We start from the raw sequence: 57,671 nt of genomic DNA on the forward strand, positions 1-57,671 counted from the left end.
AATTACCTTTTTTACAAAAGTATGGGAAAGAAAAAACAATTGAAATCTTAGAAGAAGCCATTATGGATCCCGATTATCGTTACAGTTATACAAGAGGAATTGTTGAAGAAATTGATGGCAAGATAGCTGGTGTAGCATTTGGCTACACAGATGAAGAAGAGCCATTTATCGATAAACCCTTAGAAGTAATTTTAGAAAAACATGGAATTACAGATAAGGAACAATTATTTGTAGATCAAGAAACATTTCCTAAAGAATGGTATTTGGATTCCATTTCCGTTTCGGAAGCTTTTAGAGGACAAGGAATAGGTTCACACTTACTTGAAGCTTTACCTAAATTAGCTAAAAAAACTGGGCGAAATGTTATTGGTTTAAGTGTAGATGAACAGAATCCTAACGCCAAAAGATTGTATGAACGTCACGGATTTAAAGTAGTAGGTAAAAGGAAAATCAGTGATCATCTTTATGATCACATGCAAAAGGAAATTTAATGGTTTCTTAATTAAATCAAACTTATTATTTTTTAATAAAGACATTTAAATTGTTGTAACTATTATTTGATAAAATGTTGAGTGAAAACAAGGTTTTTCACTCTTTTTTTTGTTTTGTTTTCATAAATGTCAGTTGTATATATTAAATGATAGTTGTTATAATCTCTTTTTTATGAAAATATTTTTCATTTATTTTCAATTATTCTGTAATGACGGGTCTTTTTTTAAGTATTAAAATATGCTCTATCGCTCGTCACTGGGCTTGGAGACAGGAAAGGACCGTTGAAATGTTAAGAAGTAAAATTGGGAATATATTTGGTGTTATGCTATTATTTTTAAATCTCTTTGTTGCTCTACCTGCAATAGCGGAAACTTATACGCCTCAAGATTCTGGTAGCATCTATGATGATTTAACTGGTGATTATGGAATATTAGGGATTGCTTCTCAATTCCATATATTCGCAAAAGAAAAAACGACGATAAACGCGCATACAAATGGTAATGTTGCAACAAAAGAGCTAGATGCAAACAATAATTTTGGGACAGATATCATCACAGGTGATCTCCAACTAGAAATTAACTATGTTCAAGCAACTGATTCTTTGATTGGCTCATCCTTTACTTCGGGAGATAGTAACCGAGTAAATAAATTTGTTGTAGGTTCTTCAATTAGTACAGGGATCGAAAATGATCGGGCAGTGGTGAATGGCTCAAGGATCGACCATTTATCTGCTTCAGAACTTTATCAAGATCGCCCTGGGAATACTTATATTGATTTTGACACGGAATTTGCAAAATTAGAAGGAGCTTCGGAAAGTTTGATGTCGATTACTCCTGCTAAAACCTATCTTTCAAGTGATTTTCCTGATATGAATAATCGAACGATTGATGTAACAGGAATGGGAAGTTCAGATGTTGTAATCATCAATGTGGATGCTTCAGTGTTATCAATGAATACACCACTGAATATTGTAAATTCTGAAAATAAAATTTTGGTTATGAATGTCATCAATGCACCAACTGATTTCACGATCCAGTCACAAATTCATTACAATAATCGAGCAAATCATGAAACGGAAGATTTTTCTGACGCAAATATTTCATGGAATTTCCCAAGTAATGTAACGAACTTGGCGATAAATGCACCTTTTCAAGGTACCATTATTGCGCCACGAGCAGATGTCACAGCCAATCAAAATATGGATGGAACAATCATCGGAAAAAATGTTACGCTAAATGCAGCAACCAATCGTTGGGACCCTAACGAAATTTTCCTTGCTGATAATCCAGATAATTCTGGATCAAGCGATAGCAGTACGGACACGACAAGCAGTGACAGCAGTACCGACACAACAAGCAGTGATAGCAGTACAGATACCACAAGCAGTGATAGCAGTACAGATACCACAAGCAGTGATAGCAGTACAGATACCACAAGCAGTGATAGCAGTACGGATACGACAAGTAGTGATAGCAGTACCGACACAACAAGCAGTGATAGCAGTACAGATACCACAAGCAGTGATAGCAGTACAGATACCACAAGCAGTGATAGCAGTACCGACACAACAAGCAGTGATAGCAGTACAGATACCACAAGCAGTGATAGCAGTACGGACACGACAAGCAGTGATAGTAGTACGGATACGACAAGCAGTGACAGGAGTACGGACACGACAAGCAGTGACAGCAGTACAGATACCACAAGCAGTGACAGTAGTACTAACCCAACAAGTGGTGACAGTGATACCGATACGACAAGCAGTGATAGCAGTACGGATACGACAAGCAGTGACAGTAGCACTAACCCAACAAGTGGTGACAGTGATACCGATACGACAAGCAGTGACAGCAGTACGGACACAACAAGCAGTGATAGTAGTACGGATACGACAAGCAGTGACAGTAGCACTAACCCAACAAGTGGTGACAGTGATACCGATACGACAAGCAGTGACAGCAGTACGGACACAACAAGCAGTGATAGTAGTACGGATACGACAAGTGGTGACAGCAGTAGCAACCCAACAAATGGTAATAGTGATACTGACACGCCAACTCCATTTCATATTGATCCAAGTATGAGCGGAGAGGATACCAATCAGGTGTATCCTAATAATAATGATAAAACTAATCAATCAAATGGAATGAATAGCACCATCCCACAACAAGGGAAGGGTACTGATTTAGATAGAAATGAGTTTAACAGTTCTACAAATGAAACAACTAACGTAACCGATGAATCTCGGTCAATGGATTTTCAAGATCAAGATTCACAAGTTTTGCCAAAAACAAATAGTGCTTCCAATAAATGGTTAGCAATTGTTGGTGGAATGATTATTGTGTTAGTTGTTATTGTGGGATTTATGAGAAGAAAGAAGCATAAATAAGAAGAATAAATAAAGGCTCATCAAGTGCTTGACTGAGCCAACTAAAAATAAGCCTTCCTACATGAAGCGTATCTGCTAAGTTCGTTTGCTCTGACTAGCGGGTCTTGTTTCCTAGAGGATGGCTTATTTTTTCTTGAAGTTATTCTGATTATAAGAAGGAGCAAGTTAATTTGTGTCTAATCGGTAAGAAAGAGGTGTATCTTTGTCATGGTTTTTACGGTATAACCAGTAGTCTAATACAGCTGCGATACAGATACAGATAGGCGCATTTTCTTCCATTGGAATATCAAGTACATAATAATCTCCAGAAAAAAGCGTTGCTTTATCCATTTTCATGATTCGTTGATTAAAATGATGGATTTGATATTGATGGTTATAGATATCTCCTTGAACTGTCCAATGAAGACGACGTACATAGTAAAAATCCCCGGGCCAGTTAAAGATTTTTTGCATCGTTCCCACTTTTTTAAAATCCTTATAAAGTTCAAAACGGGTTCCGAAAGTTAGACTCGTTTGTTTAATATGTGCCACAAGATTTCCGTTCATTGCATAAAGAGACAAAGCATCTCCTTTTGTTCCCCAACGACCAACCATTAAGAAGATGGATTTACCAGATTCATTTTTAACAACAGTCCTCGTGACACGACTGAGATGCTTTTCTTGAATGAAAAATTCTGACATCTTTCTCCCTCTTTTCTCGAAAATTATAGATTTTCGGAAATTGCCCGTAAGATTGCCTTGCCGACCCCAGACTCCAGGTTAGTATCAGTGACAAATTTTGCGTAATCTTTGACTTCGATTTCAGCATTTCCCATCGCAAAACTAACACCAGCCACTTGTAACATACTAACGTCATTAAAATTATCCCCAATCGCCATGACATCGTCTAATTCGATTCCTCGGTCATGTGCGACATGAGCCACAGCAATTCCTTTTTGGGCATTTTTGTGATTGACCTCGATATTGTTTTGACCAGACGAAGTAACAGCTAAGTCACCCAGTTCACTGATTTCTTTTCCAACTGGACCCAATACTCGCGGACCTTCCGTATGGAAACAAATCACTTTTAATACCTCTAATGTTTCGTCTTGGAGCAAGTCCCGAATACTATCAACATAATTGATATGCAAAAGTTCAAGGTTGGCTGAAGCCATCGCAATCGTCATTTTATATGTTAAATGGGGGAGATGACTACCAATCATTGAGGCAAAGCTTTCAATTCTTTTGGCTTGGCTTTCAGAATAAAGCCCTTGATTGGTCGATACTTCATAATAAATCTCATTTTGATCAAGGATATCTAAGACAGTTGCAGTTTTTAGAGTCGGTATTGGAACAGTGAACAAGGAGTTTCCTGTTTTGTCGAAAACTTGCGCACCATTTAGCGTAATCATGGCACAATCAATGCCAACTTCATCTAAAGCCGCACGTGCTTCTTGATAATTGCGACCAGTCGCAACCATAAATTCAATCCCTGCATCATTGGCAAAGCGGATCGCTTCGGCATTTTCGGGTGATATACTCATATGGGCATCTAATAAAGTACCGTCCATATCTGATGCGATTAATTTGATCATAACTCTCATCGTTCCTTTCTTTCTCTTCTTCTTAGTTTACCATATCCAGATGACACTGCGTGCGAAGATTGCCCCTTGTTAAGAAAGAATTTGTGAGTTATCCTGATTGTTGGAGGTGGAACGATTGAAAGAAATCATTCATAACAGTTGGCAAACGATTTTAACAGATGAGTTTGAAAAAGAATACTACCAAAAGTTAAGAAACTTTTTAAAAAAAGAATATACGACTCAGAAAATTCATCCAGATATGTATCATATTTATGAAGCGTTGGAATTGACTCCTTACGAAAAAGTAAAGGTTGTGATTTTAGGTCAAGACCCTTATCATGGTGTCAATCAAGCACATGGCTTATCTTTTTCTGTGCAACAAGGGGTTAAAATTCCACCATCATTAAACAATATCTATAAAGAATTGCAAAGTGATTTAGGTATTTCGCCGGTCAAACATGGCAATTTAGTTTCTTGGGCTAAGCAAGGCGTTTTACTATTAAATACGGTACTAACGGTCCGAGAAGGTCAAGCTTACTCACATCGTGGCAAAGGTTGGGAAATATTGACGGATAAAATCATTGAAAAATTAAACGAACGAGAAAAACCAATCGTTTTTATTTTATGGGGAAAACCGGCTCAAGAAAAAATGAAAATGATTGATAAAAGTCGGCATATCATTTTAACATCTGCTCATCCTAGTCCATTATCAGCTCATCGAGGATTCCTAGGCTCTAAACCTTTTTCTAAGACCAATGATGCACTGATGGCATTAGGGGAAACACCGATCGATTGGCAATTACCTGAAACAGTGTAATAAGACAGCGTTTTCCTGTTATATGTCAGGTTGTATGTTATGTGAAAGACTTCATTACTAATGGTTTTTTGACTGATACAGATAAAATAAACTGTTCTTTTTTTTAGGAATAGTGTATGATGGATACATAGAAAATATCTGGAGGTCATCTTGTGGAATTGTTTGATAGTTTGAGATTCAAAATTGTACGTCGCAGCATTAAAATCGTTTTTCCTGAAGCAACTGATGCAAGAATTTTAGGTGCAGCAGCTCGTTTGAAAGCGGAAGAATTAGTGGAACCTATTTTGATTGGTAGCGAAGAAGAAATCACAGCTGCTGCTCATGCTCGTGGAATTAAAACTTCAAGTTTTACGATCATTGATCCAAATCGTTATGATAAATGGGATGAAATGGTTGAAGCTTTTGTGGAACGTCGTAATGGAAAGGCATCCAAGGAACAAGCAGAAAGCATCTTAAAAGATGTCAATTACTTTGGTACGATGTTGACATATATGGGAATTGCTGACGGGATGGTTTCTGGTGCGATTCACTCAACTGGAGATACTGTTCGTCCAGCGTTACAAATCATCAAAACAAAACCAGGCGTCAGCCGAACAAGTGGTGCGATGATCATGGTACGTGGACGTGACCAAGAAAAATATGTCTTTTCAGATTGTGCTATCAATGTCAATCCCAATGCCCAAGAATTAGCAGAAATCGCTGTAGAATCAGCAAAGACTGCTGAATTATTCGATATTGATCCTAAAGTAGCATTAATGAGTTTTTCAACTAAAGGATCTGCGAAAGCACCAGAAGTGGATAAAGTGGTCGAAGCCACTAAAATTGCTAAAAAATTAGCGCCTCAATATGTAATTGATGGCGAATTACAATTTGATGCTTCTTATGTTCCTTCAGTGGCTCAACTAAAAGCACCTGATTCTGATGTAGCTGGCCAAGCAACTGTCTTTGTTTTCCCAGAATTGCAATCTGGAAACATTGGTTACAAAATTGCTCAACGTTTTGGTAACTTTGAAGCGATCGGACCAATCTTACAAGGATTGAATAAACCAGTTTCTGATTTATCTCGTGGAGCAAACGAAGAAGATGTGTATAAATTAGCGATCATTACTGCAGCCCAAACATTATTAGACTAAGATCTAAGACTAAATGAATAAGAGTTCATGAAAGAAGCGATCAGCTCCGAGCGTATAAGCGCTGATTTTTTTGAAACAGTTCTCATGTTTTGAAAAATTTAGACTTATTGCAAGGAGCTGATGATTGAAAAACATTTATTCATTTTGACACATATGAAAAAGCTCGGGACGACCTTTGTCCCAAGCTTTTTTTTGCTTTAAAAAATTTTCCATCCACGATATACTGTCACAAAAGGCTAGATGAAGGAGTAAGTTAGAATGATTGAATTAAGTGGTTTAGATAAGACAGAAGAATTGGCAAAAGTCATCGGTGAAGTGGCACTGCCTGGGGATAATTTAGTATTAACTGGTGACTTAGGAGCCGGAAAAACAACGCTGACCAAAGGGATTGCTCGCGGATTAGGAATCGAACAAATGATCAAGAGCCCCACTTATACAATTATTCGGGAATATGATCAAGGTAGATTGCCACTTTATCATATGGATATTTATCGTGTAGCAGCTAGCGGCGCGGATCTTGGTTTAGATGAGTATTTTGAAGGAGAGGGTTTATCTGTCATTGAATGGGGGAATCTTTTAGAAGAGGCATTACCAGAAGACTATTTGGAACTGATTTTAGAAAAAAGTGATACAGATTTAGAATATAGATATGTGAAAATGCAAGCATATGGGGAGCAAAGTGAAGCTTTCAAACAGCGGATCGTGGAACAATGGAGACAAAACAATGAGTGAAGAGATCTCATTGACCATTCGAGAAGCTCAGCCAAAGGATGCCAGTGAATTATTAGCAATGATGCAACAAGTAGAGGAAGAGACTGACTTTTTGGTTATGGATGAACAAGGAATGGAGCTAACACCTGAAGCCTTAGCTTTATCTATCGAATATCTACAAGACAGCAACAATAATCTTTTACTCTTAGCTTGTATGGGTCAAAAAATCATCGGGGTTGTTTCTGTTAAAGCAAGCGAACAATACCGCATCTCTCATGTGGGAGAAGTTGGGATCAGCATCTTAAAGGACTATTGGGGTTTGGGATTAGGAACGATGTTGCTTGAAGAAGTATTGATTTGGGTGAAAGAAAATGGTGTACTTTTTAGACTAGAACTAGATGTGCAAACTCGAAATGAACGAGCGGTTCACTTGTATCAAAAAATGGGTTTTGAAATCGAAGCGCTTATGAAAAGAGGGGCCCGAACAGATGATGGGGACTTTTTGGATGTCTATAGGATGTCTTTATTGATTGACTGATCTTAGATTTAGGAGGAACGGTCAGTCCATTCCTCCTAAATCTAAAGAGTGCAACATAGATTTTCTGAATCATTTGTTTATTTGACCCGTTAGTACTTTATCGGACAGGGTTAGCATTTTTTATTTCTATTTTTCGAAAAACAGTAGATTTTTGGATGTGCTTTGAAGCTGTAATGCACTGTTGCTTTTTTTGATAGAAATATGATTGATCATTGATTTCTCCCGTAAAAATTTGGTTGATAAAGGGATCTTTGTTAAAGCCAACGGTATAGTCATAGTTGACTTTTCTTTGCTTTTTTGTTAAATACCATGAAAATAAATGATCAAAACAATTTGAGACGCCACTGAATTTTTTTATAGTAGCTAACAAAGATTTACGAGCGGTTATAGTGGGATTGGAATTAGAATTAGAACTAACATTTTTCCAAGTGATTTTTTCATAGTATGGACCCCTCAATTTAAATATATCGTATTGACAGTGAAATAATGCTGTTTTGATAGGTGCTTTTATTGCAAGGGTAGTATCATTAGCTACTTTTTGATAGCCAGTATATACATTAAGAGGAAGTAGTTTTTTAGATATAGAGTGATCAATGATTGTCTCTAATATTTCTCTTTTTTTTATAGTTGGTAATTCTGCTTTTGTGTACTTTTTAACTTGATTGTTTAGAAGTAGTTTTTCGCAAAGAGAGGATAAATTTTCTGGCGGAATCAAGACGTAGGAGACAGGAAGTCCATCAATAGGTCTCATTTTATCAACTATTACTGCTTTATAACCAGTAGGGGCTTTATAAATCAATAATCCAGAAACGCGAAATCCATCTATTACTCCCATGTTGAGATCGATCTTCGGTTTTTTTAAAAGATAGTGAATTGGGAGAAGCATGAAATCTGTAGGGTCATCATCCCTCATAGTTTGAAGGACATTTGATAGTTCTTCACCATGTTCAAATGTGTAAAATTGCTTACTTCGTTCAAGGGACTGGATGAACTTCTCTTTTTTTGTTGTTTCAATAAAAAAATTATCGTGATCTTGTTTCAATGTTTCAATATAAATCGAAAGTAATAAAGGATAATTGGTTTTATCATCACTTGATATCCAATTAACATTATCTTTCAAGCCTAAGGTAAGTGCCCAGATGTCACAGAGACGGTGTAACTCATTAACGTATGGCATATGATACTCCTTTCACTTTTATTGAGTATAGTGTCTCATATCTTACCGTTGTATCGAGGACATCTTTTCAAATAATCAGAAAAAATTGGTGAATGGTTGGAATGAAGGGGATAAAGGTTAGAAAAGGCGATCAAAAAATCCATGGTTACCTGTAAAAAGCAACCATGGATTTTTTGTCTACCTGTTTTTTAGTAGCTCATTTTAGGGTAACTAATTTTTTCAAAGGATCTGTTCCAAAGTGTTTTTCTTGATAAAGTAAAATCTCTGCACAGGCACGACTGTCTTCTAATGCATCATGGTGATTCGCTAAAGTGATATTTAAATTTTCACAGACAGTATTCAATCGATGATTTGGCATCTCTGGAAATAAACGACGACTGGTTTTTACCGTACATAAAGATAAATAATGAGGTTGGAGCAAATTGTAATAATCTAAACAACCAGCTAGAACTTTCGTATCAAAAGCTGCGTTGTGAGCGACGACTAAGCGGTTTTTTTGGAAATAATGTTGAATCGTTTGCCAAACTTCAGGAAATTTGGGTGCGGTACGAACATCTTCTTGATGAATACCGTGAATTTGAACATTTCTCCAGAAAAAAGGTGTTTCTGGCTGGATGAGTGTGTAATATTCATCAACAATTTGGCTATTTTGGACCATAACCAATGCTAATGAACAAGCACTGTGGGATTGATGGTTGGCTGTTTCAAAGTCCATTGCAACAAAATTCATGTGCATAAAACCTCCTTAAAAAATAAACACTAACATAAAAAGTGAAGAAAAGAAAGTGATGGATATGTAAAAAAAATCAATCAAATGAAGAAAGACCACGCTCAAAAAAGAAGCATCTTTGCTGATCTTTCTTCATTCTCTTTAATAAAAATATTCAGTCCTGCCTAGGATGACGATGGCTAACAATGAGATTATTTCAAGTCTAGTTCTACGGGACAATGATCGCTTCCCATAATCGAGGTATGGATTTTTGCATCTATCAAGCGTGGCTTCAACTCGTCACTAGTTAAGAAATAGTCGATACGCCAACCTGCGTTGTTTTTTCTAGCATTGAAACGATAACTCCACCAAGAATAAATACCAGTTTGTTCAGGATAGAAATAGCGGAAGGTATCAATAAAGCCATTTGCTAACAAGTGTGAGAAGGCAGTTCGTTCTTCCATCGTAAAGCCAGCATTTTTTTGATTGGTTTTCCAATTTTTCAAATCAATTTCCTGGTGGGCAACGTTTAAGTCGCCACACACAATGACTGGTTTTTGTTTTTTTAGTTCTTCTAAGTAATGGTAAAAGGCTTCTTCCCATTGTAAACGGTAGTCCAAGCGTTTTAATTCATTTTGGGAATTAGGTGTATAACAAGTAACTAGAAAGAATTCAGGGTATTCAAGTGTGATCAAACGTCCTTCTTGATCATGTAAATCAATGCCCATTCCATAAGAGACATTTAGTGCGGGTTCTTTGGCAAAGATCGCTGTGCCTGAATAGCCTTTTCTTTCTGCATAATTCCAATATTGATGATAGCCAGGTAAGTCTAATTCGATTTGACCGGCTTGTAGTTTGGTTTCTTGAAGACAGAAAAAGTCGGCATCTAATTCATGAAAGACGTCTAAAAAATTTTTATTGACGATTGCACGTAGGCCATTCACATTCCAGGAGATAAATTTCAATTAAATACGCATCCTTTCTTTTGGATCTTAGATTAGCATTTGTGGTTCTATTGTACCTTATTTTACTAAAAAATAGTGTAAGATAAGAGTAATGAATGGATTGGAGGAACGAACATGCGAATTGGTGTGATTGGTGTGGGTAATATTGCAGAAAAAGCGTATTTACCTACTTATGCAAAAAATCAAGGAAAGATTGATTTCTACTTTGCGACTAGAAACAAAGAAACGAAAAAACGAATCCATGAAATGTATGGATTTGACCATCTATATGAATCAATTGATGAACTACTGTCTCAGGATATCAAGGCTTGTATGATTCATGCAGCCACAAAGGTACATTATGAATTAGCCAAAAAATGTCTTGAAAATCAGGTGCATGTGTATATCGATAAACCACTCAGTGTTGACCTTAATGAAATCAACGAATTACAAGAACTGGCAGATAAAAATCAAGTTGTCTTAATGGTTGGATTCAATCGACGTTTTGCTCCAATGGTCGAACGTTTGAAACAAGTCCCCGAGAAGCGGCTAATCCAGTTACAAAAAAATCGAATTGCCGCTCAGGAAACAACGGAATTTGTGATCTATGATTTGTTTTTACATCTTGTTGATACGGCGGTATATCTTTTGGACGAACCGATCTTGCGTACGAAATATCAGATCCGTGAAACAAAAGAATTTTTGGAATTTGCGGTTTTACAATTGGAAACAGCCCATCAAACAGCAATTTTAACAATGGATCTTTTAAGTGGAGCAAATAGCGAGAACTATCAGATCACTAGTAAAAGTGGCACTTATGAAGTGGCGGAATTAACGGATATGACGATCCAACGAGCATCAGGCGTCGAAATAGAAAAATTTGGCGATTGGGAAAATACATTAGTCAAACGTGGTTTTGAGCCAATGGTTCAAACATTTTTTGCAGAGATTAGCAAAGAAAAACCTTCAATGGAAGGATTGAAGCAACAAGGGATCATGCAAAGTCATGCACTTTGTGAAGAAATGCTGCGCAAACATACAAGACAACAAATGTGAGGGAAACTGGCAAGTTTGTTTTAAGCGTGATAGAATAATGGGGATGTTTGATATAGAAAGGAAAATCCTCAGTGAATAAAGAAGACTTAGTTAAAAATTTACCAGCACTCAATCTATTGTTTGATGAACCATTGATGAATTACACGTTTACCAAAACGGGCGGTCCAGCGGATGTTCTCGTTTTCCCAAAAACACAAAATGAAGTAAAAGAAGTAGTGGATTATTGCCGAACCCATGATGTACCTTGGATGGTTTTAGGTAATGCCAGTAATTTGATTGTTCAAGATGGTGGGATTCGTGGCATGGTGATCATGTTGACTGAGATGAAACAAATCCGAGTTTCTGGGACGATGGTCACAGCTGAAGCTGGAGCAAAATTGATCGATACGACCTATGCGGCGTTAGATACTTCTTTAACCGGGTTTGAGTTTGCTTGTGGCATTCCTGGAAGTATCGGAGGCGCTGTTTATATGAATGCAGGTGCCTATGGCGGTGAAATCAAAGACGTATTAGCAGAAGTGGATGTTTTATTAGCAGATGGTACGTTGAAAACTCTAACCAACGAAGAAATGGCGTTTTCTTATCGACATAGTAAAATCCAAGAAATGGATGCAGTCGTTTTAGAAGCACGTTTCCAATTAACTGCAGGAGAGCATGAAGTAATCAAAGGGCGGATGGACGAGCTGACTGAATTACGTCAATCGAAACAACCATTGGAATATCCTTCTTGTGGGAGTGTATTCAAACGTCCTGTGGGGCATTTTACTGGTCAATTGATCCAAGAAGCTGGATTACAAGGCTTAAAATGGGGTGGCGCTCAAATCTCTGAAAAACATGCTGGCTTTATTGTCAATATTGATCATGCGACCGCTACGGATTATACAGAATTGATCGCGCATATCCAAGAAGTGATCAAAGAAAAATTTGATGTGTCTTTGGAAACAGAAGTACGGATCATTGGCGAAGCAAAAACAGTGGATGCAAGCATGTAACCATTGCTAGTTGAATGAACTAGCCATCAATGACTACAGTGAGATGTTCAAACTTTTGTGATAAAACAGATAGAAAGAGCTATTCTGTTTAGAAAGGAAGTTAGCTTATGCTAGATAAACATGTTCCTTATGCCGAGATTTGGATGACTCGTCCATTAAGTGACAGTCTCCCTACGCAATCTTTAGCGACTGGGTATCATTTTGAGTACTACCGTCTAGGCGATGAAACCGAATGGGCAAGAATCGAACAATCAGTCGGAGAGTTCGCAACAGAAACAGAAGCACTTGCTTACTTTCAGAGAGCTTTTTTACCTTATCAAGAAGAACTTCAGCAACGAATGCTTTTCGTTGTAACTGATACAGGTGAAAAAATCGCGACTTGTACCGCTTGGTTCAAAAAACGGAAGGATGGAAGCTATCCGCTTTTTCATTGGCTGGCAGTAGATCCGAGGCATCAAGGAAAAGGGATTGCCAAAGCATTAACGATCGAAGTATTGCGTATTTTCCAAAAGCTGGCATCTCATGGACCAGTGTATCTGCATACGCAAACTTGGAGTCATCCTGCCATTCAACTATACCAAAAGCTAGGGTTTACGATTATCGCTGAGAATTTTGATGGACGTCCGAATAGCGAGTATCCCTTAGCAATGGACACTTTGGAAAAATTGAATATAAAAGCTAAAAAAGACTAAGATTCTTTTTGTGGAATAACCGTGATAATGGAAAGTAGAATCAGCTATTTTCTGTGATCATGGTTATTTCGGCTTTCTTTTTTCCGACCTACTGGTTTCATTTCAAATAGGTTTAGGCTGAAATGTAAGAATGTATATATAACTATAGGATACAATTATGAATGGAAAACAGTTATTTAGGAAATGAATGACCTGAAGAGGTAAATCTAGACTATAATACATTTAATATTTATTAAAGCTTTGAGAAAGATGTGCCAAATGATATTAAAGGGAGCGATATCATGAAGAAAACAGAAGAAATCAATCAAATTATAGTAGAATTATACGACTTGATTCTTAATAAAGAAGTCAAAGAAAGGGAAAGAGTATCATTGATCGAGGCTAAAAACAAACTAGAAAAGCAAGAATATTTTCCAAGAGTAATGAAAGATCTGGAATATCAACTACGCCCTTTAGCGATCAAGAGTCAATTGACACCACCAGTCGCAGCTTTTTATTTAAAAATTTCGACGATGAGACGCTTTGAACAAGAATTAGGTCGAGGATTAGCTTCGACACCTATCGCTTTTGGACCATTTTTTCAATAAATATCCCCTGAAGCGTGAAACCACTGCTAGCTGGTTTATCTGATCTCTTTAATAAGTGTAAGTAGTACAATTCCTGAACACACTTTATTTGTTTTTATACCCATCAAAAAAGCCTAGGACGTCCTTGCCCCAGGCTTTTAATAGTAGACAATTTTTCTTATACTAGTTTCTAAAGTTATCGATAGAATCACATAAAGAATAATTGATAATAAAATTTTGTTTATTTCGAAGGTGCTTTTCTTCTTTCAGTTCGTGATTCTCTCTTTTTTCTGGGGATGAAGTTACGGATAAAAGTAAACTTCCGATAATCATTCTGGCTATAAAGATAACCAAAGATACTAAACGTCAAGGCTCCAATGAAATTGACGAATAGGTCTTTCATCGTGTCAATAATTCCTATGTCAAGATAACCACCAGAAATCACATATTTTTCTGTATTTCCAGCTGAATCTTTATATTCCACGATGGTTTGCTCGATATTAGGGATCGAGTGGACAGTATTGCCATCTTTACTTAACTCCACACTATTGATTTGTTGGACAAGGCTATCTTTTTGCATGTCCAGTTGAAATATATGATCAGCTGAAAATTCAACAAATTCCCACATCACACCGACTGTCATTGAAAAACAAAATGAAACGATAGCTAACAATAATGGTGTTAGATTCATTGTTTTCGTGTTTTTGTTCAGTAAGTAGACAAGTGAAAAACCAACCCCACCAGCTAAAAAACCAGTTAAAGCATGTAAGATAGTATCCCACATTGAGAAATACCCGTAGAAGTCACTTAATTCTCCTAAAACAGTTGAACTAAAAATGAATGAAATAATAATGATTTCTAACATATTCGGGATTTCGATCTTTAACATTTTTTCTAGAAGATAAGGAATTTCAAATAAAACTAGAGTTAGCAATAAGAGAAAAGTATTCCCCATATTTTGCTGAAAAATTTGATCGACTAACATTACTGTAACGATGACCCGTAGAAGAATATAAAACGCATGGGTAATTCTTCCAGCGGTTTTGGTACCATTCATAAAAAACATTTTCAGATAGTTCATAAAATAACCCCTTTATCTATAGTAAAGATTATACTAGGGTAAAAGCGCAAACCAAAATTATTTGTACCAAAACGCCTAAATGAATAAGAAAACAGCCAACAAAAAATAGCAAAAGTAGTTATCTAGAGATGCTAGATGAAAAAGTCATTGTTTATTGATAAAAAGAATAAAAAAATAGTTGGAATTGTGAATTTTTTCACTTAAAATAAAGGAGTACTAAAATTTAGGAGGAAAAGAATGAAAAAAGTGCTAAAAAGTTTGGTGGTTATTACATCAGTTTTAACAATGGGAGCTTGTAGTGCAGATTCAAAAGAAAAAACGACGACAAGCACGAAATCATCTGAAAAAACAGAGGTATCTTCAGGTGCATCGGAACAAACGTATACCAACCCAGCTGAAATGAAAGATTCTTATGATATTATCATTGTTGGTGCAGGTGGAGCAGGGATGACAGCAGCGATTGAAGCAAAAGATGCTGGATTGAACCCAGTCATCTTTGAAAAAATGCCAGTAGCAGGTGGGAATACCTTAAAATCTTCAAGTGGAATGAATGCATCAGCCACTAAATTCCAACAAGCTGACGGAATCAATGACTCCAATGAAGCGTTCTACGAAGAAACATTAAAAGGCGGAGGTGGCACCAATGATCAAGAATTACTCCACTACTTCGTTGATCATTCAGCCGCTGCGATTGATTGGTTGGATCAAAATGGAATCAAATTGGATAATTTAACAATTACTGGGGGAATGAGTGAAAAAAGAACACACCGTCCTTCAGATGGCTCAGCTATTGGTGGTTACTTAGTTGACGGATTGTTAAAAAATGTACATGAACGTAAAATTCCTATTTTTGTGAATACAGATGTAACTGATATCAAAGAAAATAGTGGTAAAGTCAATGAGGTGACTGTACAAGTCCAAGGCGAAGAGCCAAAGGAAATCAAAGGGAACGCAATTGTAGTGACAACTGGCGGGTATGGTGCCAATCAAGAAGTGATTGAAAAATACCGTCCTGATTTAGCAGGCTATGTCACTACTAACCAAGTAGGCTCAACTGGTGATGGAATCACGATGATTGAAAAATTAGGTGGTCAAACGGTTGACATGGATAAAATTCAGATACATCCAACAGTCCAACAAGATGAAGGAGTCTTGATTGGTGAAGCTGTTCGAGGTGAGGGGGCTATTTTAGTCAACCAAGAAGGACAACGATTTGTGAATGAATTAGATACAAGAGACAAAGTTTCCGCAGCTATTACAGCTTTACCGGAAAAATCTGCTTATTTGATTTTTGATCAAGGAGTAAGAGATCGAGCAAAAGCAATTGATTTCTATGAGCAAAAGGGTTACGTGACTTCAGGAGATGATCTGGCAGAATTAGCTGAAAAAGTAAATGTGCCTGCAGACAATTTGGCTCAAACACTTGAATCCTGGAATAAAGCAGTCGATGCTCAAAAGGATGACGCTTTCAATCGGACGACAGCGATGGATAATGGGCTGACAGAACCTAAATACTATGCGATCAAAATTGCCCCAGGTATCCACTACACAATGGGTGGCGTGAAAATCAATACGAAGACAGAAGTGTTGAATAAAGAAAATCAACCGATCACTGGTTTGTATGCTGCTGGTGAAGTAACTGGGGGGCTACACGGGAACAATCGGATTGGTGGTAATTCGGTTGCTGAAATTATTATCTTTGGACGACAAGCTGGACAACAGGCAGCAAAATTCGTCAGTGAAAATTAAGAACGTAAATATAAAGTAAATGGACGGTCAATTAGGAGAAAACTAGCATGTCAAAAGTTAGTTTTCTCATATATTTTTTATCAAACTGTGAAGAACATGCGATCATGGTTCTACTCCTTTACTTTGAATAAATGATTATTTGATAGAAAATAAGTGACTTTTGCAGGTCGTTCCAGATGATAATAAATAAAAATAGAAACGAGTGAAACAAATGAGTCAACAATTATATTATTTCTTTTTGATAATCGCATTCGTACGATTGTATGTATTAAAAATTTCAAGTAAGCATGCGAACCAATTATTACATGAAGGAGCGATTGAATATGGAAAAACAACTACAAAATGGTTAGCTATCTTACATACGCTGTTTTATTTTTCTGCTTTCTTTGAGGGAAGCATTCAAAAAACACAAATTAATTGGGTCAGCTGGATTGGATTTTGTCTCATCCTATTTTCGTTTATCATGCTCTTTTGGGTCATGAAATTATTAGGAAAATATTGGTCAGTGAAATTGATCTTTGAACCAGATCATCAATTGATTGAACATTTGTTGTTCCAACGGGTCAAGCACCCCAATTATTTTTTAAATATTTTACCTGAATTGATTGGAGTCGTGCTTCTTTTTCACGCCTATGTGACACTCATTATTTTTATTCTTCCTTATAGTCTCTGTCTCTATCTACGAATAAAAAAGGAAAATCAATTAGTCGCATCTATCAAACAGAAAGAAATAAAGCAGTCATAATAAACTAGCTAAATAAAAAAAGCCGTAGAATCCAAAAATAGTTGCTCCTATTTTTGAGATTCTACGGCTTTTTTTTGATTGCTATTTGCATTTAAAAGTTGGTTATTCTGTTATCATCAAAATAATCTTTCCGATATTCTTATTCGCTTCCATATATTCATGTGCTTCTTGGACTTGCGCCAATGTAAAGGTACGATCAATAATTGGTTTGACTCGTTGGTCAGCTAGATAAGGTCCAACTACTTGCATAAATTCTTGAGTCAATTGAGCTTTGTACTGATCACTTCGAGGAGTCAACAAAGTGCCGATCAATTGAATTCGTTTGGTGATCAAGGTAGCTAAATCAATCTTTGGTACAATTGTTCCACCTAACATTCCGATCAATACCCAACGTCCATCAATAGCAATAGAAGCTAAATTTTTCTCCCAATAAGAAGCTCCGATGAAATCTAAGATCACGTCGACACCTTTTCCACTGGTGATTCTTGCTACTTCGGTTGAAAAATCCTGTGTTTTGTAATTGATCTGTTCATCTGCACCAAGTTTTTGACAAAAAGCTAGTTTTTCTGATGAACCAGCAGTGACGATGACGGTTGCCTTAGTAAGTTGTTTTGCTAGTTGGATGGCTGCCGTTCCCACACCGCTCGCTCCAGCGTGGATCAAAACAGTTTCACCTTCTTGTAAATTTCCTAGCCAATAGAGTGTTTGGTAAGCTGTTAGAAAAACTTCTGCAATACCAGCCGCTGCAATATTATCCAATGTATCGGGCAGTAGAATTGCACGGTCAGCTGGCATCACTGCGTACTCGGCATAACCGCCTAAATTGACTAACCCACATACTCTTGTACCTGGTACAAAAGCTGGGTTATCACTTCGGTTTTCAACCACTTCTCCAGCTACTTCTACGCCAAGAATTGGGTAAGGAGTCTGTTGATTCGTTGTTTCTCGACGCATGATGTCCGTTCGATTGATTGCCGCTGTGTGAACTTTTATGAGTAATTGTCCTTTTTTCGCTATTGGTTTTGGTGCATCGATCTCTTGTAGTACTTCGGCAGAACCGGGATGTTTGATCGTGATGGCTCGCATTTCTTATTCCTCCTCGACTATTTGCTGCAACGCAGTTGAAATCTCCTGCGTTCCTTCAGATAGTACTAGCGTTGTTTTAGTTATAGTTGGTTGTTCCACTAAAGCTGTCAAAACAGCAGCTACTGTTTGACGAGAGACGGTTTTAGCAGTGGCTTCTGTTGGTTTTGCCAGTTGGACTGTAGTGACTTCTTCATTTGTTAATGACACTGGCTGGATGATTACATAATCTAAAGTTGTTTGTTGTTTCAGCCACTCATCAGCATAATGTTTCGTAATGTAGTAATCAATCATAGAATCTGGCCATTTGCTGCGATCCTCGGCAAAAACAGCACTAATCATAAAGTAGCGAGAAACATGTGCTGATTCGGCCGCTATCATTGTCTTAATCGCACCGTCTAAGTCGATCTGCAATAAGTTTTTCCCTTGCGAACCCGCAACAAAAATAACGAGATCACAACCTTTAAAAGCATCTGCCATTTCTTCAATTGTCCAAGTCAGATCGAAAGAAACATAAGTGACATTATCTTTCTTTACTAAAGATTGTGTTGCAACCTCGCGTACACCTGCTGTCACTTGATGTCTAGTAGTTGCAAGGTCTTTGATTAAATGCCGACCAATTTGGCCATTAGCACCTACAACAAAAATTTTCATTTTAATCATCCTTTCTTATAATAATCACTATCAATCATAACACTAAACAAAAAAAATGCGAGAAAGAGGTTATGAAAGCATCGATAGCTCCGAAGACAATAAGAAAGAATTTTTTAAAATAGCTTCACATATTTTGAAAAATTCAGGCTTATTTCAAGGAGCTGATGCTTGAATACTGATTATAAATAAGGTCGTGAACAGAGCGTTCTGACCTGAGCACTCACCAAGTAGAAACTGCGACGAGTAATCGCAGGAGCAATAAGGAGGAAAATCTCGAAACAGCTTTTCATGTTTTGAGATTTTTCGACTTATTGCCGAAGGGTCAGCTCTGAAAACGCCGTGGATAAGGTTGTGAACAGCATTGAGGACTTAGAAGACAATAAGAAAGAATTTTTTAAAATAGCTTCACATATTTTGAAAAATTCAGGCTTATTGCCGAAGGTCAGCTCTGAAAACGCCGTGGATAGGATAATAAACAGCATGGGGAACTTAGATGAGACAAATTCAGGCTTGCTCCAAGGAGTAGAAGCTTTCATACTGTTGATGATTTTTAAGTAAAAAACATCCATCTACCAATTTCAACAAAAATTGGGATGGATGTTTTGATTCAAAGAAGATCATGTTTGCTATCAGCTAATTGTCTTATTTAGGTTGGGGTGTCGCATGCATCAAACGAAGCAAGACACTACCAACCGCGGCTGTAGCAATTCCAGCGACGATCCCTTCTGGAACACCACTCGTAAAGATAACAGCTAAAATAGCAGTATATAGCGCATGGATACTTTTTCCGACCACTTGAGCATAATCTTGTTGGAATAAGAAATAGATCATATTCATCACTAGGATCGTATTCACGAAAGAACCAGCTAAGCCTGCTAGAAACAAAGAAACACCTTGAAACTTGTTTTTACTTAGCCGTAGTATTCCTTTATAGACAAAGTAGGGAACAACACCAATCAATATCCTTGGAATAAAAGCAATCAATAATGCTTTCAAACTTCCGTGGTCTGTGCCAATCACTGGGATGAATGGGGAGAAGACGAATGATAAAGGCGTTTGAATGACCGTACTACGAATCATACTAATCAAGCCGAATGTCCCTCCTAGAAAGCCACCTAAACGTGGGCCTAAAACGATTGATGCAATGATCACTGGGATATGCATGGTCGTAGCGTTGATTGGACCAATAGGAATAAACCCAAGCGGTGTGACCGCTAATAAAATCATGATTGCTAAAAACATAGCAGTCAAAGCAAAAGTACGTGTGTTTTTCATAATGACTCCTTTTATATTAAGCGTTTCTTTCATTAATCAATTGTACCGTTTGATCAATGATTATTTGGGTATCAGCTAAAGCACCTTTGCCAAAATCACCACAAGCCAACAACGACTCTCTTGGCTCGATTTCTTGATAGCCGATTGATTTTAACGTATTTAAATTCCTTTGATTGAGTGGATGTTGATACATATTTGTATTCATTGCAGGAGCAATCAACTTCGGAGTATCTGCAGGGAGTGCCATTGCGACTGTTGAGAGCAGATCATCTGCTAATCCATTTGCTAATTTACCGATAATATTAGCCGTAGCAGGAGCAATCAAGAACAAGTCTGCTTGTTTTGCCAGTTCGATGTGATTAATCACTGAAGGTTCTTTTTCTTGCATGACATCGGTATGGACGGCACGTTTTGATAAGGATTGTAACGTAAGTGGCGTGATGAAGTGAGTGCTGCTTTCTGTCATGATTACGTCTACTTGGTAGCCAAGTTTCACGAGTTGGTTGGTAATATCCGCACTTTTATAAGCAGAGATACTGCCAGTAACCCCCAATAGAATTTTTTTCATAATTGTTTACTCCTTTCATTCCCTGCTTCAAGCTTAACTTTTGTGTTTTAAGAAATAAATCAGAGAATTCTTTTCAGCGTTTCATTGGTTAAAGGAAACTGGTTCTATTATAACCGATGCTAATAATTTAGCAATTTCTTCCTTGGACTGAGCTTCTTTGATTGTTCCGTCTGCCCCTAATAGATAGCCGTGATGGTTTGTTCCGTCGATTTGTGTCAGATCATTCGCAAGGATGTAGTCTACCTGATTCTTCATGATGCTTTTTTTGGCGACTGCTAAAAGTTCTGTTTTTGAAACATCGACTAATAACTTAAAGCCGATGATGGTTGCTTCTGGTTGCCATTTTCTTAGATAGCTGATGATCTTAGGCGTTTTTTTCAAGGCAATTAACAAGTGTTCTGTGTCAGAAGAGATTTTTTCAGCTTTATTAGGATTTATTTCATGGTCTCGGAACCATGAAGAAAGGTGTTCTGGCGTTAGCGGTGTTTGGTCAATGCTCTGTGCCAATTGTTCTTCAGATAGGCTAAAAGCAGGAGTGAAATCGCTCACTGCCATACTATGGATGATGGCATCATAAGAGTCACTTGTCAGTAATCTTTCCAAAGTTTCAAATAAATCTTGAGTGGACTCGATTAGATGAAAGCGAATATTGTCCTGTGACGTTGGCTTGACAGCACTGTTTGTCGTGATATAGTCGATCGTTACTGTTGAATCAGTTACCAATGTTTCAGCAATCTTTTTACCTAACTGCCCAGTCGAATGATTTGTGATTGAACGGACTTGATCAATTTTTTCGCTTGTGCCACCAGCCGTAATCAATATCTTCATTTCATTTCACCTACATTAACTAGTGTTCTTCCCTGATGTTGCCCAGCTAACAATCGTTGAATCACTTCGGGCAATTCCTCCAAGGCGATTTCTTTAACGAAAAGATCATCAGCAATAGCAAGATCAGCTAATTGTTGCCATAAGGAGAAACGTTTTTCATGCGGAACATTGACTGAATCGATACCGATCAACTGGATATTGCGCAAAATGAACGGTAATACAGTAGTGGTCAATTGGATTCCTCCAGCATTTCCACATAATGCCGCAGCACCATCATAGTCGATCAAAGGAAGGAGTTGGGTCAATAAGTCACCACCAACCGTATCAATGACATAATCGATTTGTTGCTTTCCTAAAGGTTTTGTCTTTTCAGGAAGAAATTCATTTGGGGATAGGACTTCATTCGCCCCTAATTTTTTCAGCCATTCCACCGATTCTTTTTTGCGTGAAAGAGCGATGATCGAAGTAAAACCCAATTTTTTTAAAATTGTTACAGCGGTACTGCCTACCCCGCCAGATGCTCCAGTTACAACAATACGGTCACTCGATTTCATCCCTTTTGATATGAGGGCGTTCACGCATAAAAGTGCAGTAAAGCCAGCAGTTCCTAATACCATTGCCTGACGAAGTGACAAGGTTTTCGGAAGTGGGATCAACCAATCACCAGAAACTTTCTGGTACTGGCTATAGCCTCCAGGTTGAGTGACGCCCAAGCCATAACCAGTTAGGAGAACAGAATCATCTGTTTTGAAACGTTCATCTCGACTTTCGACAACGGTTCCTGAAAGATCAATCCCAGGTGTCATAGGATAAGAGCGGATGACACCACCAGATTCACTACTAGCTAGTGCATCTTTATAGTTAACATCAGAATAAGCAACTTTGACCAACACTTCATTCGCTGATAAAAGAGGCATTTCCTGGTCAATGATCGAAGTATGAAAATGCGGAACATTATTTACTTGAAACGCTTTAAATTTATTCATGTAAAAACAGAACTCCTCTCAAAATTTTTCTTTTATCATACCATAAATCAATCTATTTTATGGTGATTCGCTGATGATTAGTGTCTAAAAAAAGTGAAACTTATTCTTTCAAATAAAAAAGATTTTTTTCGTGAAATTTAAAATAAAAAGGGTTGTGTTTTTGATCAAAATTTGTATACTAGTACGAGTGAGAGTAAACTTGATGTTTACTATTAGAAAACTTCATAGAGGAGGAATGAGATGGAAATAGGTGAGAAGTTAAGAAATTTACGTATCCAGAAAAATTTGACACAAGAAGAATTAGGTGAACGTACGGATTTATCAAAAGGCTATATCTCTCAATTAGAACGTGACTTGAGTTCGCCATCCATGGAAACATTTTTTTCGATTCTTGAAGTATTAGGTGTTTCCCCTGAAGAATTTTTCCATCAAGAAACAGTGAATCTACAAGTGGTTTATTCTAAAGAAGATCATACCGTTTATTTAGATGAAGAAAATGGTTATCAACTTGAATGGTTGGTCTCTGATTCGAATGAAAAAGAAATGGAACCTGTTTTACTGACATTCAATGAAGCAGGAGAGTATAAATTATTTGAACCTTCTTTATCAGAAACGTTTATTTTTGTGTTAGAGGGGGAATTAGAGTTAAGCTTAGGTGAAGAGCGATATATTGCCAAAGCAGGTCAATCGATCTATTACCAAGCAACAAAGCACCACCAATTGAAGAATCATCAATCAAAACGTACGAGGGCATTGATTGTCGCTACTGAATCGTACTTGTAATTTTAGGGGGTTAAAAAGTGGGAAAACCAATTATTTCATTTGATCAGGTGGTCAAACGCTATGATGATGAAACGATTTTGAAAAAAGTGAGTTTTGAGATCGAACAAGGGAAATTTTATACCTTATTAGGTCCTTCGGGTTGTGGAAAAACAACGATTTTACGAATTATTGCTGGTTTCACAGATGCTACTGAAGGCGAAATGTATTTTGAGGGAAAACGATTAAATGATGTGCCAGCTAATAAACGGCAAGTAAATACGGTTTTCCAAGATTACGCCTTATTTCCTCATATGAATGTATTCGACAATGTCGCTTTTGGATTGAAAATCAAAAAAATGAATAAAGTCGATATTGAGAAAAAAGTCAAAGATGCACTTCGTATGGTGCAACTTCCTGGGTACGAAAATCGAGAAATTAGCGAAATGTCTGGTGGACAAAGACAACGTGTGGCTATCGCGCGGGCTATCGTTAATGAACCTAAAGTATTGTTGTTAGATGAACCTCTGTCTGCGCTGGATCTAAAGCTGCGAACGGATATGCAGTATGAATTAAGAGAGCTGCAACAACGTTTGGGAATTACATTTATTTTTGTGACACATGACCAAGAAGAAGCTTTAGCGATGAGCGATGAAATCTTTGTGATGAATAAGGGGAAAATCGTGCAGAGTGGAACACCTGTCGATATCTACGATGAACCGATCAATCATTTTGTGGCTGATTTTGTGGGTGAAAGCAATATCGTTGATGGTGTGATGATCGACGATAATCTTGTAGAGTTTGTTGGCAAACGATTTGAATGTGTTGATGGTGGAATGCGTCCCAATGAACCAGTTGAAGTCGTCTTGCGCCCTGAAGATTTAACGATTACTACTCCTGATAAGGGAAAACTGGTTGTGACTGTTGACACGCAGCTGTTTCGTGGGGTCCACTATGAAATTGTCTGTTACGATGAGCAACAAAATGAATGGACGGTTCATTCAACGAAAAAAGCAAAAGAGGGTAGCAAAGTTGGTCTAGCCTTTGATCCAGAAGATATCCATGTCATGCGTTTTAATGAATCAGAAGAAGAATTTGATGCACGACTTGATAGTTATGAAGAGTAAGGAGGAATAGTCAATGAAAGCAATGCGTAGAATCTACTCTGTTCCTTATGTACTCTGGCTTGGTCTATTCGTGATCGCACCAGTTTTGATGATCATTTACCAATCTTTTTTTGATATGAATGGACACTTTACTTTAAATAATTATGCTACTTTTTTGACGTCTAGAACGAATCTTTTCATGGCGTTAAATTCTGTTTGGTATGCCTTTTTGATCACCTTTTTTACATTAATCATCAGCTATCCGACTGCTTATTTTTTAACTAAATTAAAACATAAACAGTTGTGGTTGATGCTGATCATCTTACCAACATGGGTGAATTTATTACTAAAAGCTTATGCGTTTATTGGTATTTTTAGTATCCATGGAAGTGTGAATCAATTTTTTGAATTTTTAGGGATTGCTCCAAGACAAATTTTGTTTACCGATTTTAGTTTTTTATTTGTGGCAACTTATATCGAGATTCCATTTATGATTATGCCGATATTCAATGCATTGGAAGAAATGAATCCGTCATTGATCAGTGCTAGCCGTGATCTAGGAGCTAATAATTTTGAAACATTTCGCCGAGTAGTATTCCCATTGTCATTGAATGGTGTAAAAAGTGGGATTCAAGCAGTGTTTATTCCTTCACTGTCATTGTTCATGTTGACACGACTGATTGGTGGAAATCGTGTGATTACTTTAGGAACAGCAATTGAACAACATTTTCTCGTGACTCAAAATTGGGGGATGGGTTCGACGATCGGAGTTATTTTGATTATTGCAATGTTTATTGTGATGTTGCTGACGGGTGAGAAGAAGAAGGGAGGCCGCGCATGATGAAAAAATTTAAGTGGTCTTACCTTTACCTCTTTATTGTTTTTCTACTATTATATTTGCCTATCTTTTATTTGATTTTCTACTCCTTTAATGACGGTGGTACCATGAACAACTTTACCGGTTTTACTTGGGACCATTATCAGGCAGTTTTTGAAGATACACGATTGATCATTATTGTATTGAACACCTTTATGTTAGCCTTTTTATCGGCACTGATCGCAACGATTATCGGAACGTTTGGGGCAATGGGGATTTACTATACTAAAAAACGTCAAGCAAGAACGACATTACTAAGTATGAATAATATTTTATTAGTTTCACCAGATGTAATTATTGGTGCCAGTTTCTTGATTTTCTTTACTTTTTTAGGCTTTGGATTAGGTTTCCAAAGTGTTTTGCTTTCTCATATTGCCTTTAGTATCCCAATCGTTGTATTGATGGTATTACCTAAATTACAAGAAATGAATGATTCGATGGTTGATGCCGCTAGAGATCTAGGTGCAAATAATTTTCAAGTCGTAAAAAATATTATTTTACCATTCTTATCTCCTGGCATCATTGCAGGCTACTTTATGGCATTTACTTATTCATTAGACGATTTTGCGGTGACCTTTTTCGTGACAGGTAATGGATTCACTACGTTGTCAGTAGAAATCTATTCTCGTGCTCGTCAAGGAATCAGTTTAGAAATCAATGCGTTAAGTGCATTAGTGTTCCTATTTTCGATGGTTTTAGTGATCGGTTATTATTTTATTAGTAAAGAAAATCGTTCCAAAAAACTGAGAAAAAATCGCCGAGGACGTGAGGAGGTCGCACGCTTACGATGAAAAAATTACAATCACTGTTTGTGGGTATCGTTGTGATCATCTTGGTCTTGCTCTTTGGTGTACGGCAATTAGAACAAGCAAGCGGAATGAGTGGAGCAAAAATCGTTACGATCTACAATTGGGGCGATTACGTTGATCCTAGCTTGATCACAAAATTTGAAAAAGAATATGGGTATAAGGTCAATTATGAAACGTTTGATTCCAATGAAGCCATGTTTACTAAGATCCAACAAGGTGGCACAAATTATGATATAGCCATTCCTAGTGAATACATGATCCAAAAGATGATCAAAGAAAAATTAGTGCTTCCTTTAGACCATTCCAAGATCAAAGGATTAGCGAACATTGATGAGCGCTTTTTGGATTTAGACTTTGATCCCCAAAATACCTATTCGATTCCATACTTTTGGGGAACCTTGGGGATCGTATATAATGATAAAGTTTTCAATAAAGAGGAAATCCAGCACTGGAATGATCTTTGGAAACCGAAATTAAGAGATAGTTTGATGTTGATCGATGGTGCCAGAGAAGTGATGGGGCTATCGTTGAACAGTTTGGGCTATTCGTTGAACAGCAAAGAGATGGATCAATTGAATGCAGCTGCAGATAAACTGAACAAACTAACCCCTAATGTCAAAGCAATCGTAGCTGATGAAATCAAAATGTATATGATCAATGAAGAAGCATCCGTCGCAGTAACTTTTTCTGGAGAAGCAGCAGATATGATGTCTGAAAATGAACATCTTCATTATGTGATCCCTTCAGAAGGTTCGAATTTATGGTTTGATAATATCGTGATGCCGAAAACAGCAAAAAACAAAGAAGGCGCATATGATTTCATCAACTTTATGTTGAAACCAGAAAATGCTGCCCAAAATGCTGAATACATTGGCTACTCAACACCTAACAAAAAAGCGAAAGCTCTTTTACCAAAAGAAATTTCCCAAGATGAACAATTCTATCCCTCTGATGAAACCATCTCTCATCTAGAAGTTTATGAAGACCTTGGACCTAAATTTTTAGGAATCTATAACGACTTGTTCTTAGAGTTCAAGATGTATCGGAAAAGCTGGTAAGTCTCAATAAAATTGGGAGAAAATCAAGCTTAAAATAGCCTATTTCACGTACTTTCTTATACTCAGTTTTCCAATTTTCTACCAAAAGCGTCTTTTTAGGCGCTTTTTTTTTGTTATTTTATCTTTTCTACCAGTGATTTTCTACCAGAGTAAATAGACGAAATAGTGATGCAACAAGTATGATATGTTTTTGATAGGCATTGGTTGGATTAGTCTAATGCCTGTAAGGTAACTTACAAATAAAAGCCTATTTTTCAGTCGCCTTTTGGTGGCTATTTTTTATAGTTGATATAATGAATATGAATAGAAATAGGTTGTTTTATCAACTATAATTATATTGTGATGTATGAGACATTCTATTGTATTTGTATTCTATCCTTTACATAAATCATCTAACAAAGAAGGTATAGTTATGTACTCTGTAGAGTTCAGCCAGCAATTTTCCGATGTATTTTCTGAGAATCAATCAAAAAAATATCAAGAAATAATCGTATATAAAGTGAATGAGTATTTGACACATAATTTTTATCGCATCAAACCTGTCCATTCATCTGCAAAATACTCTATTTATGAAATGAAAATCCATTTAGGAAAGGAAGATTTTCGAATTGCTTTTAGAATAGATGGCAAAAAGGTGCAAGTTTTTTATATTAGTCGAACGTTGAAAAAATTTTTATTTGATAAGGAAGTAAATAAGTTGGTTAATCGATTCAACAAAAATCAATGGCTAGTCGATGAAGAAAGTAGAAGTGCCGTAAAATGAACATGATTTATAAAAAGCAATTAAAACAATATTTGAAAAAAACATTTAAGTCAAAGAACTGTTTCGCTTTAAAAATTCTTACATTCAAAAAAGATCGCTATGTATTTATTTGTTATGACCAAGAACGATACACGATAGTTGAAGATGGATTCGAAAAGAACAGGTACCATTTTGGCTCTTCAGATGAAGCAATGAAAAAAGTAATGAAAATAGCAGATATTGAATTTAAAAATAGCTATAGACTTTATATACAAACTAAACTTAAACAATGACTCTCATTTGTTTTATCTTCTTGAAAGGAATGCTTTATTATAAATAAAAAACGACTCAAAATGAGTCGTATAAATCAATTATTGTAATAAATCATTAATTTCTTTAAATTCTTTATCAAGTTCTTTTTCATCATATTTCTCATATTTACCAGATTCATGAAGGATTTTTTTAATTTCATGAATCGCTTTTCGTTCAACTAACCATTTTTTTAGGTTATGTTTTTTTTCTGGATTTTCAGATAACGTATCAAGTTCGTCTAATTCTTTATCCAGTTTATTAACCGTAGCAATAATTTTGTCTAAAGTTTTTTCTTCTTTATGTTCTAAATTTGACATTTATCTTCACGTCCTTTTTATTTGATAATTCAAGTATAAAATGTCAATATATTTTTTTCAAATAAAACTCTTTAGATATGTTTTATTGCATAAGTAAGTAGAACTAGTTCCCTCTATCACACTATACGATAAATCAATTTAGTTAAAAATATCCTCTTTGACTATCGTACTACTGTGATCAGTTAGGGTTTGCTAGTAAGCTATTTACTCAAAAATGCCTTGATATCAGAATTTTTGGTGTTTATATGAATTGATAGAAGTCAATTTTAATCTTTAATCAAGATGCTAGAAATTAACATTGAACAGAAGAATAGAGTCATGCTATAATAATCGTGCAAAAAGGAACTGCGTCAACAGTTCCCTTTTGACAGCACCGCTAAAGACGGTGGCAATTAAACTAAATATTTCAAAAAGAAATAGCCAGTCTTCTCGCTAAAGTGACGGCTATTTCTTTTTGTCATGTTTAAGCATAGATACAACCAAGCCAATCAAAGAAATGGTAAACATACCAAATCCAAGAATGGTTTGAATTGTCTCGTATGCGGACAAAAAGGCATCTCCTTTCTCTAAAGTGTGGGATTATGTGCATAAGCACCACCTCGCTTTCAGAATGGAAAGCCACCGTTGTTAAACTTTATTGTCACAAAGGATCGGAGCCTATAGACTTAGTGATCATTGCTTTAAAAAATTACCGTTCTTTTGTTTTTTATTGAATAGAAGAATAGAGGTATGCTATAATAAACATGAAAAAAGGAACTGCGTCAACAGTTCCCTTTTGACAGCACCGCTAAAGACGGTGGCGAATTCAATGGTATTTCAAAAAGAAATAGCCAGTCTTCTCGCTAAAGTGACGGCTATTTCTTTTTGTCATGTTTAAGCATAGATACAACCAAGCCAATCAAAGAAATGGTAAACATACCAAACCCAAGAATGGTTTGAATTGTCTCGTATGCGGACAAAAAGGCATCTCCTTTCTCTAAAGTGTGAGATTATGTGCATAAGCACCACCTCGCTTTCAGAATGGAAAGCCACCGTCATTAAACTTTACTGTCACAAATGATTATAGCATATAGACTTAGTTATTTTCTTGAAAATTCAAGTAGAACTGAGTCTATTTTTTTGTTTGAAAATAAAAAAATAGAAGGGATAATGTGTATTGAAAAAAACAAACCAACTCACTTATCTAGTGTTAGCCAATTTTAGATTTTTTTGGCTAACTATTTTTTTAACTATTTAATTAGTTTAGCTGTTGACAAACAAAATAAATAGTTTATCATTTATTTTGTTGATATCGATATAAACTAAGTAAATATTTTGGAGGTCATCTTATGAATAATCATGAAATTTTAGAAAATCTGTTAGAGATTGCGCATCAACCGTTTTTGATTTTTGCTTATCAAGTGGAAGAAAAGACAGACAATGCTTTTGAAACATTAAAAATTTTAGTGGCTGAGGACGATGTGACGGCAGGACGATTAGCTGAAGTGCTAGATATTAAACCGTCTAGTGTGACACAAATCATCAAAAAATTAGAAGAGGCTGGGACGGTCATGCGGGAAAAATCAGCAACGGATTCCCGAGTGACTTTGGTCAAGATTACTGATAAAGGTCGAGAAAGTCTGCAAGAGCGTGGTTCAATCAGTACAACGTTAAAAGATGTCTTATTTAAAGGTTTTGCAGAAGAAGAGTTAGCACAATTGAATACCTACCTTGAACGAATGAATGAAAATATCAATCGTCCTGAATTTCAAGAAAAATTAGCTGAAGTTTTTGGCGATGATCAACGCTGGGAACGATTCAATAAGATGAGTGCGCATTTTGGCAGAGCACGTGAACAGATGATGGATCGCAGTGGGTTCGGTGGTTTTGGTCGAGGGGGCTTTGATCGAGATGCCTTCGATGGACGATTTGATAGACATTACGGTGGCTTTGAAGGATGGAAGAAAGGACGTAGAAAATAATGGCACAAGGTGGAGGCGGAAGACCCGTTAGTATCTCGATGAAACAAATGAACACAAGATTTTCTTTGAAAGAATTTCTTAGTTTAATCAAACAAACAAAACCGCGCTATCCCTTACTGGCGATGGGCATGATCTTATTAGCAGGTTCATCAGCTGTGCAAGTTTATGTTCCTAAATTGGCGGCTAATTTAGTTAATCATTTTCAAGAGGGGATCGATTATGCTTTATTAGGAAGAGTCGTGGGGATGTTCGTTTTTTCAGCTGTAATTTCAGCGATTGGTGGGACGGTTTTAGGAATTTTTGGCGAAAACGTCATTCAAAATATGCGAAAACGTTTATGGAATAAATTAACGATACTGAAAGTCACCTATTTTGATTCGGTGAAGGCGGGTGAGATGTCCAGCCGAGTAACGAATGATACGACCCAGGTAAAACAACTGTTGGCTGTGACGTTTCCACAAACGATTGCGAGCATCATTACCGTGATTGGGACTGTTTATATGATGATCCGAATGGACTGGCATATGTCGCTAGCCATGGTTATTGCTGTTCCCGTCGTTATCCTATTGATGATTCCTGTGATGACCTTTGGTTCAAAGATCAGTCATATCCGTCAAGATGCTATGAGTCATTTCAATGGAATCGCAACAGAAACGTTGTCTGAAATTCGTTTAGTAAAAACGTCGAATGCCGAACAACAAGCACAAGAACGGGCAGCAAATGAAGTCGATCGTTTGTTTCGCGTTGGTAAAAAAGAAGCAGTCTTTGATGCTGCAATGCAACCAATCATGATGATGGTTTTTATGAGTATGGTCTTTGGTTTGCTAGCTTATGGAATGCATCGTATTGCGATTGGTGCGATGACGATCGGGGTATTGATGAGTTTTCTCATGTATCTCTTCAATCTGATCGGCGCGATGCCAACGATTGCCACGTTGTTTTCTGAAATGGCAAAAGCTGCTGGTTCGACACGCCGTGTACAAGAATTATTGAATGAAGTACCTGAAGATTTTGAATCTGGTGAAGAAGTGGATTTATCGAACAAAACATTGTGTGTTTCTAACGTGGACTTTGCTTATAGTGATGCACCTGAGGAACCGATTTTAACGAATGTGTCTTTTGAAGCTAAACCTAACGAGATCATTGCTTTTGCGGGTCCTTCTGGTGGAGGGAAATCGACTACATTCAGTTTATTAGAACGTTTTTATGAGCCAACAGCAGGTACGATCAAATTTGGCACAACAGAGATCCAAAAGATCAAGTTGTCCAATTATCGTAGTCAAATTGGCTATGTTTCCCAAGATTCTGCTATTATGGCAGGAACGATCCGTTATAATTTAACTTATGGATTAGCGGATACTTACACAGATGAGCAGCTTTGGGAAGTGTTAGAATTAGCCTATGCACGTCAATTTGTGGAAGAGATGCCCAATGGTTTAGATACAGAAGTGGGCGAGCGTGGTACGAAAATTTCTGGAGGCCAACGGCAACGACTGGCAATCGCTCGAGCGTTCTTAAGAGATCCAAAGGTCTTGATGTTGGATGAAGCAACAGCAAGTCTTGATTCTGAATCAGAAGCAAAAGTCCAACAAGCCTTGGCAAATCTGATGAAAGGTCGGACAACATTAGTGATCGCACATCGTCTATCAACGATCGTGGATGCTGATAAAATCTACTTTATCGAAAAAGGAAAAGTAACCGGTTCAGGAAAACACGCTGAGCTTGTTCAAAAACACAAAACCTATGCCAAATACGTAGACGAACAATTTAAAGTTGATACATTGCAAATTGCCTAAGTGTTAAAAAGCTGAATCCTTTTATCTTACTGAAAGAATGCGAAGAATCTAAGAGAAAGAAGAAATACTTTTTTCTGTTCTTTTTAATTGGTTAAACAATTTTCCGCGAAATAGATAATCAGGTTTAGAATGTTTAGGATATGTTTGATAAACTGAGTATCAGACATCTTGAATCCTCCTATGAATTGGTTCGTTAAACTAATTCTAAAGGAATTCAAGGTGTCTTTTTTTCACCGTTTATTCGTTTTTAGAGATACTAGAAGAGACTGAGACAAGTTTTGGCTCAGTCACACAAAGTATAGAAACAAAAGAGAAGGAATTATATACAGGTATAAAAATCTATCATCTGATCACAATTTAGTCGTTTTGTCATCTATTTCATTGGCAATTGTATTTGAAAAACGACTCCTCTAGGTTCCCAGTCTCTTACGGACAGTTTGCCTTTATGCTGAGTGATGATCTGTTTGGCAATTGCGAGACCAAGACCATAGCCACCAGTTTCTTTAGAACGAGAGCGGTCTTCGCGGTAGAAGCGTTCAAAAATTCGTCTTTTATCTTCATCGCTAATAGATGGCCCGTTGTTTTTGACTTCAATCAGCCAATTATCGTTGGAGATTTCAGATTGCAGGACAATTTTTTCTTTAGCTTCTGTGTATTTTAGCGCATTGTCCAGCAGAATAACTAGAACTTGGTGGATACGTTTTTCGTCGACTATCACTGGTTGATCGGCAAAGTTTTCCAAGACAAAATATTGATCGTTTATTTCTGCGATTTCCTGGAAGGGCTGGGCTAATTGACGAATAAATTCTTTGGGATTAACTGATTCTTTCTGCAGAAGCAACTGATTGGAATCACTGCGTGCCAAGGTTAGCAGGTCTTCAGTCAGGCTTTTCATTCGCCGTGTTTCATTCAGGGCTTGGGCAATTGGTTCAGACTCTTCCAAGATGGTGTGATTGGGTCGGGTGAACAATTGCTGCAGGCTGTTTTGAATGATTGCTAGTGGCGTGCGTAATTCGTGAGAGGCATTTTCAACAAATTCCTGTTGTTTGCGCCATGAGAGCATGATGGGTTGCATATTCATTTTTGAAATGTAAAAGCTTATTCCAATCGAAATCAGCCAAAAAACGACCATACAGATAATCAGTGTTGTCTTGAAGGTTTTCATGGAGTCTGCGATTTGATTGGTATTGGCTAAAAATTGAATATAGGCGATGTCTCCTCCTTTATCTGCTTTGATTGTATACGAATGAAAGGAAAGTTTTTGGCTAGAATAGCCTGCATTTTTTAAACTTAATGCTTGAACAGAATCGAGATTTTTCTTATCTAAGGTTAAATTTTCCAGTTCAGTGAACCGTCCACCAATCGTGTCTTTGTTGAGAATCGTTCCTTCTTTTGACCATAAAATGATCTGAGTATTGAACTGATTATTGCCTTCTGGTCCATTCTCTCTCAGCTGATCGCCCGGCATTTGTGCCAGAAAGGGATTGCTTTGTTGGTACCGGTTGATTTCCATCTGAATAAGATGTTCATTTTCCGCCATTTGAGTTAGTGACAGGTCTGTTTGGCGGTAGGCCGAGCTTTGCAGCAGCTGTAGAGTTATAAATCCTAATAATAGGAAGATACCTGCAAAAGCGGCTACATTTAAGAAGAAAAATTTTAGTCGTTGTTTTCTTGATATTTCGGTATTCATAGCATTAATCCTTTTGTAAGATGTAGCCGACATTTCTCAGTGTTTTAAAGAACTGATCTGCACCTGACGGCTTCAAATGTTTTCTTAAGTGACTCATATATACTTCTACAACTGTAATGGTCGTATCGGAATCAAATCCCCAAATCCGATCGAAGATTTGCTCCTTTGTTAAAATCACGCCCTTATTTTGGATGAAATAAACCAAGAGATCAAATTCTTTTCCTTGAATTGATAGGATCTCATCGTCGATGGTTACTTCTTTCGTCGCAAGGTTGCAGGTAATATTTTTATAGACGATTTGATTCTCAGAAAACAATCCTAACGAACGCTTCAATAACGCTTTGACCCGCATAATCAGTTCTTCACGATAAAAAGGTTTCGTCAAATAATCGTCTGCACCTTTTTGAAATCCATTGATTTTGTCTTCTAGGCCATCTTTGGCAGTTAGAATCAGCACAGGGGTTTGGATATTTTTTTTCCGTAATTCTGCTAAGATTTCGTAGCCGTTTTTCCCTGGCAGCATCAGGTCCAACAATATTAGATCATAAACACCAGTTTCTGCTTCAAATAAGCCTTCTTCCCCATCATAGATCTGTGTGATCTCACCTAAATCCGACAAGATTTCTTTTATATTATCTGAAAGTGTCGCTTCATCTTCTACTATTAAAAGGTTTATCATTGATTTGCTCCTTTATCATCTATTACTTACTCAGTTTACCACGCTTTCCTAAAACAACCTTAAAAACTTTTTTATCTCGTTTAAGCTTCGGTTAAGCCAATTTGCCTATTCTATAAACAGACAAATGAAGGAGGAACCAAAATGAATTATATCAAACGGGCGATTCAAAGCCTTTGGGCCAAAAAAGGACGCAGCATCATTATGATCACCGTCTTTTCCGCCATATTAATTTTTGTATTAGCGGGGTTAACGATCCGCAGCGGCGCTGAACTGGCGACCACGAATGCGAAAAAAAGTGTCGGGGCGACCGTCACCTTATCAACGAACCGAGAGGCAATGTTCAAACAGCAATCAAATTCAGATTCAGATGATGAAAGCAGTCGTCCAGATCCAGGTAGCTTTGAACAGACACCCGTCAACTTGAGTGATGCAAAAAAAATCGCAGAATTAGCGAATGTTAAATCGTATTCATTTGAAGCAAGTACTTCAGCGGATAAAGGCACAGGGATTACACCGATCTCGAGTGATAGTGACAGTGAAGAGGAATCTTCGGATGAACAAGCTGTTGGATTTGGTGGACAGAAAGCACCTGGTGGGATGAGTCAAGGGGATTTCCAAATTAAAGGTGTTTCCGAAAGTAATTCTTACAGTGATTTTTCATCAGGAACAGCTAGCCTAGTTGAAGGCAAGGCAATCACTTCGGATGATGAAGGGACGAATAATGTACTGATCGAGCAAAGTTTAGCGGAAGCAAACGATCTAAGTGTCGGGGACAAATTTAAGATTAAAGATACCGATGATAAAGATGTTGAAGTTACTATTAAAGGTATTTACAAAACAAGTGATTCTGGCAACAGTATGAGTGCTCGCTTCAACTTTATGAATCCAGCGAACACGATTTTTTCTTCTTATACACTGGTTAACACCTTAACTGGATCGGAAGGAAAAACGATCGATTCGGCAGTTTATAACTTAGATGATCCCAAAGACATGGACAGCTTTGTAGAAGCAGCGAATAAATTGATCGATACGGATACATTCAGCTTAGAAACCAATGATCAAATGTATCAGCAAATGCTTCAACCATTGAATAATGTATCAAGCTTTGCGAAGAATATCGTGATTTTAGTAGCCGTAGCCGGAGTCATTATTTTGACATTGATTATTATGCTGTCGATTCGTGAACGTAAATATGAGATCGGTGTATTACTTTCATTAGGTGAATCACGGGTCAAAGTTATTTCACAATTTTTCGTTGAGATTTTTATCTGCATGATCTTCGCTTTAGGGATCGCTGCAGCTAGCGGAAATGTTGTTGGCAATGCAGTCGGCAACCAGTTGTTGAGTCAGCAAACAACTTCGCAAAATGCAGATGGACAAGAAGCGAATACGGCAGGAAACGGCGGTCCAAATCAAGGTAACCAAGGACAAGCACCTGGTGGCGGAAACGGTGGTCCTAGTGGTAGTCAAATGGGAAGCAATCCATTTACACAATCAAAAGAAATTCAAGAACTAAATATCTCAATGCAGCCAACCGAGATTTTAAGTCTTGCAGGAATTGGACTGGGGATTAGTTTATTCTCAATTGTCCTTTCATCAGCAGGAATTCTACGACTGAATCCGAAGAAAATATTGATTTCCTAATTAAAGGAGGAATTTTTAATGACATTATCAACAAAAGATTTAGGCTACTGGTATGAAGACAACCGACGATTATTCGAAAACGTTAATTTAACTTTTGAAAAAGGCAAAATGTATGCAATTTTAGGTACGAGCGGTTCAGGGAAAACGACTTTTTTATCCCTGATCGCAGGACTAGATACACCAAAAAACGGAGAAATTCTCTATGACGACAAATCGTTGAAAAAAATTGGATTGCGGGAATATCGTCGTAAAGATGTATCAATTGTATTCCAAGCCTATAATCTACTGCCGTATTTATCGGCAGTAGACAATGTGGTAACAGCGATGGAGATTGCTCAAAGCCAACAGACAGATAAAAAAGCCTACGCCTTAGCGAACTTGGAAAAAGTCGGAATCACTAAGGATTTAGCAGATAAAAAAGTTACGATGCTATCTGGTGGTCAGCAGCAACGAGTAGCAATCACTAGAGCCCTATGCTGTGAACACGATCTAATCGTTGCGGATGAACCGACTGGAAACTTGGATGAAGCAACTTCCAGCGAGATTGTTAAACTTTTCCAAGAGATTGCACATGAGCAAAAGAAATGTATTATTTTAGTCACCCACGAACAGGATGTCGCTAAAGGCTGCGATGTGGTGTATGAACTGAAAAATCAAGAATTCAATCAAGTATCTTAAACAAACAGAATTTCGGTTCAGCTAGTATGAATGAGTAGGAAATGAATAGAGGAGACTGAGGAAATTTTTGCTCAGTCTCTCTTTTAGTAATAGTCTTTTTTTTTAGGTTGAAAGGAATAAAGTGACCTATTAATAAAAAGAATAACAGATATAATTCTTGTAAAAGAGCGATAGATAGGAGTGTTTAGAATGGGATTGTTTCAATGGCTTAGAAAAAATTTTTCAAATAATCAAGATAAAGAAGTCAATGAAATGCTACTTAAGCTAAATAAAAAAATTCATGAACCGAAAGACTTTTGTCCGGCGACTACAGCATTAATTCGCTTGTATGACCGAGAAAAAAATGCAAAAGAAATAAATAAAGGTGAAACCAGTTATGAATCTCATACTGAAGCCTTTCATAAAGAAATACAAGTCCATAGTCAAGAAAAGATTTATCTAACAGATTATTTAAATATCTGGCTACAAATAAATGAAGCAAAATTACAGGAATATAAGTTGGATACAATGTTCGAGAAAGGAAATTTAAAGGAAATCAAAGTAGAACTAGCGAAGGATATAAAGATAAAAAGTGAAATTTTATCGCGGTGTTTGGGAGGGGAAATTACTAATTATCGGCTAAATCAACAAGCTTATCAAGAAATGTTTGGGCGAATAAATCCTAAAGGCTGTCAAAGAAACAAAGTGGTAATTGATTTCCAAGTAACAAAGAAGATCAATGATTTCTCATTGAATAAGGGGAGGGATCAGATGGAGAGTCAGACAAAACAAAAAACTCAAACGAATGGATGCCAAACGATGGAAAGTATAACTGATAAAATAAAGGAACCCAGTTTAATCGAAACAAAGGCACAATCTAGTGAGACAAAAGTTCAAGAAAATTTAGGTAGAGAATAAACAAGCACTTTGAGATTGCTTTGATAGTGTGCGTTGTGATAAGTGAAACGCCCTCGAAACAGCGGGTACTGTTTTGAGAGCGTTTCTAGTGCAGAAATGAATATTCATTTATCTGTTTTTATTCATTTTCATATTCTTCAAGCTCAATACTCAAATCTTCCCATTCAGAAAGTTTCGTTTCTTGAGATTGGCGAGTTGCTTCGAGTGTTTGATTCAATTCATTTAATTTGAGATGGTCATCCAAATTCTCTGGGGACACCATTTGCTGTTCTAGTGACTCGATCTGTTCATCTAAAATAGCTAATTCTTCTTCAATTTGAGTGATTTTACGTTGTAAACTACGTATCAGCTTTTGTTGCTCTTTACTTTGGAAATAGGTTTTCTTGTTCGTAGAAATATGCTCTTCTTCTGGTTTTTTTTCAGCTAACAGCTCTGCTATCTCCGCTTCTTCTTGTTTCTTTTCCAAATAATAATCATAGTCACCTAAATAAACTTTACTACCGTTTTCCGATAATTCGATGACTTTTGTGGCAATCCGATTGATGAAATAACGGTCATGAGAGACAAACAACAAAGTACCATCATAATCAATCAAGGCATTTTCTAATACTTCTTTATTATCAATGTCCAGGTGGTTGGTTGGTTCGTCTAAAATCAAAAAGTTTTCTTGATTCATTGCGAGTTTTGCAAGGGCGACTCGGGCTTTTTCACCACCGCTTAGCAAGGGGATGGTCTTTTCTACATCTTCACCAGAAAATAGAAAGGCACCCAAAACGCTACGAATTTCTTTTTCGGGGGTCGTTGGATGTTCATCCCATAATTCAGCTAAAATTGTTTTGTTGGTGTGTAAGTCTGCTTGACCTTGATCGTAGTAGCCGATCGTCACATTGGTTCCTAAATGTTCTTTTCCACGGATAAACGGCAACTGATGGATGATCGATTTTAAAAGCGTGGATTTACCAATACCATTGGGGCCGACCAGTGCAATGGCTTCTTGACGCCGAATATCAAGATTGATCGGTTCAGACAAAACTTCATTATGATAACCAATCGCAGCATCTTCGATTTGTAATACGACATTTCCTGATGGCTTTGCTACATTGAAAAGAAAGTGAGCTTGTTTTTCGTCTCCTTGAGGACGGTCAATCCGATCCATTTTCTCAAGGACTTTTCTGCGACTTTGGGCTCTTTTCGTCGTAGAAGCGCGTACCAAGTTGCGTGCGACAAAATCTTCCAATTTATGGATCTCAGTTTGTTGTTTTTCATAAGCTTTCCATTCAGTTGCTAATTGTTCAGCTTTCATGTCAAGATACTTCGAATAATTCCCTTTATAGTGGCGCATTTTTTTTCGACTTAATTCGTAAACTTCTGTTGCGACTTTATCTAAGAAATATCGGTCATGGGAGACGATCAGTAAGGCACCAGTATAACTTTGCAGGTAGCCTTCTAACCAAGAGAGAGTCTCAATATCTAAATGGTTGGTTGGTTCGTCTAAGATCAAGATATCTGGATGTTGGAGCAACATTCTTGCTAACGCTAAGCGAGTGCGTTGTCCGCCAGACAATTCATTGATTTTTTGATCATAAAAAGACGGATCAAATTTAAAGCCATGCAAAACAGAGCGTATTTCATTTTCGTAGCCATAACCGTTTCTATCTGAAAAATCGTGTTGTAATTTATCGTATTCTTTCAAAAGTGACTCATAGGAAGGTGTATCAGGTGTTCCTTCACTAATCAAGATTTCAAGTTCGCGCATTCGATTTTCCATTTGACGGATTGTTTCGAATGATTTAAGCATTTCATTCCAGACTGTTTCTGCTGAATCTAACCCAGTATCTTGTGCCAGATAGCCTAAAGTAGCAGCTTTATTTTTAGCAATTGTTCCTTCATCGGGGCGTTCGATTCCAGCAAGGATTTTCAAAAGTGTTGATTTTCCTGCTCCGTTACGGCCGACTAATGCGATCCGAGCCCCTGTGCTGATTTCTAAATGGATATTCTCAAATAAGACCTCTGCACCGAAGTGACGAGCAATTTGATTGGCTTGTAATAATATCATGGAATCCTCTTTTCTACTTTGTGAATTCTCTAAGAATAAATCTCTTTTTCAACTAGTAGTCTACCATAAATTCCTTGATACTGCGAGGTTCAAAGAAATGATAAAAAAATGAATAAAGAATAAAATTTCACAATATCCAAGCAATCAAATTGATTTTTTCCTATATATACTGATATGATGGATAAATCAAAGTAAACTTAAAGTAAAAGTGGAGGTAATTAAGTGAAAGATCATGTTATTCCAAAGGCAACAGCCAAACGGCTACCTTTGTATTACCGTTATTTACGAATCTTAAATAATGCTGGTAAGAAAAAAGTATCATCAACTGAATTAAGTGAGGCTGTTCAAGTTGACAGTGCAACGATTCGCCGTGATTTTTCATATTTTGGAGAATTAGGAAAACGAGGCTATGGCTACGATGTTGAAGACCTCATGCATTTTTTCGCAAAAACATTGAATGATGATCAATTGACTAATGTGGCGTTGATCGGTGTCGGTAATTTGGGAAGTGCCCTTTTAAAATATAAATTCCATCAAAGTAACAGTATCCGTGTAAGTTGTGCATTTGATGTCAACGAAGCAATCGTTGGACGAATCGTGGATGGGATTCCCGTTTACCCTATGGAAGATATGTTTGAGCAAATCAAGATCCAACAAATCGAAGTAGCAATATTGACGATACCAGCTGAGCGAGCACAAGAAGTAGTTAATCGGTTGACTGAAGCGGGCATTAAAGGTATCTTGAATTTTACTTCTGCTCGATTAAATGCGCCAGCAGATGTGTTGATTCAAAATGTTGACTTAACGAATGAATTACAAACGTTGATTTATTTTCTTCATTCCGATGCATCCTTGCAAGCGACTGAAGAAACTGAGTAACGAATGATTCAGATGACCTGGTTGGTTTACTAAACAGTCTCAAGTGATGAATGATCATTTTAGAAGTCGTGATTTCCGAAATTGATGTCTCAGTTTTTGTGAAATTTCGGCTCTTTTTTGTGGTCCGTTCGGTGGTAACCATCTTCTTGTCACCGAACAAAAGTTCCTATATAATCATGATAGGGGTGAGTGAGATGGAATTACAGTTTCCTTTACATAATGATACATCTAGAAAAATCATTCATATCGATATGGATGCTTTTTTTGCCTCTGTCGAAGAACGGGATCATCCAGAATTTAGAGGGAAACCCTTAGTTATTGCCAGACATCCGAGTGACACTGGTGGTCGAGGAGTGGTTACTACAGCGAATTATGAAGCAAGAAAGTATGGCATCCATTCAGCGATGAGTGCGCAAAAAGCATATGAATTATGTCCACAAGCTATTTTTAAACCAGGTGATCATCAAAAATACAGTGAGATCTCACAAACTGTTCGTGAGATTTTTTACCGATATACGGATATCGTTGAGCCTGTCAGTATTGATGAAGCCTATCTTGATGTGACGAACAACAAATGTAATTGTAAATCAGCAATCAAAATTGCTCGTTTGATCCAAAGAGACATTTGGGAAGAGGTAAAACTGACCTGCTCGGCAGGTGTGAGCTATAATAAGTTTTTAGCGAAATTAGCCTCAGATTTTCAAAAACCTAAAGGCATTACTATCGTTGCACCTCAAGACGCATTGACGTTCTTAAAGGCATTACCTATTGATAAATTTCATGGGGTAGGAAAAAAAACCGTCCCTAAGATGCACGAACTTGGTATTTTCACTGGGGAAGACCTTTATAATTGTACGGAAATGATGTTGATCCAACAATTTGGCAAGATGGGCTATTCGCTTTATCGAAAAGTAAGAGGTATCCATGATGCACCAGTCAATGTGACAAGAGAAAGAAAATCTGTAGGAAAAGAGCATACTTATGGTCAGCCACTACAAACGGAAGAAGCGGTATTAGCACAATTACGACAATTAGCTGAGAAAGTCGAAGAGTCGTTGAAAAGAGTCCAGAAACATGGAAAAACCGTAGTGTTAAAAGTGAGATATACGGATTATACGACAGTCACGAAAAGAGTCACTTTACCTGAGTATATCTATAAGAAAGAAGCGCTCTTTTATCAAGCAAGTTTGATTTGGGAAGAAATTTTAGGGATTGAACAAGGCATACGTCTCTTGGGGATCACGTTAACGAATTTAGATCCCATGACTTATGAGAATATTGTGTTACCTTTGTGGGAATGAAAAAACAGTAGAAAACGTGTTGGAAATCAACATACGTTTCTACTGTTTTTTATTCAATAAGGAGTGGGAGGACCTAAATGAACTCCTGTTTTTTGATTTGTTCATACGATTCTGTAGCATCGCTGCATTTTTCCCAAATCACTACTCTATTTTCGGCTAGCGATTTTTTGACATCGATGATGCGTTGATTACTACTACCGCGAAACTGTAGTTTTAAATCCTTTTTACTTAGTTCAAAACGTCCATCAACTAAGATATCGATTTTTGCTAAAAGAGCTAACTTGTCTTCGGAGTCTTGAAGTAGTTCGTCAAAAGTATAACCGGTCCACGACCAGATATCTTTGGTCTGACCAAATTCTTGTCGGATACGCTCAACGACTTGGAGACAGACGTCCGTGTTTAGAAAAGGTTCCCCGCCTAAAAGGGTCAGTCCTTGAACGTAATCATGGCGGAGATCGGTAATGATTTGTTCTTCCAGCTCTGGTGTGAAAGGTTTACCATAGCGGAAGTTTTGCGCTGCTTTATTGAAACATCCTTCACAAGCAAATAAGCAGCCACTCACATAAAGACTATTTCTTACGCCTTCGCCATCCACAAAGTTAAATGGTTTGTAATCAGCAATGTAATTTTGGCTGTAATCTTGTGCCAGCCATTCTTTAGGTTTAGGATTTCGCATAAAAAAACTTCTTTCTAACATCAAAGTATGAAAAATTTACTTAAAACTCAAACCAGTTTCACAGCAAGCAGTCTCAGAAAAGATAATGGACTAGCCTCAAAAAAATGCAAATAAATCGAACGGTCACGGTTCACGCACCGTTCGATTTATCGTAGTCACGCTGTGAAAGGGGATTGTTTTCTAAGGAATAACTGATCGCTCTATCTTTTTTCTTAGAGTAAATTAGAACGAAATAGTAGAGAAAGATTACTTCATATGTTTGACACGTGAAGAGATCTCCTTGTGACGACCGTGAACCATTGGACGTGCTTGTGGGTTACCTAAATAGCCACAGGTTCTTTTAACGACGTCACAAGTTTTTGGATCATGATTGCCGCATTCGGGACATTCAAAGCCACGTTCGGTTGGTTTGAAGTCACCTTCAAAGCCACATTTGTAGCAATGATCAATTGGTGTATTCGTTCCTAAATAGCCAACTTTATCGTAAGCATAATCCCAAACGGCTTCTAATGCTTTCGGGTTTTGTTGAAGCATTGGGTACTCACAGTAATGGATAAAACCACCAGAACAATACTTCGGATAATCTTTTTCAAAATCTAGTTTTTCAAACGGAGTTGGGTTTTTACGAACGTCATAATGGAAACTATTCGTGTAATATTCTTTATCAGTGATGTTTTCGACTTCGCCAAATTTTTCTGTATCTAAACGGCAGAAACGATCAGTTAAGCTCTCACTAGGTGTAGAGTAAACGCTGAAATGATATCCATATTCGTCACCCCAAGCATCTGCTTTGGCTTTTAATTCTTTCACGATATCAAGGGTAAAATCTTTTGCTTCGGGATTGTTTTCCCATTCCCCACCATAAAAAGCAGAAGCCACTTCGTAAAGACCGATATAACCTAAAGAAACCGTTGCACGACGATTTTTGAATAATTCATCGACAGCATCTGTTTTTGAGAGACGTTTACCGAATGCACCATACATATATAAGATTGGTGCGTTAGCAGGGATCGCTTCTTTACAACGATCGACACGATAAACTAAAGCATCTTTCATGATGGCTAAGCGCTCAGAGAGGATTTGCCAGAATTTTTCCTGATCGCCTTTCGCTTCGATGGCAATACGAGGTAAGTTTAGTGTGACCACACCAAGATTCATTCGACCAACGTTCACTTCTTGGCCATTTTCATCTTTCCAACCTTGTAAAAATGAACGACAACCCATAGGTACTTTGAAACTACCGGTTAATTCAACGATTTTGTCGTAGTTTAAAATATCAGGATACATCCGCTTAGTTGCACATTCCAAAGCTAATTGTTTAATGTCATAATTAGGATCAGTTGGGTTCAAGTTTATGCCATCTTTTAATGTGAAAATCAATTTAGGGAAGATAGCTGTCCGCTTTTCGCTACCTAAGCCATTGATCCGATTTTGTAAGATTGCTTTTTGAATTTCTCGCTCAAACCAGTTTTTTCCTAAACCAAAGCCAAGAGAAGTAAATGGTGTTTGACCATTTGAAGTAAAAAGAGTATTGATTTCATATTCTAGACTTTGCATCGCATCAAAAATATCTTTTTTGGTTTTTGATTTCGCATACTCTACTCGACGTTCAGGTGTTTCGATCCATTCTTCTGCATCCGCTAAATGTTTTTGATAATTCAGTTCAGCGAAAGGAGCAAGTAATTCATCTGTTCGGTCAGCAGAACAACCACCATATTGACTGGAAGCTACATTTGCAATAATCTGTGAAATTTGAGCAGTAGCAGTTTGAATTGATTTTGGTGATTCCACTTCAGCATTTCCAATTTTGAATCCGTTGTTCAACATTCCTTTGAAATCGATCAAACAACAGTTTGTCATTGGTGTGTATGGATGATAATCTAAATCATGGTAATGGATGTCGCCTTTTTGATGCGCATTTGCGATATGTGGGGGCAACATTTTCAAACCGATGGATTTTCCAACGATACCAGCGGTTAAATCTCTTTGAGTATTGAAGACATTACTATCTTTATTTGCATTCTCATTGACAACTGTTTGGTCTTTATTGATCAATTTTTTGATCGAAAAATTGATATCTGTCGCTTTGCTTCTGGCAAAATCACGTTTTGTGCGGTAATTGATATATTCTTCTGCTAATTCATATTCGTTTTTTTCTAAAAGAATGTGTTCAACGATATTTTGGATCTCATATATTTTAACGTTGTCGGTAAAGCGTCGTTTGATTTCTTGAACGACTAAATCCACGATCGTTTGAATTTTTTCATAAGTAAGTGGAGACAATGAGCCATGAATTTTCTTTTCAGCTTTGACTAAAGCCTCATTGATTTTTGTTTCATCAAATTCGACACGTCGACCATCTCGTTTAATGATTGTTATGTTTGATACTTCTGAATGAAGGGGATCTGTTACTTTTTCTTCAATTTGTACACTCATTTTATTCAACTCCTGCTAAATTCTTCTTGTCTATCATAAAACAAAATCCACGAAGGAGCAACTAAATACTAGCTATATATAGTATGCAAACAGGTGTATAAACGAACAACTATACTATATGTTGTATATATTTCTTTGTGAAAAAAAGTGAAAACGTAAGTTTATAGGATTTTTATTTTGAATATACCGCTTTCGTGAATAAAATAGATGAATAAAAATTTTTTTAAAAAAAGGTTATGTCTGTGAAATGATAAAAATCTAAAAAGAAATGCTCAAATGCTGTAAAGATCAGAGAAAAAAACCAAAGAATATGCTAATATGCTGGTAAGTGTGTCAGTGTGGCGAGTAAGCAAAACCCAAGGAGGAAAGCCATGGATAAAATGATCGAGGTAAAACATGTAAGTAAAAGCTATGGAAATAAGCTTTCGCCGGTAAAAGTACTTGATAATATCTCTTTTACAGTAGAAAAAGGAGAATTTGTTGGCATCATGGGACCGAGTGGTGCTGGAAAGACGACTTTGATGAATATTCTTTCGACGATCAATCTACCAACGATGGGAAGTGTGTTGATCCAAGGAAATGAGATCACTAAAATGAAAAATCATGAATTGAGTGACTTCCGTCGCAAAAAATTAGGATTTATTTTTCAAGAATTTAATTTGATCGATACATTGAATGCGAAGGACAATATCTTACTGCCATTAGCGGTGGAACGAATCTCGAAAGAAGAGATGGAAAAAAGTGTGTTGCATGTTGCTCAATTATTAGGGATCGAAGAAATCTTAAAACGTTATCCAGATGAATTATCAGTTGGTCAGAGACAACGGATTGCGGCTGCTAGAGCATTAGTTATTCAACCACAAGTCATTTTTGCTGATGAGCCAACCGGGTCTTTGGACTCGAAATCAGCCACCGAGTTACTAAATTATTTAACAACGATGAACCGAGTAGAAAAATCAACTATCTTATTAGTAACACATGATCCGTATACAGCCAGTTATTGTGATCGGATTTTATTTATCAAAGATGGGGTGATTTTCTCTGAAGTAGTTCGCAGAGGTTCAAGAAACGAATTTTTTGAACGGGTGATTGATATGCAGGCGACCATTGGGGGAGGTGGAAAACTCAATGCTTTATAAGTTGGCTGCGAAAAGTTTTCTGCGACAGTCAAGAGGGTATCTCGTTTACTTTTTTAGTCTAACGTTATCAACGATGATCTACTATTCTTTTAGTACGATTTCTTATGATCAATTATTGAACCGAAGGACACAGCAAGATTCTTTATTCAATGTTTTTTTTGGTATGGGTAGTTGGATTATCTTAATCGTATTACTTTTTTTTGTTATTAGTGCAAATCGTTTTTTCTTTAACCGCAGACAAAGAGAGATTGGGATCTATCAGTTGTTTGGTGTGAAGAAAACCCAAATCTCACTGATCTATGTATTGGAAACAATGGCTATTGGATTATTCGCCTGTACAGCAGGGATTATTTTAGGAATCATTTTCTCAAAATTATTTTCTATGATCTTGATTCGCATGATGAACTTGCAAATCACGAGTCTTTTCTTCATTTCCGTACCATCGATTTTTGAAACCTTTCTGTTGTTTTTTTTGATTTTATCTGTTGTTTCTTTGTATTCATTATGGAAAATCTGGCGCTATCCGACGATTCGAAATTTTGGCGAATACGATCATTTGGAAAGTAGTAAGTTAAGAGTTCGGACACGCCATCGTTTTTTAGGAACATTGGGTTTATTGCTGATCTCTAGTGGTTATTTCTTTGCGGTCCACTATCGGGAATTTGCTGCTAAACTTTTTATTTTTACGCAAGATCTTCGCTTTCCTTTCTTATTATTTGTTCTGATCCTGCTGTTTTGTGTGATCGGGACATATCTGTTCTTTTGTTTTTCCCTACGTGTGTTAATCGATTTGGTGAGTCGTTCTCGAATTAAGTATCGAGGGATCAACTTCTTGCTGATCGGTAATACGCAGATCCATCTGCTGAAAAGCTGGCGGATCAATTCGTTGATCACACTGATCATGGCTCTAGCTTTAACGATGATTGGCGCAATGATGAGTGCGACTGTCATCATGTCTCGAAATGTGGAGATGGTCTCACCGGTATCTTATCAAATGGATAAGGCAACAGCCGACAAGCTGCGACCGCTTCTTGCAAGTGAAGGGCAAACGATCACAAAAGAAATGACGATCAATTACAAAGTAATTGGAAGTTACTATAATGATAAGTTAGACGGAATTTCTGAGGAAAAAGTATTTCAATTGGTAAATTTGATTCCAGAAAAAGAATATCATGCCTTTCGACAATTCAATCCTAAAATGCCTAAAATTGATTTAACATCGGATAACAGCACTGTGGTATTAGATAGTATGAAAAATATCTTTAGAAATTTTTCAATGTATGATTCAACATTCTACTTGCCCGATCAAACTTTAGATATTCAAGCAACCTTACCTAATTTTTTAGGAGATGGTTCGTTGAGGTATTTCGGTCCGACACTCGTTGTCAGTGATGATTATTTTGCTAAGGCATCTGGACTAAACTATCAAGTGGTCAATTGGAATGTGCAAGGGGGAGATCAGGAAAAAATCATTGAACGTATTTCTAAAGAGATTCCTACAAGTTATGAGAACATCATTTATTATGATTATGAGATCAAAGGAGAGGCTATAACTGGAACGATTCATAAAAATGAATCGCACCAAGAAAAAGCAGCTTCAGATCAATCTTCTGATGAATACAATAATGAAGATTCACGTCTTAATTTTTCTGCACGTTTCCCATTTAAACGAACAGTTGAACAAGGAATTGGTTTAATGGCGTATGTTTCGATCTTTATTGGAATAATTGTTATTGTCACGACTGGAAGCATGCTGATGGTTCGTCAATTAGCAGAAGCAGAAGAAGAACGAGAGAATTATCAATTATTAACGAAATTAGGGATTTCTCGAAAAAAAGTGAAGCGAGTCATCTTTGGGCAAAATGCGATCATGTTTTTCCCACCAATTATTTTGGGGAGTATGCATACCTTTTTTGCCATTGAAGTATTTACTCAATATGTCGATACAGCAAATTATGGGTTAGCATATCTGATTTGTGGCTCACTTGTCTTGATCTATATCTTGTTTTATTACATCACAAGTGTCTTATATTGCAGGATTATTGAGGAATAAATCAAGCTATATTTAAATGATCAAAAGGTGAGTACTCTGTTTTTTTTTATTTGAATGAAGAAAGACTTAAACGATTGGTTACATAGATCGTTTAAGTCTTTTTAGCTTTTTAAAAAAAATCTTTATTTATTTGAGGTGATGCTTATATTATAATAACCGTCTTTTTGTAGTTAATCTAAATTGTGACAAAATTGTTAGCAGAAAAGCGATTACTGTTAGGAAAACAAATGTTGTTTTTTAAAAAGAATGGGTAAAATTGTTTTGAGATTCGATTAGGAGGGAAATATAAATTGAAAAATTGGTGGAATAATCCTCAATTTAGGTACTGGGGCACGTTTGTGGTACGAACATTATTGTATAGTGCAATTATTTTTATGTTGATTTATTTGTACCATTATAAAAATGTCCAAGGCGGATCTTTTATCTATAATGAATTTTAGGAGGAAGACGATGGATATTCAAACAATCGTTGAATCAATTGATTTTTTTGGTCAAACGGAACCAGATCGGGTCGTTTATCAGACAGAAATCACAGAGCATACCTATGGTGAGCTAAAAAGAAAGTCCGATGCTTTAGCAGCTTATTTAGACAGAAATCTACAGAAACAGGGACCAATCGTGGTTTTTGGAAATCTAGAGTTTGAAATGATCGTTTCTTTTCTTGGTGTCACCAAAGCTGGCCATGCCTATCTTCCGATTGAAGAACATACGCCGAATGAGCGAATTGAATCAATTCTTCGAGTAGCAAAACCAGCTTTGATCATTAGTGTCGGTGACTGGCAGATGGAAACAGATGGTATCCCAGTGATTTCTCGGGAAGAATTAGCAACGATCACGAAAAAAGAGAGTCAATACGAAGCAACACATCCAGTTAAAGGTGACGAAAATTATTACATCATTTTTACCTCTGGTACTACAGGTGAGCCCAAGGGTGTGCAAATCAGTCATGATAACTTATTGAGCTTTGTTCGTTGGACGATCCAGGAATTTCATCTTGAACAGGGTCTACGTTTCTTAGCACAAGCACCATTTTCGTTTGACTTATCTGTTTTTTCGATTTATCCAGCACTTGTGACAGGAGGAATGTTAAAACCCTTAGAAAAAGCGGTTATTCAAGACTTTAGACAATTATTTTCTACTTTAGCAAAGTTGAAATTAGATGTCTGGGTGTCAACTCCTTCATTTATCGATATCTGTTTGATGGAACCCACTTTTGATGCGGAACATGTACCAGATCTAGCCACTTTCTTGTTCTGTGGGGAAGAATTAACCAAAAAAACAGCGCAAGAATTATTGAAACGATTTCCTGAAGCCCGTATTTATAATACGTATGGACCAACGGAAGCCACGGTTGCTATTTCAAGTATCCAAATCACTCAAGGTATTTTAGATCGCTATGAACGTTTACCGATTGGTTATATCAAAGAAGATACCGAGGTTCAGATTGTGAATGATCAAAAAGTGCAACCGGTCAATCAAACAGGTGAAATTATTATCTTGGGTCTTAGTGTCTCCAAGGGGTATCTGAATAATCCAGAAAAAACCAAAGCTGCTTTTTTCAAGAAACAGGATCAACAAAGTTATCATACTGGCGATGCTGGGTTTCTTAATGAGGAAGGTCTTTTGTTCTATGAGGGACGAATGGATCAACAGATAAAACTTCATGGGTATCGTATCGAATTAGGAGATATCGAACACGGGCTTTTGTTAGATGAACGGATTAAACAAGCGATAGTTGTTCCAAAATACCAAGGAACTAAAGTTCAACAACTAGTTGCTTTTATTGTATTAGAAGAAAATTCGCCAGAACCAAGTTTTAAACTCTCTAAATCAATTAAGGAAAAATTGGCACATTCGGTCATGGATTACATGGTCCCTCAAAAAATCAATTACATTGATCTTTTACCACAAACGGTGAACGGGAAAATCGATCGGAAAAAATTAATAGCTGAGGTGAATCCTCAATGACCTTTCCACATATGATCCCGTACGCAGAACCTTATTATTTTCTGCTGTTAATCATCGGTTTAGTACCGATCGTGCTATCATTGTTGATTCGAGGGAAAAGATTGCCAATTTATCAAACACTCATCACCTTGCTTTTCTTATTCATCAGTTTTGGTGGTGTCTATTGGCAACAAGGTGTAGCCTTGATTGCATATGTTGTTTGGCAGACATTATTAGTTTGGGCTTACTTCGTTTACCGTCAAAAGAAAAATCAAGGTATTTGGTTTTACTTAGCGGTGATCCTAGCGATTTTCCCATTATTTTTAACAAAAGTCACACCGTTTTTTGCCCATGGGAAAGAATCTTTTCTAGCTTTTCTAGGGATCTCCTATCTAACCTTTAAATCTGTTCAGATGATCATGGAAATTAGGGATGGATTGATCAAGAACTATCAGCCTTTTCGTTATATTCAATTTTTACTCTTTTTTCCAACGATTTCATCTGGACCAATCGATCGCTATAGAAGATTTGAAAAGGATCAATGTCAGCCGCCTGCAACTGAGAAATATCTGACATTATTAGAAAAAGGTATCCAAAATATTTTTCTAGGTTTTTTATACAAATTTATTATTGGCTATTATTTGGGTCAAGTGTTGTTACCAATCGTTTCTAAAGCTGCCTTGCAACATGGTGGTTTTTCTTGGTCATTAGTAGGATATACCTATGTGTATAGTTTATATCTGTTTTTTGACTTTGCAGGCTATAGTTTGTTTGCGGTGGGAACGAGTTACTTGATGGGGTACCAAACACCAATCAACTTTAACAAACCATTCTTGTCTTGGAATATCAAAGAATTTTGGAATCGTTGGCACATGACGTTATCATTTTGGTTTCGAGATTATGTTTATATGCGCTTGATGTTTTTCTTGATGAAGAAAAAATGGTTCAAAAGTAAAATTGTAACCTCGAATATTGGTTATTATGCATTATTCCTATTGATGGGAATCTGGCATGGTCTAACTTGGTATTACATCGTGTATGGGTTGTATCATGCTACTTTGATTTGCTTAACCGACGTTTGGCTACGATTCAAGAAAAAACATAAAAAACAACTACCATCCAATTGGTTTACTCACGCTTTTGCTGTCTTTATGACTTTCCAAGCAGTTTGTTTTAGTTTATTGATATTTTCGGGCTTTTTAGACCAACTTTTGTTTAAGTAAAGCAGATGATTATCTAAGACTTAAAAATGATTTATTTTACATTATGATTATTTAAGGAGAGATTATATTATGGAAGAACAAATTTTAACTATTTTAGAAGACATTACAGGAACAGATGAAATAAGAGAAAATCGAGAGCTTGATTTGTTTGGTGAGGGATTGCTGGATTCACTTGCTTCTGTTCAATTATTAGTCGAATTAGATGGACAATTAGATGTTCAAGTCCCTGTTTCTGAATTTGATCGTGAACAGTGGGGCACACCGAATAAAATCATTGCACAAGTACAAGAATTGAAGGGATGAGAATGAAAAAGAAATTATTTGCTATTTTCGGTCCAATCCTTTTAGCCTTTGGATTGATAGCAGTTTTTTTCACTTCTTCGTATCGTGTGGATCTAACCGACCCAACAATCATAAAAAAAGCTTCTACATCCATGTCCGAAAATGTGTTAAAAGGAGATATCATCAAAAACGAAGCCTTAGCTGAAAAAAAATATGTTCCTTTTTTTGGTTCAAGTGAACTCAGTCGGATCAGTCCGTTTCACCCATCCGTCTTGGCGGAGAAATACCATCGTGATTATCGTCCCTTCTTATTAGGGGCACCTGGGACACAATCATTAAGTCAGTATATGATGATGCGCTCTGCAGGAGATGATTTGAAAAATAAGAAAATCGTTTTTATCATTTCTCCACAATGGTTTGTCAAAGATGGCGTAAAAAAAGATTATTTTGATACGTATTATTCACAGTTACAAACCCTTGACTGGCTGTTCTCATTGGAAAAAATCACTCCTGCTGACCGTTATTTAGCTAGAAGACTTTTACATTTTTCTATCGTTAAAAAAGATGAAAAATTGACGGAAATGTTACAAATGATCAAAAAAGGTCAACTTCCTTCTGTCGAAAAACGAAATCAATTGCGCTTGAACTGGAATATTTTAAAAAGAGAAGATGAAATGTTCAGCAATATTGGTCTGAAAAGTAAACAAGACAAAATTGATCAGGCAATGAAGCCGTTGCCTGCTAATTATCAAGAAAAAGTTCTGGCAAACCTAGCGGAAAATATTGGGAGAAAAAGTACAAGTGACAATTCTTTTAAGTTAAAAAATGATTTTTATAAAGAGCGCATTCGTCACCACTTAAAAGAGCTGAAAAATTCTCAAAAAAATTGGGATTATCGTTTTTCACCTGAATTTTCAGATTTTCAATTAGTCCTACAGCAATTAGCCCAGGAACAGGCAGAAGCATTATTCATCATTCCACCTGTGAATCAAAAATGGAGTGATTATACTGGGTTATCTCAAGAAATGCTTCAAGGATTTGCAAAGAAAATCAAATTTCAATTGCAGAGTCAAGGCTTTGATCGGATCGCAGATTTTACAAAAATGGCTGATCAACCTTATTTTATGGAAGACACCATTCATTTAGGTTGGAAAGGGTGGCTAGCAGCAGATCAACGGATTAGACCGTTTTTAGAAAACCAACAACAACCAAGTCACTATCAATTGGATCCATCATTTTATAGTAAAGACTGGCAAAAACATTCACCAAATGATTTAAAAGAAAACCAACAGTAATGGAGTTTCGAACACGAAGTGCATAAAAGAAACGCTCGTTTACTGCTGTCAGTCCATTTAAGAGAAAATAGCGATTGCTATCGTATGCATTATGCAAAAAAGCCAGGATTATTGAAAGTTATTCGGTAAACTTTCAATAATCCTGGCTTTTTTCTAACTGAAAAAATCGTTCTGCTGAAAAGCACACCTAATAAATGGTATAATCTAGCTATCAATACGAGAAATGAGGGAGACGTTTTGGATAAAAAAGAAGAACAGTTATTGATTGATCTGACTTCAGCCAAAGGAGTACCAGGCAATGAAGAAGAAGTGAGACAAGTCTATAAAAAGTATGCAAAAGACTTTGCGGAAGATATTTTTTATGATGGTTTAGGTAGTATTATCGCCAAACATGGTTCTGGTGGTGGACCTAAGATTTTTATTTCCGGTCATATGGATGAAGTGGGATTTATGGTGACTAAGATCACTGATAAAGGTTTTTTGGAATTTCAAACATTAGGTGGTTGGTGGGGACAAGTGATGTTAGCCCAACAAGTGGAAATCAAAACACAAGCTGGGAAAGTGATCCATGGCGTGATTGGTTCGAAACCGCCACATGTTTTAACCCCACAAGTAAGAAATAAACCGTATGATATCAAGGATATGTTTATTGATATTGGAGCGACAAGCGATAAAGAAGCAAAAGAATGGGGTATTCGCCCTGGCGATATGGTAACCCCATATATTGAGTATAAACGGTTGAATGGCGGTAAATTTTTACTAGCTAAGGCATGGGACAATCGCATCGGTACAGCTGTTTCATTACGAGTTCTTGAGAATTTAGCAAAAGAAGGACATCCCAATGTTTTATTCGCAGGGAGCGATGTGCAAGAAGAAGTTGGCCTTAGAGGGGCACGCACAAGTACACACTTAGTGAATCCAGATATCGCCTTTGCTTTAGATACAGGAACAGCTGGAGATACACCGGGGATGACGCCAAAAGAAGCGGATTCGATTTTGGGTAAAGGTCCACAAATCTTGATTTTTGATGCTTCAATGATTCCACATAAAAAACTGTTGAATTTTGTGATTGATGTGGCGGAAGAAATGGATATACCATTCCAATACACCGTCATTACTGGTGGTGGGACAGACGCAGGACAGATGCATTTGACAAGAGATGGGGTACCGTCTGTGGCGATTACTGTTCCGGTGCGGTATTTGCATTCACATACTTCAGTGATCCATGAAGATGATTATTTGAATACTGTGAAATTAGTGACGGAATTAGTGAAGCGATTAGACCACAAAACAGTTGAAAAGATTAGGAGTTATGATTAATGGAAACAAAGTTATCACTTTCAGATTATCGCAAAAAAGCTCGAGCTAGCCTTGCGCAACAATGGGGAATCAATGCTTGGCTAGTCTTTCTTTCGATGTTTGTTGCGGGTTTGATCCAAATGTTTTTTGAGGGATTTTTTTTCGTAGATAGCACGCAACAACAAATAGTTAGCTTTTTACTAGAGAATTTCCTTTTATTTGCTTTTTCATATGCCTTATATTACATTGCGCTGGTAGTCGTTCGTGGTGGCAGAGCAAAAAGTAATTTATTGTTTGCCGTCTTTCAAAAAAAATATTTTGGACCTATTTTAGTGATTAATTTGATCAATGTTGTGATCAATTGGATCATTAATGCCCTTGTTTTATTACCAGGTTTTTTGATTGGTGGTGTCAATACTTATACACAATTACTATTTAATTCAAACACAATTTCAACAGATGTGTTATCAGGGAATGCTTTGGACATTAGTTACGTTTTGACCACCTTGCTCATGACCTTTGTTTCTCTTTTGTTGATGAGTATTGTGGGCGGATTGTTTCAATTTGCGGCTTGGACTAAATTTGATTACCCAGAACTTTCAATCATCCAGTGTTTGCAATACGCGTGGTATTTATTAAAAGATCGTTTAGGTACTTATATCCTATTACAACTTTCATTTATCGGGTGGTACCTTGTTGGAGCCCTAGCCTTGTTCTTTGGTTTATTGTGGGTTATCGCCTATGTCAATGTGACTATTGCAGGTTTTTACGAGCAAGCAAGACTTGAAAAAGAACCCCCAGCTACTTATTTTTCATAAAACATGAGAGAGGTTTCACAGAAAAAACAGGATTCTATTACATTGATTCTGAAAGGAGAACGATCATGAAATTAACTGTATTAGGTTGCTTAGGCGCCTATCCATATAAAAATCAAGGAACGACTAGCTATTTATTGCAGTCAGCTGGCTTTAACCTACTGATCGATGCTGGTAGCGCCACCTTGATAAAATTACAAGAGCATCTTGAACCGTTAGAACTTGATGCGGTTATCTTGAGCCATTACCATCATGATCACATCGCTGATCTAGGTGTATTGCAATATTATTGGCAACTACATCCTGAAAAAGAACCAGGAGCTATCTTGCCAATCTATGGTCATACTAAAGATACTTTTCATTTTGATGAGTTAACAATGCCGAACGTGTCAGAAGGACGCGGCTATTTTGAGGCAGAAGAATTGAAAGTAGGTCCTTTTTTAATCACGTTTATGGAAACCATCCATCCAGTGGTGTGCTATGCCATGCGGATCGTCGAAGAAGCGACTGGCAAAGTCTTTGTTTTTACAGGTGATTCCGGCTATTTGGAAAGTTTTGTAGAATTTGCTGAAAATGCAGACTTATTTCTAGCAGATACTTATCTGTTTGCTGGTAATGAACGACACAAAGCGCACTTTACGTCAAAAGAAGCGGGGGAACTTGCGAAAGCAGCAAAAGTCAAAAAGCTAGTATTGACCCATTTACCTCAATTTGGGGATCTTACACAATTACAGAACGAAGCGCAACAAGCTGCGGGTGATACAGTAGAAGTAGCACTAGCAAAAGTCGATAAAGTATTTGATATCTAGGAGGAAGACAATGATTTTTGTACCGAATGACAAGCATGATCCACGTATCAATCTAGCAATTGAACAATTTTTACTCCAAGAAATGCCTGTTGATGAACCGATTTTATTGTTTTATATCAATGAACCATCTATCATTATTGGGCGTAATCAAAACACGATCGAAGAAATCAATCGAGATTACGTTGAACAACAGGGCATCCATGTCGTTCGTCGTTTAAGTGGCGGTGGAGCCGTCTATCACGACTTTGGAAATTTAAACTTTAGTTTTATCATGCCTGATGATGGCGATTCTTTCCGTGATTTTGCTAAAGTTACTAAGCCAATTATTCAAGCTCTTCACGAATTAGGGGTATCTGGAGCAGAATTAAAAGGCCGAAATGATTTAGTGATTGATGGTATGAAATTCTCTGGTAATGCAATGTATGCAACGAATGGTCGAATGTTTGCCCATGGAACTATCATGTTTGATTCTGACATCAATGAAGTGGTCAATGCGTTAAAAGTAAAAAAAGATAAAATCGAGTCCAAAGGGATCAAATCGATTCGTTCTCGTGTGACCAATATCAAACCATTTTTACCTAAAGAAAAACAAGAAATGTTAACAGAAGAATTTCGTGATGAAATTCTATTAAAAATATTCGGAGTAGCAACGCTGGCAGAGGTTAATACGTATCAGCTAACAGACAAAGACTGGATCAAAATCAACGAAATCTCTGATCGCTATTATCGTAATTGGGATTGGAATTATGGGAAATCACCTGATTTTAACTTTTCGAGACAAAAGCGGTATCCGATTGGTTCGATCGAAGTCCATCTGAATGTGTCACATGGTTTGATTGATGATGTGAAAATATTTGGTGACTTCTTTGGGTTAGGAGAGATAAAGGACGTCGAAGAAAAACTGATTGGACAAAGATATGATAAATCAGTTTTAAGTGATGTAGTAAAAACGATTGATATCAAAAAGTATTTTGGTGCGATCGAAGCTGAAGATTTTCTTGCTCTTTTATATTGATCGAATGTTAGTCATTAGTCAAAAACAGGGAACACCAATGATTGGTGTTCCCTGTTTTTTATCTTTTTTTGAGAAAGAGAACGAATATTATTTTGTCCGTTCAAACCTTCATTCAATGAATCAATTTTCCAATCTGCCAAAGACATTATATGCTTTTCTTGGGATTTGTTTTAGTCAATTGGATGATTAAACGATCTACCTGACTATCTTTTTCCTGAGTCAACGTTCCTGCATAACGTTCCGCCACATCTTGGATTATTTTTAAATCAAACTGTTCTTGTTCAGCAAAGTTTTCGGTAATTCCTTGTGAAAAGAGATTTGTTTCATAGTTTGCGCTATGTTCACAACGAATCAATAGTTGATTTTCTTTTTCC

General features: G+C 36.9%; 59 protein-coding genes (2 of these 59 only partly in view). 37 read left to right on the forward strand and 22 right to left on the reverse strand.

What is annotated here, in order from left to right:
• Both IGJ18_RS03625 and IGJ18_RS03630 read left to right on the forward strand, forming a co-directional pair.
• A protein-coding gene (locus IGJ18_RS03625; RefSeq protein WP_010719873.1) for a GNAT family N-acetyltransferase crosses the window boundary here: on the forward strand, nt 1–491 show its 3' portion. 73 nt of this gene lie to the left of the window's left edge; only the last 491 of its 564 coding nucleotides appear in the window; its start codon lies off the left edge, out of view; it ends in the stop codon at nt 489–491.
• Between the two features lie 287 nt (nt 492–778).
• On the forward strand, nt 779–2,881 hold the full coding sequence (locus IGJ18_RS03630; RefSeq protein ID WP_438842904.1) for a collagen-binding domain-containing protein: 2,103 nt from the start codon (nt 779–781) through the stop codon (nt 2,879–2,881).
• Nucleotides 2,882–3,046: 165 nt separating this feature from the next.
• Here IGJ18_RS03630 and IGJ18_RS03635 read toward each other — a convergent pair whose 3' ends face one another.
• Both IGJ18_RS03635 and IGJ18_RS03640 read right to left on the reverse strand, forming a co-directional pair.
• Nucleotides 3,047–3,562 (reverse strand): LURP-one-related/scramblase family protein, encoded by a 516-nt coding sequence (locus tag IGJ18_RS03635; RefSeq protein ID WP_010719869.1) that lies wholly within the window; start codon nt 3,560–3,562, stop codon nt 3,047–3,049.
• Between the two features lie 23 nt (nt 3,563–3,585).
• Nucleotides 3,586–4,455, reverse strand: coding sequence for a Cof-type HAD-IIB family hydrolase (locus tag IGJ18_RS03640; RefSeq protein ID WP_438842905.1), 870 nt, complete (start codon nt 4,453–4,455; stop codon nt 3,586–3,588).
• Between the two features lie 124 nt (nt 4,456–4,579).
• Here IGJ18_RS03640 and IGJ18_RS03645 point away from each other — a divergent pair, with 124 nt between their 5' ends.
• From IGJ18_RS03645 to IGJ18_RS03660, 4 genes are all read left to right on the forward strand, one after another.
• Entirely contained in the window at nt 4,580–5,260 is a 681-nt protein-coding gene (locus tag IGJ18_RS03645; protein ID WP_438842906.1) for a uracil-DNA glycosylase, read from the forward strand.
• A gap of 152 nt (nt 5,261–5,412) precedes the next feature.
• Nucleotides 5,413–6,393, forward strand: coding sequence for a phosphate acetyltransferase (gene pta, locus IGJ18_RS03650; protein WP_010719866.1), 981 nt, complete (start codon nt 5,413–5,415; stop codon nt 6,391–6,393).
• A gap of 258 nt (nt 6,394–6,651) precedes the next feature.
• Nucleotides 6,652–7,125, forward strand: coding sequence for a tRNA (adenosine(37)-N6)-threonylcarbamoyltransferase complex ATPase subunit type 1 TsaE (gene tsaE, locus IGJ18_RS03655; RefSeq protein WP_438842907.1), 474 nt, complete (start codon nt 6,652–6,654; stop codon nt 7,123–7,125).
• On the forward strand, nt 7,118–7,642 hold the full coding sequence (locus IGJ18_RS03660; RefSeq protein ID WP_438842908.1) for a GNAT family N-acetyltransferase: 525 nt from the start codon (nt 7,118–7,120) through the stop codon (nt 7,640–7,642). The genes tsaE and IGJ18_RS03660 overlap by 8 nt, the downstream gene beginning before the upstream one ends.
• A gap of 97 nt (nt 7,643–7,739) precedes the next feature.
• Here the strand turns inward: IGJ18_RS03660 and IGJ18_RS03665 are convergent, their stop codons facing one another.
• The 3 genes from IGJ18_RS03665 to IGJ18_RS03675 all read right to left on the reverse strand — a co-directional run bounded on the left by IGJ18_RS03665 (nt 7,740) and on the right by IGJ18_RS03675 (nt 10,493).
• Nucleotides 7,740–8,819, reverse strand: a complete 1,080-nt coding sequence (locus tag IGJ18_RS03665; protein ID WP_409534501.1) for a hypothetical protein — start codon at nt 8,817–8,819, stop codon at nt 7,740–7,742.
• A 196-nt stretch (nt 8,820–9,015) separates the two neighbouring features.
• Nucleotides 9,016–9,549: a 3'-5' exonuclease gene (locus tag IGJ18_RS03670; RefSeq protein ID WP_010719861.1), complete on the reverse strand. Its 534-nt coding sequence runs from the start codon at nt 9,547–9,549 to the stop codon at nt 9,016–9,018.
• Between the two features lie 191 nt (nt 9,550–9,740).
• Entirely contained in the window at nt 9,741–10,493 is a 753-nt protein-coding gene (locus tag IGJ18_RS03675) for an exodeoxyribonuclease III (protein ID WP_010738301.1), read from the reverse strand.
• Between the two features lie 114 nt (nt 10,494–10,607).
• On the opposite strand from IGJ18_RS03675, the gene IGJ18_RS03680 reads away from it, so the two are divergent.
• The 4 genes from IGJ18_RS03680 to IGJ18_RS03695 all read left to right on the forward strand — a co-directional run bounded on the left by IGJ18_RS03680 (nt 10,608) and on the right by IGJ18_RS03695 (nt 13,799).
• A complete protein-coding gene (locus tag IGJ18_RS03680) occupies nt 10,608–11,528 on the forward strand; it encodes a Gfo/Idh/MocA family protein (protein WP_081127858.1) in 921 nt (306 codons plus the stop codon).
• Nucleotides 11,529–11,599: 71 nt separating this feature from the next.
• Nucleotides 11,600–12,520: a UDP-N-acetylmuramate dehydrogenase gene (gene murB / locus IGJ18_RS03685; RefSeq protein WP_010719857.1), complete on the forward strand. Its 921-nt coding sequence runs from the start codon at nt 11,600–11,602 to the stop codon at nt 12,518–12,520.
• 107 nt (nt 12,521–12,627) lie between these two features.
• Entirely contained in the window at nt 12,628–13,212 is a 585-nt protein-coding gene (locus IGJ18_RS03690; protein WP_010719856.1) for a GNAT family N-acetyltransferase, read from the forward strand.
• A gap of 281 nt (nt 13,213–13,493) precedes the next feature.
• The gene (locus tag IGJ18_RS03695) at nt 13,494–13,799 is read left to right on the forward strand and encodes a bacteriocin immunity protein (protein ID WP_081127860.1); all 306 of its coding nucleotides are present in this window, start codon (nt 13,494–13,496) and stop codon (nt 13,797–13,799) included.
• A 220-nt stretch (nt 13,800–14,019) separates the two neighbouring features.
• Here the strand turns inward: IGJ18_RS03695 and IGJ18_RS03700 are convergent, their stop codons facing one another.
• Nucleotides 14,020–14,859, reverse strand: coding sequence for a hypothetical protein (locus IGJ18_RS03700; RefSeq protein ID WP_010719854.1), 840 nt, complete (start codon nt 14,857–14,859; stop codon nt 14,020–14,022).
• Between the two features lie 237 nt (nt 14,860–15,096).
• Between IGJ18_RS03700 and IGJ18_RS03705 the strand changes: the two genes are divergently transcribed.
• Nucleotides 15,097–16,608, forward strand: a complete 1,512-nt coding sequence (locus tag IGJ18_RS03705) for a flavocytochrome c (protein ID WP_081127864.1) — start codon at nt 15,097–15,099, stop codon at nt 16,606–16,608.
• Nucleotides 16,609–16,819: 211 nt separating this feature from the next.
• Nucleotides 16,820–17,353 carry an isoprenylcysteine carboxylmethyltransferase family protein gene (locus tag IGJ18_RS03710; protein WP_438842909.1) on the forward strand — a complete coding sequence of 178 codons (534 nt, stop codon included), beginning with the start codon at nt 16,820–16,822 and terminating at the stop codon, nt 17,351–17,353.
• Between the two features lie 102 nt (nt 17,354–17,455).
• Here IGJ18_RS03710 and IGJ18_RS03715 read toward each other — a convergent pair whose 3' ends face one another.
• From IGJ18_RS03715 to IGJ18_RS03745, 7 genes are all read right to left on the reverse strand, one after another.
• The gene (locus tag IGJ18_RS03715; RefSeq protein ID WP_438842910.1) at nt 17,456–18,439 is read right to left on the reverse strand and encodes an NAD(P)H-quinone oxidoreductase; all 984 of its coding nucleotides are present in this window, start codon (nt 18,437–18,439) and stop codon (nt 17,456–17,458) included.
• Between the two features lie 3 nt (nt 18,440–18,442).
• Nucleotides 18,443–19,090: an SDR family oxidoreductase gene (locus tag IGJ18_RS03720; protein WP_010719849.1), complete on the reverse strand. Its 648-nt coding sequence runs from the start codon at nt 19,088–19,090 to the stop codon at nt 18,443–18,445.
• Nucleotides 19,091–19,398: 308 nt separating this feature from the next.
• The gene (locus IGJ18_RS03725; RefSeq protein ID WP_438842911.1) at nt 19,399–19,659 is read right to left on the reverse strand and encodes a hypothetical protein; all 261 of its coding nucleotides are present in this window, start codon (nt 19,657–19,659) and stop codon (nt 19,399–19,401) included.
• 73 nt (nt 19,660–19,732) lie between these two features.
• Nucleotides 19,733–20,365 carry an ECF transporter S component gene (locus IGJ18_RS03730; RefSeq protein ID WP_096709445.1) on the reverse strand — a complete coding sequence of 211 codons (633 nt, stop codon included), beginning with the start codon at nt 20,363–20,365 and terminating at the stop codon, nt 19,733–19,735.
• Nucleotides 20,366–20,381: 16 nt separating this feature from the next.
• The gene (gene coaC / locus IGJ18_RS03735; RefSeq protein ID WP_010719847.1) at nt 20,382–20,933 is read right to left on the reverse strand and encodes a phosphopantothenoylcysteine decarboxylase; all 552 of its coding nucleotides are present in this window, start codon (nt 20,931–20,933) and stop codon (nt 20,382–20,384) included.
• Between the two features lie 81 nt (nt 20,934–21,014).
• Entirely contained in the window at nt 21,015–21,761 is a 747-nt protein-coding gene (locus IGJ18_RS03740) for a phosphopantothenate--cysteine ligase (RefSeq protein ID WP_438842912.1), read from the reverse strand.
• Nucleotides 21,758–22,747 carry an acrylyl-CoA reductase family protein gene (locus IGJ18_RS03745; RefSeq protein WP_438842913.1) on the reverse strand — a complete coding sequence of 330 codons (990 nt, stop codon included), beginning with the start codon at nt 22,745–22,747 and terminating at the stop codon, nt 21,758–21,760. The genes IGJ18_RS03740 and IGJ18_RS03745 overlap by 4 nt, the downstream gene beginning before the upstream one ends.
• Before the next feature lie 240 nt (nt 22,748–22,987).
• Between IGJ18_RS03745 and IGJ18_RS03750 the strand changes: the two genes are divergently transcribed.
• The 7 genes from IGJ18_RS03750 to IGJ18_RS03780 all read left to right on the forward strand — a co-directional run bounded on the left by IGJ18_RS03750 (nt 22,988) and on the right by IGJ18_RS03780 (nt 28,391).
• On the forward strand, nt 22,988–23,530 hold the full coding sequence (locus IGJ18_RS03750) for a helix-turn-helix domain-containing protein (RefSeq protein ID WP_010719844.1): 543 nt from the start codon (nt 22,988–22,990) through the stop codon (nt 23,528–23,530).
• 17 nt (nt 23,531–23,547) lie between these two features.
• Nucleotides 23,548–24,633 carry an ABC transporter ATP-binding protein gene (locus IGJ18_RS03755; protein ID WP_010719843.1) on the forward strand — a complete coding sequence of 362 codons (1,086 nt, stop codon included), beginning with the start codon at nt 23,548–23,550 and terminating at the stop codon, nt 24,631–24,633.
• Nucleotides 24,634–24,646: 13 nt separating this feature from the next.
• A complete protein-coding gene (locus IGJ18_RS03760; RefSeq protein ID WP_010719842.1) occupies nt 24,647–25,453 on the forward strand; it encodes an ABC transporter permease in 807 nt (268 codons plus the stop codon).
• Complete coding sequence (locus IGJ18_RS03765; RefSeq protein ID WP_010719841.1) at nt 25,453–26,280, forward strand: ABC transporter permease; 828 nt, start codon at nt 25,453–25,455, stop codon at nt 26,278–26,280. The genes IGJ18_RS03760 and IGJ18_RS03765 overlap by 1 nt, the downstream gene beginning before the upstream one ends.
• Entirely contained in the window at nt 26,277–27,356 is a 1,080-nt protein-coding gene (locus IGJ18_RS03770; RefSeq protein ID WP_053766139.1) for an ABC transporter substrate-binding protein, read from the forward strand. Before IGJ18_RS03765 ends, IGJ18_RS03770 begins: the two co-directional genes overlap by 4 nt.
• A gap of 412 nt (nt 27,357–27,768) precedes the next feature.
• A complete protein-coding gene (locus IGJ18_RS03775) occupies nt 27,769–28,119 on the forward strand; it encodes a hypothetical protein (RefSeq protein WP_096709440.1) in 351 nt (116 codons plus the stop codon).
• Nucleotides 28,116–28,391: a hypothetical protein gene (locus tag IGJ18_RS03780; protein WP_053766137.1), complete on the forward strand. Its 276-nt coding sequence runs from the start codon at nt 28,116–28,118 to the stop codon at nt 28,389–28,391. The genes IGJ18_RS03775 and IGJ18_RS03780 overlap by 4 nt, the downstream gene beginning before the upstream one ends.
• 78 nt (nt 28,392–28,469) lie before the next feature.
• Here IGJ18_RS03780 and IGJ18_RS03785 read toward each other — a convergent pair whose 3' ends face one another.
• From IGJ18_RS03785 to IGJ18_RS03795, 3 genes are all read right to left on the reverse strand, one after another.
• Nucleotides 28,470–28,727 (reverse strand): hypothetical protein, encoded by a 258-nt coding sequence (locus tag IGJ18_RS03785; RefSeq protein WP_010719837.1) that lies wholly within the window; start codon nt 28,725–28,727, stop codon nt 28,470–28,472.
• A 444-nt stretch (nt 28,728–29,171) separates the two neighbouring features.
• Nucleotides 29,172–29,276, reverse strand: a complete 105-nt coding sequence (locus IGJ18_RS03790; protein WP_014834224.1) for a putative holin-like toxin — start codon at nt 29,274–29,276, stop codon at nt 29,172–29,174.
• A 305-nt stretch (nt 29,277–29,581) separates the two neighbouring features.
• Nucleotides 29,582–29,686, reverse strand: a complete 105-nt coding sequence (locus IGJ18_RS03795; protein ID WP_014834224.1) for a putative holin-like toxin — start codon at nt 29,684–29,686, stop codon at nt 29,582–29,584.
• A 369-nt stretch (nt 29,687–30,055) separates the two neighbouring features.
• Between IGJ18_RS03795 and IGJ18_RS03800 the strand changes: the two genes are divergently transcribed.
• Together IGJ18_RS03800 and IGJ18_RS03805 are read left to right on the forward strand one after the other, a co-directional pair.
• The gene (locus tag IGJ18_RS03800; protein ID WP_010719836.1) at nt 30,056–30,688 is read left to right on the forward strand and encodes a MarR family winged helix-turn-helix transcriptional regulator; all 633 of its coding nucleotides are present in this window, start codon (nt 30,056–30,058) and stop codon (nt 30,686–30,688) included.
• Nucleotides 30,688–32,484, forward strand: a complete 1,797-nt coding sequence (locus IGJ18_RS03805) for an ABC transporter ATP-binding protein (protein WP_113820853.1) — start codon at nt 30,688–30,690, stop codon at nt 32,482–32,484. The genes IGJ18_RS03800 and IGJ18_RS03805 overlap by 1 nt, the downstream gene beginning before the upstream one ends.
• A gap of 373 nt (nt 32,485–32,857) precedes the next feature.
• Here the strand turns inward: IGJ18_RS03805 and IGJ18_RS03810 are convergent, their stop codons facing one another.
• Nucleotides 32,858–34,174, reverse strand: coding sequence for a sensor histidine kinase (locus tag IGJ18_RS03810; RefSeq protein ID WP_034699804.1), 1,317 nt, complete (start codon nt 34,172–34,174; stop codon nt 32,858–32,860).
• A gap of 4 nt (nt 34,175–34,178) precedes the next feature.
• Nucleotides 34,179–34,853: a response regulator transcription factor gene (locus IGJ18_RS03815; RefSeq protein WP_034699806.1), complete on the reverse strand. Its 675-nt coding sequence runs from the start codon at nt 34,851–34,853 to the stop codon at nt 34,179–34,181.
• 141 nt (nt 34,854–34,994) lie between these two features.
• Here IGJ18_RS03815 and IGJ18_RS03820 point away from each other — a divergent pair, with 141 nt between their 5' ends.
• The 3 genes from IGJ18_RS03820 (at nt 34,995) to IGJ18_RS03830 (ending at nt 38,072) form a co-directional block, all read left to right on the forward strand.
• A complete protein-coding gene (locus IGJ18_RS03820) occupies nt 34,995–36,497 on the forward strand; it encodes an ABC transporter permease (protein ID WP_438842914.1) in 1,503 nt (500 codons plus the stop codon).
• 18 nt (nt 36,498–36,515) lie between these two features.
• Nucleotides 36,516–37,175: an ABC transporter ATP-binding protein gene (locus IGJ18_RS03825; RefSeq protein WP_010719831.1), complete on the forward strand. Its 660-nt coding sequence runs from the start codon at nt 36,516–36,518 to the stop codon at nt 37,173–37,175.
• Between the two features lie 189 nt (nt 37,176–37,364).
• The gene (locus IGJ18_RS03830) at nt 37,365–38,072 is read left to right on the forward strand and encodes a hypothetical protein (RefSeq protein WP_438842916.1); all 708 of its coding nucleotides are present in this window, start codon (nt 37,365–37,367) and stop codon (nt 38,070–38,072) included.
• Nucleotides 38,073–38,190: 118 nt separating this feature from the next.
• Here IGJ18_RS03830 and IGJ18_RS03835 read toward each other — a convergent pair whose 3' ends face one another.
• Nucleotides 38,191–40,128, reverse strand: a complete 1,938-nt coding sequence (locus IGJ18_RS03835) for an ABC-F family ATP-binding cassette domain-containing protein (RefSeq protein WP_438842918.1) — start codon at nt 40,126–40,128, stop codon at nt 38,191–38,193.
• Between the two features lie 222 nt (nt 40,129–40,350).
• Here IGJ18_RS03835 and IGJ18_RS03840 point away from each other — a divergent pair, with 222 nt between their 5' ends.
• The gene (locus IGJ18_RS03840) at nt 40,351–41,007 is read left to right on the forward strand and encodes a redox-sensing transcriptional repressor Rex (RefSeq protein ID WP_010719828.1); all 657 of its coding nucleotides are present in this window, start codon (nt 40,351–40,353) and stop codon (nt 41,005–41,007) included.
• 194 nt (nt 41,008–41,201) lie between these two features.
• Nucleotides 41,202–42,308, forward strand: a complete 1,107-nt coding sequence (gene dinB / locus IGJ18_RS03845) for a DNA polymerase IV (RefSeq protein WP_438842919.1) — start codon at nt 41,202–41,204, stop codon at nt 42,306–42,308.
• Nucleotides 42,309–42,381: 73 nt separating this feature from the next.
• On the opposite strand, the gene nrdG is transcribed toward dinB, so the two are convergent.
• Both nrdG and nrdD read right to left on the reverse strand, forming a co-directional pair.
• Nucleotides 42,382–42,984 carry an anaerobic ribonucleoside-triphosphate reductase activating protein gene (nrdG, locus tag IGJ18_RS03850; RefSeq protein ID WP_010719826.1) on the reverse strand — a complete coding sequence of 201 codons (603 nt, stop codon included), beginning with the start codon at nt 42,982–42,984 and terminating at the stop codon, nt 42,382–42,384.
• Nucleotides 42,985–43,230: 246 nt separating this feature from the next.
• Complete coding sequence (nrdD, locus tag IGJ18_RS03855; RefSeq protein ID WP_010719825.1) at nt 43,231–45,420, reverse strand: anaerobic ribonucleoside-triphosphate reductase; 2,190 nt, start codon at nt 45,418–45,420, stop codon at nt 43,231–43,233.
• A gap of 371 nt (nt 45,421–45,791) precedes the next feature.
• Between nrdD and IGJ18_RS03860 the strand changes: the two genes are divergently transcribed.
• The 11 genes from IGJ18_RS03860 (at nt 45,792) to IGJ18_RS03910 (ending at nt 57,297) form a co-directional block, all read left to right on the forward strand.
• Nucleotides 45,792–46,559: an ABC transporter ATP-binding protein gene (locus IGJ18_RS03860; RefSeq protein ID WP_438842920.1), complete on the forward strand. Its 768-nt coding sequence runs from the start codon at nt 45,792–45,794 to the stop codon at nt 46,557–46,559.
• On the forward strand, nt 46,549–48,612 hold the full coding sequence (locus IGJ18_RS03865; protein WP_096709314.1) for an ABC transporter permease: 2,064 nt from the start codon (nt 46,549–46,551) through the stop codon (nt 48,610–48,612). The genes IGJ18_RS03860 and IGJ18_RS03865 overlap by 11 nt, the downstream gene beginning before the upstream one ends.
• Nucleotides 48,613–48,902: 290 nt before the next feature.
• On the forward strand, nt 48,903–49,052 hold the full coding sequence (locus tag IGJ18_RS03870; protein WP_014834217.1) for a teichoic acid D-Ala incorporation-associated protein DltX: 150 nt from the start codon (nt 48,903–48,905) through the stop codon (nt 49,050–49,052).
• Nucleotides 49,053–49,062: 10 nt separating this feature from the next.
• Nucleotides 49,063–50,580, forward strand: coding sequence for a D-alanine--poly(phosphoribitol) ligase subunit DltA (gene dltA, locus IGJ18_RS03875; RefSeq protein ID WP_438842921.1), 1,518 nt, complete (start codon nt 49,063–49,065; stop codon nt 50,578–50,580).
• Complete coding sequence (gene dltB / locus IGJ18_RS03880; protein ID WP_010719821.1) at nt 50,577–51,782, forward strand: D-alanyl-lipoteichoic acid biosynthesis protein DltB; 1,206 nt, start codon at nt 50,577–50,579, stop codon at nt 51,780–51,782. Before dltA ends, dltB begins: the two co-directional genes overlap by 4 nt.
• Before the next feature lie 69 nt (nt 51,783–51,851).
• On the forward strand, nt 51,852–52,085 hold the full coding sequence (dltC, locus tag IGJ18_RS03885; RefSeq protein WP_010719820.1) for a D-alanine--poly(phosphoribitol) ligase subunit DltC: 234 nt from the start codon (nt 51,852–51,854) through the stop codon (nt 52,083–52,085).
• A gap of 2 nt (nt 52,086–52,087) precedes the next feature.
• A complete protein-coding gene (gene dltD / locus IGJ18_RS03890; RefSeq protein WP_438842922.1) occupies nt 52,088–53,359 on the forward strand; it encodes a D-alanyl-lipoteichoic acid biosynthesis protein DltD in 1,272 nt (423 codons plus the stop codon).
• Nucleotides 53,360–53,596: 237 nt separating this feature from the next.
• Nucleotides 53,597–54,679, forward strand: a complete 1,083-nt coding sequence (locus IGJ18_RS03895) for a M42 family metallopeptidase (RefSeq protein WP_010719818.1) — start codon at nt 53,597–53,599, stop codon at nt 54,677–54,679.
• On the forward strand, nt 54,679–55,476 hold the full coding sequence (locus IGJ18_RS03900; protein ID WP_010719817.1) for a DUF975 family protein: 798 nt from the start codon (nt 54,679–54,681) through the stop codon (nt 55,474–55,476). Before IGJ18_RS03895 ends, IGJ18_RS03900 begins: the two co-directional genes overlap by 1 nt.
• A 65-nt stretch (nt 55,477–55,541) precedes the next feature.
• Nucleotides 55,542–56,282, forward strand: a complete 741-nt coding sequence (locus IGJ18_RS03905) for an MBL fold metallo-hydrolase (protein WP_010719816.1) — start codon at nt 55,542–55,544, stop codon at nt 56,280–56,282.
• Between the two features lie 10 nt (nt 56,283–56,292).
• Nucleotides 56,293–57,297: a lipoate--protein ligase gene (locus tag IGJ18_RS03910; RefSeq protein WP_010719815.1), complete on the forward strand. Its 1,005-nt coding sequence runs from the start codon at nt 56,293–56,295 to the stop codon at nt 57,295–57,297.
• 145 nt (nt 57,298–57,442) lie between these two features.
• On the opposite strand, the gene IGJ18_RS03915 is transcribed toward IGJ18_RS03910, so the two are convergent.
• A protein-coding gene (locus tag IGJ18_RS03915; RefSeq protein WP_034698783.1) for a GHKL domain-containing protein crosses the window boundary here: on the reverse strand, nt 57,443–57,671 show its end. It continues 1,622 nt past the right edge of the window; 229 of the gene's 1,851 nt are visible here — the last part of the coding sequence; its start codon lies beyond the right edge, outside the window; its stop codon occupies nt 57,443–57,445.

Source organism: Enterococcus sp. AZ078 (assembly GCF_051714985.1).
Taxonomy (GTDB): Bacteria; Bacillota; Bacilli; order Lactobacillales; family Enterococcaceae; genus Enterococcus_B; species Enterococcus_B hirae.

Bases quoted from the DNA above. Each gene is read 5' to 3' on its own strand.
- IGJ18_RS03630 (WP_438842904.1), top strand. From the start codon at position 779: ATGTTAAGAAGTAAAATTGGGAATATATTTGGTGTTATGCTATTATTT.
- IGJ18_RS03635 (WP_010719869.1), bottom strand. From the start codon at position 3,562: ATGTCAGAATTTTTCATTCAAGAAAAGCATCTCAGTCGTGTCACGAGG.
- IGJ18_RS03640 (WP_438842905.1), bottom strand. From the start codon at position 4,455: ATGATCAAATTAATCGCATCAGATATGGACGGTACTTTATTAGATGCC.
- tsaE (WP_438842907.1), top strand. From the start codon at position 6,652: ATGATTGAATTAAGTGGTTTAGATAAGACAGAAGAATTGGCAAAAGTC.
- IGJ18_RS03660 (WP_438842908.1), top strand. From the start codon at position 7,118: ATGAGTGAAGAGATCTCATTGACCATTCGAGAAGCTCAGCCAAAGGAT.
- IGJ18_RS03665 (WP_409534501.1), bottom strand. From the start codon at position 8,819: ATGCCATACGTTAATGAGTTACACCGTCTCTGTGACATCTGGGCACTT.
- IGJ18_RS03670 (WP_010719861.1), bottom strand. From the start codon at position 9,549: ATGAATTTTGTTGCAATGGACTTTGAAACAGCCAACCATCAATCCCAC.
- IGJ18_RS03680 (WP_081127858.1), top strand. From the start codon at position 10,608: ATGCGAATTGGTGTGATTGGTGTGGGTAATATTGCAGAAAAAGCGTAT.
- IGJ18_RS03690 (WP_010719856.1), top strand. From the start codon at position 12,628: ATGCTAGATAAACATGTTCCTTATGCCGAGATTTGGATGACTCGTCCA.
- IGJ18_RS03695 (WP_081127860.1), top strand. From the start codon at position 13,494: ATGAAGAAAACAGAAGAAATCAATCAAATTATAGTAGAATTATACGAC.
- IGJ18_RS03700 (WP_010719854.1), bottom strand. From the start codon at position 14,859: ATGAACTATCTGAAAATGTTTTTTATGAATGGTACCAAAACCGCTGGA.
- IGJ18_RS03705 (WP_081127864.1), top strand. From the start codon at position 15,097: ATGAAAAAAGTGCTAAAAAGTTTGGTGGTTATTACATCAGTTTTAACA.
- IGJ18_RS03710 (WP_438842909.1), top strand. From the start codon at position 16,820: ATGAGTCAACAATTATATTATTTCTTTTTGATAATCGCATTCGTACGA.
- IGJ18_RS03715 (WP_438842910.1), bottom strand. From the start codon at position 18,439: ATGCGAGCCATCACGATCAAACATCCCGGTTCTGCCGAAGTACTACAA.
- IGJ18_RS03720 (WP_010719849.1), bottom strand. From the start codon at position 19,090: ATGAAAATTTTTGTTGTAGGTGCTAATGGCCAAATTGGTCGGCATTTA.
- IGJ18_RS03725 (WP_438842911.1), bottom strand. From the start codon at position 19,659: ATGGATGTTTTTTACTTAAAAATCATCAACAGTATGAAAGCTTCTACT.
- IGJ18_RS03730 (WP_096709445.1), bottom strand. From the start codon at position 20,365: ATGAAAAACACACGTACTTTTGCTTTGACTGCTATGTTTTTAGCAATC.
- coaC (WP_010719847.1), bottom strand. From the start codon at position 20,933: ATGAAAAAAATTCTATTGGGGGTTACTGGCAGTATCTCTGCTTATAAA.
- IGJ18_RS03740 (WP_438842912.1), bottom strand. From the start codon at position 21,761: ATGAAGATATTGATTACGGCTGGTGGCACAAGCGAAAAAATTGATCAA.
- IGJ18_RS03745 (WP_438842913.1), bottom strand. From the start codon at position 22,747: ATGAATAAATTTAAAGCGTTTCAAGTAAATAATGTTCCGCATTTTCAT.
- IGJ18_RS03750 (WP_010719844.1), top strand. From the start codon at position 22,988: ATGGAAATAGGTGAGAAGTTAAGAAATTTACGTATCCAGAAAAATTTG.
- IGJ18_RS03760 (WP_010719842.1), top strand. From the start codon at position 24,647: ATGAAAGCAATGCGTAGAATCTACTCTGTTCCTTATGTACTCTGGCTT.
- IGJ18_RS03765 (WP_010719841.1), top strand. From the start codon at position 25,453: ATGAAAAAATTTAAGTGGTCTTACCTTTACCTCTTTATTGTTTTTCTA.
- IGJ18_RS03770 (WP_053766139.1), top strand. From the start codon at position 26,277: ATGAAAAAATTACAATCACTGTTTGTGGGTATCGTTGTGATCATCTTG.
- IGJ18_RS03775 (WP_096709440.1), top strand. From the start codon at position 27,769: ATGTACTCTGTAGAGTTCAGCCAGCAATTTTCCGATGTATTTTCTGAG.
- IGJ18_RS03780 (WP_053766137.1), top strand. From the start codon at position 28,116: ATGAACATGATTTATAAAAAGCAATTAAAACAATATTTGAAAAAAACA.
- IGJ18_RS03785 (WP_010719837.1), bottom strand. From the start codon at position 28,727: ATGTCAAATTTAGAACATAAAGAAGAAAAAACTTTAGACAAAATTATT.
- IGJ18_RS03800 (WP_010719836.1), top strand. From the start codon at position 30,056: ATGAATAATCATGAAATTTTAGAAAATCTGTTAGAGATTGCGCATCAA.
- IGJ18_RS03805 (WP_113820853.1), top strand. From the start codon at position 30,688: ATGGCACAAGGTGGAGGCGGAAGACCCGTTAGTATCTCGATGAAACAA.
- IGJ18_RS03810 (WP_034699804.1), bottom strand. From the start codon at position 34,174: ATGAATACCGAAATATCAAGAAAACAACGACTAAAATTTTTCTTCTTA.
- IGJ18_RS03815 (WP_034699806.1), bottom strand. From the start codon at position 34,853: ATGATAAACCTTTTAATAGTAGAAGATGAAGCGACACTTTCAGATAAT.
- IGJ18_RS03820 (WP_438842914.1), top strand. From the start codon at position 34,995: ATGAATTATATCAAACGGGCGATTCAAAGCCTTTGGGCCAAAAAAGGA.
- IGJ18_RS03825 (WP_010719831.1), top strand. From the start codon at position 36,516: ATGACATTATCAACAAAAGATTTAGGCTACTGGTATGAAGACAACCGA.
- IGJ18_RS03830 (WP_438842916.1), top strand. From the start codon at position 37,365: ATGGGATTGTTTCAATGGCTTAGAAAAAATTTTTCAAATAATCAAGAT.
- IGJ18_RS03835 (WP_438842918.1), bottom strand. From the start codon at position 40,128: ATGATATTATTACAAGCCAATCAAATTGCTCGTCACTTCGGTGCAGAG.
- dinB (WP_438842919.1), top strand. From the start codon at position 41,202: ATGGAATTACAGTTTCCTTTACATAATGATACATCTAGAAAAATCATT.
- nrdG (WP_010719826.1), bottom strand. From the start codon at position 42,984: ATGCGAAATCCTAAACCTAAAGAATGGCTGGCACAAGATTACAGCCAA.
- nrdD (WP_010719825.1), bottom strand. From the start codon at position 45,420: ATGAGTGTACAAATTGAAGAAAAAGTAACAGATCCCCTTCATTCAGAA.
- IGJ18_RS03860 (WP_438842920.1), top strand. From the start codon at position 45,792: ATGGATAAAATGATCGAGGTAAAACATGTAAGTAAAAGCTATGGAAAT.
- IGJ18_RS03865 (WP_096709314.1), top strand. From the start codon at position 46,549: ATGCTTTATAAGTTGGCTGCGAAAAGTTTTCTGCGACAGTCAAGAGGG.
- dltA (WP_438842921.1), top strand. From the start codon at position 49,063: ATGGATATTCAAACAATCGTTGAATCAATTGATTTTTTTGGTCAAACG.
- dltB (WP_010719821.1), top strand. From the start codon at position 50,577: ATGACCTTTCCACATATGATCCCGTACGCAGAACCTTATTATTTTCTG.
- dltC (WP_010719820.1), top strand. From the start codon at position 51,852: ATGGAAGAACAAATTTTAACTATTTTAGAAGACATTACAGGAACAGAT.
- dltD (WP_438842922.1), top strand. From the start codon at position 52,088: ATGAAAAAGAAATTATTTGCTATTTTCGGTCCAATCCTTTTAGCCTTT.
- IGJ18_RS03900 (WP_010719817.1), top strand. From the start codon at position 54,679: ATGGAAACAAAGTTATCACTTTCAGATTATCGCAAAAAAGCTCGAGCT.
- IGJ18_RS03905 (WP_010719816.1), top strand. From the start codon at position 55,542: ATGAAATTAACTGTATTAGGTTGCTTAGGCGCCTATCCATATAAAAAT.
- IGJ18_RS03910 (WP_010719815.1), top strand. From the start codon at position 56,293: ATGATTTTTGTACCGAATGACAAGCATGATCCACGTATCAATCTAGCA.